The 57,671-nt window shown below is 63.4% G+C and carries 49 protein-coding genes (2 of these 49 only partly in view); 16 read left to right on the top strand and 33 right to left on the bottom strand.

Annotated elements, in window-relative coordinates; all coding sequences use genetic code 11:
* Positions 1–180: the start of a phosphonate C-P lyase system protein PhnG gene (gene phnG / locus JQ591_RS26990; protein ID WP_249137759.1), read on the bottom strand. Its footprint begins 234 nt before the window's first position; the window shows 180 of its 414 coding nt (coding positions 1–180); its start codon is at positions 178–180; its stop codon lies off the left edge, out of view.
* A 169-nt stretch (positions 181–349) separates the two neighbouring features.
* Here phnG and phnF point away from each other — a divergent pair, with 169 nt between their 5' ends.
* On the top strand, positions 350–1,081 hold the full coding sequence (gene phnF, locus JQ591_RS26995; RefSeq protein ID WP_211399042.1) for a phosphonate metabolism transcriptional regulator PhnF: 732 nt from the start codon (positions 350–352) through the stop codon (positions 1,079–1,081).
* 124 nt (positions 1,082–1,205) lie between these two features.
* On the opposite strand, the gene phnE (JQ591_RS27000) is transcribed toward phnF, so the two are convergent.
* The 4 genes from phnE (JQ591_RS27000) to phnC form a co-directional block, all read right to left on the bottom strand.
* Positions 1,206–2,054 (bottom strand): phosphonate ABC transporter, permease protein PhnE, encoded by an 849-nt coding sequence (gene phnE / locus JQ591_RS27000; protein ID WP_211399043.1) that lies wholly within the window; start codon positions 2,052–2,054, stop codon positions 1,206–1,208.
* Positions 2,051–2,935, bottom strand: a complete 885-nt coding sequence (gene phnE, locus JQ591_RS27005) for a phosphonate ABC transporter, permease protein PhnE (protein ID WP_211399044.1) — start codon at positions 2,933–2,935, stop codon at positions 2,051–2,053. The genes phnE (JQ591_RS27000) and phnE (JQ591_RS27005) overlap by 4 nt, the downstream gene beginning before the upstream one ends.
* Positions 2,936–3,012: 77 nt before the next feature.
* Positions 3,013–3,948, bottom strand: coding sequence for a phosphonate ABC transporter substrate-binding protein (gene phnD / locus JQ591_RS27010; protein ID WP_211399045.1), 936 nt, complete (start codon positions 3,946–3,948; stop codon positions 3,013–3,015).
* A 63-nt stretch (positions 3,949–4,011) separates the two neighbouring features.
* Positions 4,012–4,821: a phosphonate ABC transporter ATP-binding protein gene (gene phnC / locus JQ591_RS27015; RefSeq protein ID WP_211399046.1), complete on the bottom strand. Its 810-nt coding sequence runs from the start codon at positions 4,819–4,821 to the stop codon at positions 4,012–4,014.
* A gap of 172 nt (positions 4,822–4,993) precedes the next feature.
* Between phnC and JQ591_RS27020 the strand changes: the two genes are divergently transcribed.
* The 3 genes from JQ591_RS27020 to JQ591_RS27030 are packed head-to-tail and all read left to right on the top strand — an operon-like array spanning position 4,994 to position 7,572.
* Positions 4,994–5,665, top strand: a complete 672-nt coding sequence (locus tag JQ591_RS27020; protein ID WP_211399047.1) for a chloramphenicol acetyltransferase — start codon at positions 4,994–4,996, stop codon at positions 5,663–5,665.
* The gene (locus tag JQ591_RS27025) at positions 5,662–6,855 is read left to right on the top strand and encodes an alpha-D-ribose 1-methylphosphonate 5-triphosphate diphosphatase (RefSeq protein ID WP_211399048.1); all 1,194 of its coding nucleotides are present in this window, start codon (positions 5,662–5,664) and stop codon (positions 6,853–6,855) included. The genes JQ591_RS27020 and JQ591_RS27025 overlap by 4 nt, the downstream gene beginning before the upstream one ends.
* Positions 6,856–6,873: 18 nt before the next feature.
* Complete coding sequence (locus tag JQ591_RS27030; protein ID WP_211399049.1) at positions 6,874–7,572, top strand: DUF1045 domain-containing protein; 699 nt, start codon at positions 6,874–6,876, stop codon at positions 7,570–7,572.
* Positions 7,573–7,575: 3 nt separating this feature from the next.
* Here JQ591_RS27030 and JQ591_RS27035 read toward each other — a convergent pair whose 3' ends face one another.
* From JQ591_RS27035 to JQ591_RS27065, 7 genes are all read right to left on the bottom strand, one after another.
* Entirely contained in the window at positions 7,576–8,169 is a 594-nt protein-coding gene (locus JQ591_RS27035) for a hypothetical protein (protein WP_249137765.1), read from the bottom strand.
* A 77-nt stretch (positions 8,170–8,246) separates the two neighbouring features.
* Positions 8,247–9,647, bottom strand: coding sequence for a selenium-binding family protein (locus tag JQ591_RS27040; RefSeq protein ID WP_211399051.1), 1,401 nt, complete (start codon positions 9,645–9,647; stop codon positions 8,247–8,249).
* Positions 9,648–9,952: 305 nt separating this feature from the next.
* Positions 9,953–10,894, bottom strand: a complete 942-nt coding sequence (locus tag JQ591_RS27045; RefSeq protein WP_211399052.1) for a dihydrodipicolinate synthase family protein — start codon at positions 10,892–10,894, stop codon at positions 9,953–9,955.
* Positions 10,895–11,017: 123 nt separating this feature from the next.
* Entirely contained in the window at positions 11,018–13,099 is a 2,082-nt protein-coding gene (locus tag JQ591_RS27050) for a methyl-accepting chemotaxis protein (protein ID WP_211399053.1), read from the bottom strand.
* A 132-nt stretch (positions 13,100–13,231) separates the two neighbouring features.
* A complete protein-coding gene (locus JQ591_RS27055) occupies positions 13,232–14,002 on the bottom strand; it encodes an enoyl-CoA hydratase (protein ID WP_211399054.1) in 771 nt (256 codons plus the stop codon).
* 11 nt (positions 14,003–14,013) lie between these two features.
* Positions 14,014–14,511 (bottom strand): MarR family winged helix-turn-helix transcriptional regulator, encoded by a 498-nt coding sequence (locus JQ591_RS27060; RefSeq protein ID WP_211399055.1) that lies wholly within the window; start codon positions 14,509–14,511, stop codon positions 14,014–14,016.
* Between the two features lie 45 nt (positions 14,512–14,556).
* Positions 14,557–15,216, bottom strand: coding sequence for a TetR/AcrR family transcriptional regulator (locus tag JQ591_RS27065; RefSeq protein WP_211399056.1), 660 nt, complete (start codon positions 15,214–15,216; stop codon positions 14,557–14,559).
* Positions 15,217–15,306: 90 nt separating this feature from the next.
* Here JQ591_RS27065 and JQ591_RS27070 point away from each other — a divergent pair, with 90 nt between their 5' ends.
* Together JQ591_RS27070 and JQ591_RS27075 are read left to right on the top strand one after the other, a co-directional pair.
* A complete protein-coding gene (locus tag JQ591_RS27070) occupies positions 15,307–16,554 on the top strand; it encodes an HlyD family secretion protein (protein WP_211399057.1) in 1,248 nt (415 codons plus the stop codon).
* Positions 16,502–18,115 (top strand): MDR family MFS transporter, encoded by a 1,614-nt coding sequence (locus JQ591_RS27075; RefSeq protein WP_211399058.1) that lies wholly within the window; start codon positions 16,502–16,504, stop codon positions 18,113–18,115. The genes JQ591_RS27070 and JQ591_RS27075 overlap by 53 nt, the downstream gene beginning before the upstream one ends.
* A gap of 42 nt (positions 18,116–18,157) precedes the next feature.
* Here the strand turns inward: JQ591_RS27075 and JQ591_RS27080 are convergent, their stop codons facing one another.
* The 3 genes from JQ591_RS27080 to JQ591_RS27090 form a co-directional block, all read right to left on the bottom strand.
* Positions 18,158–19,819 (bottom strand): tannase/feruloyl esterase family alpha/beta hydrolase, encoded by a 1,662-nt coding sequence (locus tag JQ591_RS27080; RefSeq protein WP_211399059.1) that lies wholly within the window; start codon positions 19,817–19,819, stop codon positions 18,158–18,160.
* Between the two features lie 84 nt (positions 19,820–19,903).
* A complete protein-coding gene (serA, locus tag JQ591_RS27085) occupies positions 19,904–21,148 on the bottom strand; it encodes a phosphoglycerate dehydrogenase (protein WP_211399060.1) in 1,245 nt (414 codons plus the stop codon).
* Between the two features lie 285 nt (positions 21,149–21,433).
* A complete protein-coding gene (locus tag JQ591_RS27090; protein ID WP_211399061.1) occupies positions 21,434–22,666 on the bottom strand; it encodes a rhodanese-like domain-containing protein in 1,233 nt (410 codons plus the stop codon).
* 187 nt (positions 22,667–22,853) lie between these two features.
* On the opposite strand from JQ591_RS27090, the gene JQ591_RS27095 reads away from it, so the two are divergent.
* Positions 22,854–23,522: a hypothetical protein gene (locus tag JQ591_RS27095; RefSeq protein WP_211399062.1), complete on the top strand. Its 669-nt coding sequence runs from the start codon at positions 22,854–22,856 to the stop codon at positions 23,520–23,522.
* A 57-nt stretch (positions 23,523–23,579) separates the two neighbouring features.
* Here JQ591_RS27095 and JQ591_RS27100 read toward each other — a convergent pair whose 3' ends face one another.
* The 3 genes from JQ591_RS27100 to JQ591_RS27110 all read right to left on the bottom strand — a co-directional run bounded on the left by JQ591_RS27100 (position 23,580) and on the right by JQ591_RS27110 (position 28,255).
* A complete protein-coding gene (locus JQ591_RS27100) occupies positions 23,580–24,773 on the bottom strand; it encodes a PepSY-associated TM helix domain-containing protein (RefSeq protein ID WP_211399063.1) in 1,194 nt (397 codons plus the stop codon).
* A gap of 63 nt (positions 24,774–24,836) precedes the next feature.
* Positions 24,837–27,161: a TonB-dependent siderophore receptor gene (locus JQ591_RS27105; RefSeq protein WP_211399064.1), complete on the bottom strand. Its 2,325-nt coding sequence runs from the start codon at positions 27,159–27,161 to the stop codon at positions 24,837–24,839.
* A gap of 209 nt (positions 27,162–27,370) precedes the next feature.
* Positions 27,371–28,255: a dihydrodipicolinate synthase family protein gene (locus JQ591_RS27110; protein ID WP_211399065.1), complete on the bottom strand. Its 885-nt coding sequence runs from the start codon at positions 28,253–28,255 to the stop codon at positions 27,371–27,373.
* Positions 28,256–28,433: 178 nt separating this feature from the next.
* Here JQ591_RS27110 and JQ591_RS27115 point away from each other — a divergent pair, with 178 nt between their 5' ends.
* Positions 28,434–29,846 carry an FAD-binding oxidoreductase gene (locus JQ591_RS27115; protein ID WP_211399066.1) on the top strand — a complete coding sequence of 471 codons (1,413 nt, stop codon included), beginning with the start codon at positions 28,434–28,436 and terminating at the stop codon, positions 29,844–29,846.
* A gap of 8 nt (positions 29,847–29,854) precedes the next feature.
* The gene (locus JQ591_RS27120; protein WP_211399067.1) at positions 29,855–30,535 is read left to right on the top strand and encodes a GntR family transcriptional regulator; all 681 of its coding nucleotides are present in this window, start codon (positions 29,855–29,857) and stop codon (positions 30,533–30,535) included.
* Positions 30,536–30,538: 3 nt separating this feature from the next.
* On the opposite strand, the gene JQ591_RS27125 is transcribed toward JQ591_RS27120, so the two are convergent.
* The 3 genes from JQ591_RS27125 to JQ591_RS27135 form a co-directional block, all read right to left on the bottom strand.
* Entirely contained in the window at positions 30,539–30,703 is a 165-nt protein-coding gene (locus JQ591_RS27125; protein WP_211399068.1) for a hypothetical protein, read from the bottom strand.
* Positions 30,704–30,869: 166 nt separating this feature from the next.
* Entirely contained in the window at positions 30,870–31,832 is a 963-nt protein-coding gene (locus JQ591_RS27130) for a DMT family transporter (protein WP_211399069.1), read from the bottom strand.
* The gene (locus tag JQ591_RS27135; RefSeq protein ID WP_211399070.1) at positions 31,789–32,103 is read right to left on the bottom strand and encodes a hypothetical protein; all 315 of its coding nucleotides are present in this window, start codon (positions 32,101–32,103) and stop codon (positions 31,789–31,791) included. The genes JQ591_RS27130 and JQ591_RS27135 overlap by 44 nt, the downstream gene beginning before the upstream one ends.
* A gap of 193 nt (positions 32,104–32,296) precedes the next feature.
* On the opposite strand from JQ591_RS27135, the gene JQ591_RS27140 reads away from it, so the two are divergent.
* The 3 genes from JQ591_RS27140 to JQ591_RS27150 all read left to right on the top strand — a co-directional run bounded on the left by JQ591_RS27140 (position 32,297) and on the right by JQ591_RS27150 (position 35,962).
* Entirely contained in the window at positions 32,297–34,318 is a 2,022-nt protein-coding gene (locus JQ591_RS27140) for a YgiQ family radical SAM protein (RefSeq protein WP_211399071.1), read from the top strand.
* 476 nt (positions 34,319–34,794) lie between these two features.
* A complete protein-coding gene (locus JQ591_RS27145; RefSeq protein ID WP_211399072.1) occupies positions 34,795–35,253 on the top strand; it encodes an Rrf2 family transcriptional regulator in 459 nt (152 codons plus the stop codon).
* Between the two features lie 25 nt (positions 35,254–35,278).
* Positions 35,279–35,962 carry a class I SAM-dependent methyltransferase gene (locus JQ591_RS27150; protein WP_211399073.1) on the top strand — a complete coding sequence of 228 codons (684 nt, stop codon included), beginning with the start codon at positions 35,279–35,281 and terminating at the stop codon, positions 35,960–35,962.
* A gap of 240 nt (positions 35,963–36,202) precedes the next feature.
* Here JQ591_RS27150 and JQ591_RS27155 read toward each other — a convergent pair whose 3' ends face one another.
* Positions 36,203–36,634, bottom strand: coding sequence for a hypothetical protein (locus tag JQ591_RS27155; protein ID WP_211399074.1), 432 nt, complete (start codon positions 36,632–36,634; stop codon positions 36,203–36,205).
* 277 nt (positions 36,635–36,911) lie between these two features.
* Positions 36,912–37,070 (bottom strand): hypothetical protein, encoded by a 159-nt coding sequence (locus JQ591_RS27160; protein WP_211399075.1) that lies wholly within the window; start codon positions 37,068–37,070, stop codon positions 36,912–36,914.
* Between the two features lie 388 nt (positions 37,071–37,458).
* Between JQ591_RS27160 and JQ591_RS27165 the strand changes: the two genes are divergently transcribed.
* Positions 37,459–38,481: an LLM class flavin-dependent oxidoreductase gene (locus JQ591_RS27165; RefSeq protein ID WP_211399076.1), complete on the top strand. Its 1,023-nt coding sequence runs from the start codon at positions 37,459–37,461 to the stop codon at positions 38,479–38,481.
* Positions 38,482–38,511: 30 nt separating this feature from the next.
* Here JQ591_RS27165 and JQ591_RS27170 read toward each other — a convergent pair whose 3' ends face one another.
* A complete protein-coding gene (locus tag JQ591_RS27170; protein ID WP_211399077.1) occupies positions 38,512–38,670 on the bottom strand; it encodes a hypothetical protein in 159 nt (52 codons plus the stop codon).
* Positions 38,671–39,079: 409 nt separating this feature from the next.
* On the opposite strand from JQ591_RS27170, the gene JQ591_RS27175 reads away from it, so the two are divergent.
* Positions 39,080–41,374 (top strand): MHYT domain-containing protein, encoded by a 2,295-nt coding sequence (locus tag JQ591_RS27175; RefSeq protein ID WP_211399078.1) that lies wholly within the window; start codon positions 39,080–39,082, stop codon positions 41,372–41,374.
* 53 nt (positions 41,375–41,427) lie between these two features.
* Here the strand turns inward: JQ591_RS27175 and JQ591_RS27180 are convergent, their stop codons facing one another.
* Genes JQ591_RS27180 through JQ591_RS27190 form a run of 3 tightly spaced genes read right to left on the bottom strand, consistent with a single transcriptional unit; the run spans position 41,428 to position 45,367 of the window.
* Entirely contained in the window at positions 41,428–42,462 is a 1,035-nt protein-coding gene (locus JQ591_RS27180; RefSeq protein ID WP_211399079.1) for a tripartite tricarboxylate transporter substrate binding protein, read from the bottom strand.
* Between the two features lie 22 nt (positions 42,463–42,484).
* Complete coding sequence (locus JQ591_RS27185; RefSeq protein WP_211399080.1) at positions 42,485–44,572, bottom strand: acetate--CoA ligase family protein; 2,088 nt, start codon at positions 44,570–44,572, stop codon at positions 42,485–42,487.
* Between the two features lie 3 nt (positions 44,573–44,575).
* Complete coding sequence (locus JQ591_RS27190) at positions 44,576–45,367, bottom strand: enoyl-CoA hydratase/isomerase family protein (protein WP_211399081.1); 792 nt, start codon at positions 45,365–45,367, stop codon at positions 44,576–44,578.
* 212 nt (positions 45,368–45,579) lie between these two features.
* On the opposite strand from JQ591_RS27190, the gene JQ591_RS27195 reads away from it, so the two are divergent.
* Positions 45,580–46,356, top strand: coding sequence for an IclR family transcriptional regulator (locus JQ591_RS27195; RefSeq protein ID WP_211399082.1), 777 nt, complete (start codon positions 45,580–45,582; stop codon positions 46,354–46,356).
* A 29-nt stretch (positions 46,357–46,385) separates the two neighbouring features.
* On the opposite strand, the gene JQ591_RS27200 is transcribed toward JQ591_RS27195, so the two are convergent.
* Positions 46,386–47,288 (bottom strand): hypothetical protein, encoded by a 903-nt coding sequence (locus tag JQ591_RS27200; protein ID WP_211399083.1) that lies wholly within the window; start codon positions 47,286–47,288, stop codon positions 46,386–46,388.
* Between the two features lie 221 nt (positions 47,289–47,509).
* Between JQ591_RS27200 and JQ591_RS27205 the strand changes: the two genes are divergently transcribed.
* Positions 47,510–48,838 carry a site-specific integrase gene (locus JQ591_RS27205; protein ID WP_211399084.1) on the top strand — a complete coding sequence of 443 codons (1,329 nt, stop codon included), beginning with the start codon at positions 47,510–47,512 and terminating at the stop codon, positions 48,836–48,838.
* Positions 48,839–49,018: 180 nt separating this feature from the next.
* Here the strand turns inward: JQ591_RS27205 and JQ591_RS27210 are convergent, their stop codons facing one another.
* The 5 genes from JQ591_RS27210 to JQ591_RS27230 form a co-directional block, all read right to left on the bottom strand.
* Positions 49,019–51,907, bottom strand: a complete 2,889-nt coding sequence (locus tag JQ591_RS27210; protein ID WP_211399085.1) for a phosphoribosyltransferase-like protein — start codon at positions 51,905–51,907, stop codon at positions 49,019–49,021.
* A 24-nt stretch (positions 51,908–51,931) separates the two neighbouring features.
* Positions 51,932–52,339, bottom strand: coding sequence for a hypothetical protein (locus JQ591_RS27215; protein ID WP_211399086.1), 408 nt, complete (start codon positions 52,337–52,339; stop codon positions 51,932–51,934).
* A 358-nt stretch (positions 52,340–52,697) separates the two neighbouring features.
* On the bottom strand, positions 52,698–53,105 hold the full coding sequence (locus JQ591_RS27220; RefSeq protein WP_211399087.1) for a hypothetical protein: 408 nt from the start codon (positions 53,103–53,105) through the stop codon (positions 52,698–52,700).
* Positions 53,106–53,166: 61 nt separating this feature from the next.
* Positions 53,167–56,298, bottom strand: a complete 3,132-nt coding sequence (locus JQ591_RS27225; RefSeq protein ID WP_211399088.1) for a BPTD_3080 family restriction endonuclease — start codon at positions 56,296–56,298, stop codon at positions 53,167–53,169.
* Positions 56,298–57,671, bottom strand: the 3' portion of a protein-coding gene (locus JQ591_RS27230; RefSeq protein WP_211399089.1) for a DNA methyltransferase. 1,353 nt of this gene lie beyond the right edge of the window; 1,374 of the gene's 2,727 nt are visible here — the last part of the coding sequence; its start codon lies off the right edge, out of view; its stop codon occupies positions 56,298–56,300. The genes JQ591_RS27225 and JQ591_RS27230 overlap by 1 nt, the downstream gene beginning before the upstream one ends.

Below are 57,671 nucleotides of genomic sequence, written 5' to 3' on the forward strand. Positions count from 1 at the left end.
CACCGCGGCGCGCGACACCGTCGCTTCGCCGAGATTGAACGGCGCGCCGTCGCCGCCGACCCGGCCGCGCAGCATGACGAGGCCGTTTTCCGGCGCGCGCAGATCCTGATGCGCCGGCAGGGCGAGAACGCGGAGGCGAGCGGCGATCTCGCCCGCCTCCGCGTGCGCCAGCACGGCCATTGCGGCCTTGCGCTGGGCTTGCTGATTGTTGTGCTGGCTCACCAAATCCACCGAACTCTTCTCAGAACTTGCCGAATCCAAGTTGTCTATGATACTAGACAACTTGATACGGGAGCGCCATGACTGTTTCGTGACAAAGGCGTGATTTCTGGAGTAGCTTCCCCGCCACATGAGCATGCAGGACACAGCCTCCTCCGGCGTCGCGTTGTGGCGCCTCGTTGCCGACGGCATCGAACGCGGCATCGCCGACGGCCGCTTTGCGGCGGGCGACAAGCTGCCGGGCGAGGTGGAAATCGCCGAAACCTACCGCGTGAACCGCCACACGGTGCGGCGCGCGCTGGCAGCCCTTGCCGAGCGCGGCATCGTGCGGGCCGAACGCGGCAGCGGAACCTATGTCGAGGCGCAGCGTCTCGCCTACCCGCTGCGCTCGCGGACCCGTTTCTCCGAGATCGTCGGCGCCGACGGCCGCGAACCACACGGCCGGTTGATCGAGGCGTCCGATGATGTCGCGACCCGCGAACTGGCGCGGGAACTTGGATTGAAGGCCGGCGCACCACTGGTGCGGATCGAGGCGATGCGCCTCGCCGACCGCACGCCGATCTGTATCTCCACGACCTGGCTGTCGGCGGAATTGTTTCCCGATGCCGGCGCCGTATTCGCCGCGACCCGCTCGATGACGAAATTGCTCGAGCATTACGGCGTCCGCGACTATCGCCGCGGCGCGACCCGGATCACCGCCGGCATCGTGGACGCCACCGACGCCGCACGGCTCGATCTGGCGCTGGGACGTCCGATCCTGGTGGTCGACGCGACCGATCACGATCTCGACGGCAAGCCGCTGGTGACCAAGCATTCTCGCTTCGCCGCGGAGCGCGTGGAGTTTTTGGTGGAGAACGGGTGAGCGCGACCACGCGGGGTTCGTAGGATGGGCAAAGGCGCATTTGCGCCGTGCCCACCGTCTCTCCTCGATATCTAAACAGCAGTGGTGGGCACGCTTCGCTTTGCCCACCCTACGAGATCGGTGATCAGGCCACAGCCCGCCGCCCGATGATCGCAAACCGCAGCTTGCCGGAAACGAAATCGATCGCGGCGACCGCGACCAGGATCATCAGGATCAGGAACGACACCTTCTGCCATTCCAGCACGCGGATCTGCTCGGCGAGCTGGAGGCCGATGCCGCCGGCGCCGACGATGCCGATGATGGTGGCCGAGCGCGTGTTCGACTCGATGAAATAGAGCACCTGCCCGGCGATCACGGGCAGGACCTGCGGCAGCAGGCCGAAGCGAATCTCGTGCAGCGCACTGCCGCCGGAGGCGCGGATGCCCTCGACCTGCTTCTGGTCGGCGCCCTCGATCGCCTCCGAGAACAATTTTCCAAAAGCGCCGAAATCGGACACGGCAATGGCGAGCACGCCGGCAAACGGGCCGAGCCCGACCACGTTGATCCACACCAGCGCCCAGATCAGCGTGTCGACGCCGCGGATCGAATCCAGGAAACGTCGCACCGGAAAGCGCAGGAGCTTCGACGGCACCACGTTACGCGCGGCAAGAAGGCTGACCGGCAGTGCTAACACCGCAGCCAGCGTCGTGCCGAGCAGCGCGATCGACAACGTCTCGCCGAGCGCCTTCAGATAGATCGGCAGCGACGAGCCGGGATCTGGCGGGATCATCATCAGGCTGATCCAGCCGAGCTGGCTGAGGCCCGCGACGAACCGCGACGGCGAGAAGTCGAGATCGACGAGGCCGTAGACCAGGATCGCGAACGCCGCGACGATCATCGCCGGAATGGCGAGCCGCGCCGAAGCCGGCCGGTCGAACACATCGGGATAGCGCGCGCGAAGCGCTGCGGTGTCGATCTCCTGCGGGCCCGTCACGTCCGCGCCTCCTTGCCGAACAGACGGCCGCGCAGCCAGCCGGTGCTGATGTCGATGATGAAGACCGTGACGATGATGGTGAGCAGGATCGCGCTGACGTCCGAGTAATAGAACTTGCGGATGGCGACGACGAGCTCCTGGCCGATACCGCCGGCACCGACGAAGCCCATCACGGAGGCCTCGCGGACGTTGATCTCGAAGCGCAGCAGCGCGTAGCTGGCATAGCCTGCCGTGACCTGCGGCAGGATGGCGAAGCGCACGCAGGAGAGCCAGCTCGCGCCGGTCGAGCGGACGCCTTCGACCGGCTTCATGTCGGCGTTCTCGACGATCTCCGAGAACAGCTTTCCGAGCGCGCCGGTGGAGTGAATCGCAATCGCCAGCACGCCCGCCATCGGTCCGAGCCCGAAGGCGATCACGAAGATCAGTGCGAACACGATGCCGGGCACCGTGCGCGCGAATTCGAGCAGGCGGCGCACCACGAAGCGCAGCCAGGGCGCGGGCGAGGTGTTTTCAGCCGCGAAGAAGTTCAGGCAGAATGCAAAACTCGCGCCGATCAGCGTGCCGACATAGGAGATCAGCAGGGTCTCGCCCAGCATCCTCAGCCATTTGCGCCAGCCCCAGAGCCACTCGCCGACATCGGTCCAGACCCGCTGGCCGTTGTCGAGCGTGAGGATGCGGTCGAAATAGCTGACGAAGTTGCCGAAATGGGTGAACAGCGTGCGCAAATTCACTTCCGCGCCGATCGCGGCGAGAAGCAGTGCAGCGGCGAACACCGCGACCCCGAACAGGAGGCGCAATCGCTTGCGCGCGACCGCCTGCCGATAGGCGGCATTGAGGACAGCCAATTGCTGCTGGGGGAGGATCGAAACCGCGACGGTCATCTGATCAGGGCGAATGTTCGCTCAAAAAGAGAAAGAGCCGGGTCCATCGACCCGGCTCCAGTGACGTCGCCCTGAGATCAGGACGCCTTCTTCTTACGCAATGCATCGACGAACTTGATCAGCTCGATCGTGCCATCCCAATCCTTGGTGGTCGCGGGATGAAAACCCTTCTTCTGGCCGTCCTGGAGCCGATCGAAGGCCGCCTTGTCCTTGGCCGGCGCGTCGAAGAACGCCTTCGCGATCGCCGCCTTGGCCTCTTCCGGCAGGTCGGAATTGTAGGCGTAGGGGCCGTTGATGATCGGCGCCGACTTGTGGATGATGCGGAAATCGTCCTTCTTCATCGCCGAACCGTCGGCATTCTTCAGCATGCCCTTGGTCAGCATCTGCGCCAGCGTCGAATCGTCGTCGCTGGTCCACTGGTTGGCGGCGACATCGACCGTGCCCTGCGCCAGCGCCAGGATCGCGTTCTCATGGCTGCCGGTGAAGACGACCTTGCTGAAATAGGTGTCGGCGTCCGCGATGCCCAACTTGTCGAGCTCGAAGCGCGGCACGTTGTTGCCGGAGGTCGAGTTCGGGTCGACCAGGCCGAGGTTCTTGCCCTTGAGCTGGTCGATGCTCTTGTAGGCGCTGTTCGCCTTGACGAAGAACACGGAGTAGTAGCCGGTCGAGCCGTCGGCGTTGATGTCGTTGGCGAAGGCGTCGGTCTTGACGCCGGTCAGGCGGGCGCGGGCGAACGACGCCGAACCGTAGCTCGCGATGTGGATGTTGCCGGCGCGCTGGCCTTCGATGACTGCGGCATAGTCGTTGGCAATGCGCAGCGTGACCTTCACGCCCAATTCCTTGGAGAGATAGCTCATGAACGGCGCCCAGCGCTCGGTGACGCCCGATGCGTTTTCCGCCGGAATGACCGCGAAGGTCAGCTCTGGATATTTGGCTTTCCAGTCTTCGGCGGAGGCTGAAGTCGTCAACGCAAGCGCGGCGGCGCCGGCAAGAATCAATCTGCGAGTGATCATGGTATACTCTTCATCGTTTGAGGTCGGTTGACGCAAAACTGGTAATGACTGATGCAGCGCGGCTCAGGCGGCGGCCGCCGTTCCAAGCGCCGGAATGCCCTCTCGCACCGGTGCAGGCATTCCGCCCATGATTTCGGCGGCTTCGAGATCGTAGAGCTCGCGCGCCACGTGGTCGGTCAACTCGGCCGGCGCGCCGTCGAACACCACGCGACCCTGCGCCATGCCGATCAGGCGGTCGCAATAGCTGCGCGCCAGGTCGAGCGAATGCAGATTGCAGAGCACGGTGATGCCGAAATGCTTGTTGATGCGCAGCAGCGCGTCCATCACGATCTTGGTGTTGCGCGGGTCGAGCGAGGCGATCGGCTCGTCGGCGAGGATGATGTCGGGCTGCTGCACCAGGGCGCGGGCGATCGCGACGCGTTGCTGCTGGCCGCCGGAGAGCTGATCGGCGCGCTGGGCCGCGAGCGGGGCGATGTCGAACTGTTCGAGCGCGGACATCGCCAGCGCCTTGTCCTGCTCGGGCCAGGTCTGCGACAGCGAGCGCCAGGCCGGCATCGTCGCGAGCCGTCCCATCAGGACATTGGTGAGAACATCGAGCCGGCCGACCAGATTGAATTGCTGGAAGATCATCGCCGAGCGCGCGCGCCACTGCCGCAGTTCCTTGCCGCGCAGCGCGGTGACGTCGAGGCCATCGAACACGATGCGCCCCTGTGAGGGGGTCGCGAGACGGTTGATGGTCCGCAGCAGGGTCGACTTGCCGGCGCCGGACCGTCCGATCACGCCGACGAAGCCGCCGGGAGAAACTTGAAACGAAGCGTCGTCCACCGCGGCTTTCACGCCGAAGCGACACGTCAGACCTTCAACCACCAGCATGCAGGGCTCCAGAGTAGCTGGGACCCACCGCTAACGCCGGCGCTTGACACTTGTGTGACACGGCCGTTGCGGTGCGGCGATCCTACACACCTCATCCCCTGTCATTGCGTCGTCATGACATTGTCATCGAGCCGCTCGAAGAGGAACGCCCGCCCTCTCTCTCGGATGCAACATGGCCGCCAAAGCTCTTTCGGTTCAGCCGACCGTCGATCCCTCGGCCAGGCTGCACGACACCAGGCTTGGCGCCTACACCGAGGTCGGCGCGCGCACGATCCTGCACGAGGTGGCGATGGGCGATTACTCCTATGTCGTGAACGACGCCCAGATCACCTACACCACCATCGGAAAATTCTGCTCGATCGCGGCGATGACGCGGATCAATCCGGGCAACCACCCGATGCACCGCGCCACGCAGGCGCACTTCACCTATCGTTCGAGCGCCTATTTCGAAGGCGAGAGCGACGACACGGAATTCTTCGACTGGCGGCGCCAGCATCACGTCCATATCGGCCATGACGTCTGGATCGGCCATGGCGCGATTGTGCTGCCGGGCCGCAACATCGGCACCGGCGCGGTGATCGCGGCCGGCGCCATCGTCACCAAGGACGTGCCGGCCTACACCATCGTCGCCGGCAATCCGGCGCGCATCGTCCGCCGCCGCTTTTCGGAAGACGTCGCCGGACGGCTCGCCAGCCTCGCCTGGTGGGATTGGGATCACGACAAATTGCGTGCAGCACTGCCGGATTTCCGCAAGCTCGGGATTGAAGATTTCCTCGCGGCATATGAAGCACGGGCAAGCTCTCTCAATAGTTCTCTTGGCAGCAAACGAAGCGCGGTCGCGTGACAGACATTTTCCTTGAGGGCGGCCGGACCCTGATCGGCTCCGAGCTCGTCGAGACTTCGCTTGCCCTGTCCGGACAGGACATCGCCGAGGTCGATGCGTCTCGCGGCCGGGCGCGGCTTGCGATCAACGCGCGCGACCTGCTGGTGCTGCCTGGCATCGTCGATCTGCATGGCGATGCCTTCGAGCGGCAGATGATGCCGCGCGCCGGGGTCGACTTCCCGATCGACGTGGCGCTCGCCGACAGCGACCGCCAGGCGATCAGCAACGGCATCACCACGGTGTTTCACGCCACGACCTGTTCGTGGGAGCCGGGCCTGCGCAGCGCCGACAATGCGCGCGGCCTGATGGAGGCGATCGAACGGCAGCGCCCGCAATTCGCGGCCGACACCCGCTTTCACCTGCGCCACGAGACCTACAATCTCGACGCCGAAACCGAGATCGGCCAGTGGCTCACTGAGGGCCGCGTCGACCTGTTCGCCTTCAACGACCACATGGACGGCACGGTCGGGGACATGGCCAAGCCCCGTAAGCGCAACCGCATGGTCGAGCGCACCGGCCTGTCCAGCGAAGATTTCGACCGGCTGGTCGGACACATCATGTCCCGCGCCGCGGATGTGCCGGCTTCCGTGTCGCGGCTGGCCGCGACGGCCCGCGCCGCCGAGGTGCGGATGCTCTCGCATGATGATGCGACACCGGCGATGCGCCAGGGCTTTCGCGCGATGGGCGTGGCGATCGCGGAGTTTCCGGTCAACGAGGAGACGGCGCGGGAGGCAGCAAGCCACGGTGACGCCATCGTTTACGGCGCGCCGAACGTCGTGCGCGGCGGCAGCCACACCGGCTGGACCAAAGCATCCGACATGATCGCCAAGGGGCTCTGCTCGGTGTTGGCATCGGACTATTACTATCCCGCGCAGCTGCTCGCTGCGTTCCGCCTCGCCGCCGATGGCGTGTTGCCGCTGACCAAGGCCTGGAACCTGGTCTCCGCCGCGCCCGCGCGCGCTACCGGCCTTGCCGACCGCGGCGTGCTCGCGGAAGGACGGCGCGCGGACATTCTGCTGGTCGACGACAGCGTGCCGCTGCGGCCACGGCTGATCGCCGTGATATCAGGCGGCAAGCTCGTGCATCTCGCCGACGCGACACGGTTGCTTGGCATGGCAGCCACCCCGCGCGAAGCTGTCGTCGCGGCATAAACCCGCTATGCTCGGACGATGACCGCCCCCTCCCGCTACGCGATCTATTTTGCCGCAGGCAGCGACAGCGCCCTCTCCCGCTTCGGCGCGGAGTTGCTCGGTTACGATGCCTATACCGGCAACGAGCTGCCCTTTCCCGCCGACGCATCGCATCTCGCGCCGGACTGGCGCGACGTCGCCGCCGATCCCCGCAAATACGGCTTTCACGGCACGCTGAAAGCGCCGATGGCGCTCGCGCCCGGCAAAACCGAAGCGGAGCTTTTGGCGGCCTGCGCGACCTTTGCCGGCAAGCCACGGCCTGTCCCGGTGATCCGCCCGGTCGTCGATGCCATCAGCGGCTTCATCGCCGTCATTCCGGCTGAGCCGGTCGGTACGCTTCAAGAGCTCGCCGCTGATTGCGTCCGCGCGTTCGATGGCTTTCGCACCGCGCTGACGGCGGAAGACCGCGCACGGCGCAAGCCCGAGAAGCTCAGCGAGCGGCAGCGCGATTATCTCGATCGCTGGGGCTACCCTTACGTGATGGAGGAGTTCCGCTTCCACATGACGCTGACGGGGCGGCTGGACGCGGAGCGCCGCGGGCCGATCCTGGAGATGCTGCGCGCGCGGTTTGCGGCGCTCGGGCTTGATACGCTGGCGATCGATCGCATTGCGCTGTTCAAGCAGGATGATGCCAAGGCGCGGTTTCGCATCGTCGGTGAGTGGGCGTTGGCGCGGTAAGCGTCAGTGCCAGTTCGCGAGATTGAAGCCGAGCGCCACAACGCCAACTAGAATGAGGCTGGTCGCCCAGATTACATCCAGATTGAACCAGCTTCGCGAGACGAACCTCAATCCCAGATGGCGGTAGACCAGCCAGGCCAGACATCCGCCGGCGCTGACCATGGCGGCAACGTGCACCAAAGACACCAGCACCGCCATCCCGAGACTCGCCTTCATCAGCGCGCCGGCGGCCTCATGGCCGGCATCGAGTTCGAAGGCCTGGCAGAGCCCGAGATAGATCGGCACGAGCATCAAGGCGGCGCCATGAGCAATGGCGACGGCAAATGACCAGAGCGCCAATTGCGTTGGCGGAATTCGTGCCAGCGCGCGCGGATGGCGCCGCTCGACCAGCCGATAGACGCCGAAGCCGATGACGAGAAGGCTGGTGCCGAGCTGGATCGAACGCTGCCACTCGGCCAGCACGAGCAGGAATGCGAATGGCAGCAGCACGAGAAGTGTTGCCAGGAGATGTCCGGCCGCCAGAGCCCACAACGCACGAAAGAGCGCGCGCGGGCTCTTGTCCATGAGCCCGGCCGAAACGGCGAGCGGCCAGCCCATTCCCGGATTGACCCCGTGATAGAGACCGCTCGCAACAAGAGCGAGCCACAGCCAGCCGAGGCTCGCGTGTGCCCAATCTAGGCCGACGGGTAGCAAAAGGAGTCCGTCGAACAATCGCCGCCCTCCAGCCGGATCTGGTGCGCACGATATCCGTCGGGGAAGCTCACGAAGTAGTTCTTGTCGAGCTCGAGGCCACCATTGCGACCGACATTGGCCATGACTTCCACACCCGGAACGCCATCGGGATAGAACTGGTCATCCCAGGTGGAATAGAGCGAATTGGTCCAGTACACGCGCCTGCCGTCGCGGCTAATCTCGACCATCTGTGGCCCGGCCGCAAATGCCTTGCCGTTCGGATGGGGGGTGCGGCGCGCGATGCCGCCGATATGAACCGAGCCAGCAAGCTTCGGCTTTCGCGGATCACTCACGTCGTACTGGCGCATTTCACCCGTGCCCCAGCACGAGACATAGAGAAAACGATCATCCATCGACAGGTCGATGTCGGTCACCAGCGGCGGCACGGCGCCAAAGCCCTGGAGCAGCGGCGGGAGCTTCTCCTTTGGCGCAGGCTCGGGGGGGATCGTCGCCGTCTTCTCCGCATGGAATTTTCCGCCTTCGCGCCACCAGGTCCAGATCGAGGCTTCGAGATTCGTGGTATCGACCACAACGCCTACGAAGCCGTATTCGCGAACCGGATCGTGCGCCGGCCGTACCTCCAGCGCCATCTGATGATTGGCGCCGAGGTCGATGGTTTGCACGTTGCGACGGGCGCGGAGATCCCAGAAGTGGAGACGATGGCCATATTTGTTCGCCAGCAGATCTTCCGGGACAATCCCGTTCTCGAACTGAGGCGGCAACGCCCATTCACTCGTCACCATGTAGTCGCGCGGCAGGTTCCACCAGAAATCATAGTGCAGCGTCTGCGGACCGCGGTCGATCTCCCACCGTCCAAGGACCTCGAACGTCTCGCAATCCATGATGAAGACGCCTGGAGGCCCGTTGGTGCCGTCCTTGCCGCCGCCGCCGAGCGTGCTCACATAGACGCCGTCCGGCCCGCAATGGATGGTATGCGGCCGCGAGTAGCCGGTCTTCTTGAAGACTTCCTCAGGCTCGATGATCTTGTGGATCTTGGCTTTGGTCGGATCGGGCTTGGTATCGATGATGTAGATTCGCGACGAGCGCAGCCCGGGGATGATGAGATAGCGCCGCTCGATGAAGGCATGCCCAGTGAGCGGCGACAAGGCGGAGGAGCAGGCATTCCAGCCGAAGTGATGAAACTCATCGCCCTTGTTGGGCATCGTCACGGTGTGGACGATCTGGCTGTAGGTCGGCGATCCCGGCTTGACGTCGATGACCGCGAGAGCATCCGGTTTTGAGAAATCCGGACTGAGCAGCAACGTGTAGGCAAAGTTCTCCGCAGGAGCTTCCATCGCAAGCTTGGGCGATGCATGAAAGGTGGGATCCGGCCTCATCGTCATGGCACTGCCTCCCTGTTTCGTCGGTTCGCACCAACCTGGTTCGGAATAGCGGCATAATGAAGAGTTGTTGCGCGATGTCTCGAGTTGCTCCGCGGCCCTGGTTGGCGAGCGTACAATATGTCATCGCCGGGCTGCGGGAAACCGCCCGAACCGCGTTAATTCGACGCCTTCAGCCAGATGGAAGCTGGCGGGATCAGGCCAGGGTGCGGACCTCGCACCGCACCTCACACTCAGTGTCGTCCCGGCCTAGTGCGCAATTGCGCACGGGGAGGTCGGGGCGCGCTTGTCCGGGACGACGGCAGCCCCTACTTCCCCCACCGCAACGCCAGCGCATCGCGTTCCTTCGCCAACTCCAGCAGCCCGGCCCGCGTCGCCGGGTGCAGCGGTTGGAGCGGATGCCGCACCGTGTCCGACTTGATCACGCCCCCGGCCTGCATCATCGCCTTGCAGGCGATCAGGCCACATTGGCGGTTTTCGTAATTGATCAGCGGCAACCAACGTTCGTAGGCGGCTTTCGCTTCCTCGCGCTTGCCGGCGAAATAAGGATCGACGATCTGGCGGATGCCGTCGGGATAGCCGCCGCCGGTCATCGCGCCGGTGGCGCCGGCATCGAGATCGGCGAGCAGCGTGATCGCCTCCTCGCCGTCCCAGGGACCCTCGATATCGCTGCCGCCCATCTCGATCAGGCTGCGCAGCTTTGCAGCCGCACCCGGCACCTCGATCTTGAAATAGCGGATGTTGGAGAAGTCGCGCGCCAGCCGCGCGAGCAGCTCGACCGACAGCGGCGTGCCGGCGACAGGCGCATCCTGGATCATGATCGGAATGTTGATCGCGCCCGACAGCACCTTGAAGAACTCGACGACGCCTTTCTCGGGCACGCGGAAGGTTGCGCCGTGATAGGGCGGCATGACCATCACCATGGCAGCACCGGCCGCCTCGGCCTGCTGGCTGCGCGCGGCACAGACGGCCGAGCTGAAATGCGTGGTGGTGACGATCACGGGAACGCGGCCCGCGACATGCTCCAGCACCGCATGCATCACGGTCTCGCGCTCGGCATCCGTGAGCACGAACTGCTCGGAAAAATTGGCGAGAATGCACAGACCGTTCGAGCCGGCATCGATCATGAAATCGATGCAGCGCCGCTGGCCATCGAGATCGAGCTCGCCGCGCTCGTCGAAGATGGTGGGTGCGACCGGGAACACGCCGCGATAGGGGCGCTGGGCCTTGTGTTGTGGCGTGACCGGCATCGAACTCTCCATCCCTGATATCTCTTACATCTGCCGCGGCCCCGCGCGGCGTCACAGATGTACCCGCCGCGCGCATCCGCGGCAATGCCGATCGCGCGACGTGGAGATGGAAGATTGTCGAAGCTATGCGGTCTTCACCGCGCCCAAAAAGCCCTCGACCGCGACGCGGAGACGATCGGCGTCGGCCGACATTTTCTTGACGGACACCGACAGCACCGAGCCGGCATTGCCCGTCTCCTGGTTGAGCCTGGCGACGCTGCCGATGGTGTCGGTGACCTCGCGGGTTCCCTGCGCGGCCTGCTGGAAGTTGCGGGAGATTTCGGTGGTGGCCGCGCGCTGCTGTTCGACGGCGGCGGCGATCGCCGTCATCTTCTCGTCGATGCCGCTGATCGCGCCGCCGATCGCGCGGATGGCAGTGACCGCCTGGCCCGTCGCACCCTGGATCTCCGCGACCTGGCGGGAGATCTCTTCCGTCGCCGTCGCCGTCTGCGCGGCGAGGCTCTTGACCTCGCCGGCGACCACGGCGAAGCCACGGCCGGCCTCGCCCGCGCGCGCCGCTTCGATGGTGGCGTTCAACGCCAGGAGATTGGTCTGCCCCGCAATGGCGTTGATCATCTTCACGACCTCGCCGATGCGGCTGGCGGTCTGATCGAGGATCTCGACCGTCGCATTGGTCTGCGCTGCCTGCGACACGGCTTCGCGGGCCTCGCGGGCGCTGGCCTGCACCTGCGCGGAGATCTCGCCGACGGACGCGGAGAGTTCCTCGGTCGCGGCCGCGATGGTCTCGAGATTATTGGTGGCCTGCTCCGCGGAGGAGGAGACCGCCGCGGTCTGGCTGCTCGATTCCGAAACCAGCGAGCGCACGTCGGTCGCGGTGGCATCGAGCTCCTTTGTCGACGCCGCAACGCTTTGAATGACGGCTTGCACGGTGTCGTCGAAGCTGCGGCAGGCCGCATCGACGGTGCCGGAGCGGGCGAGCTGGAGCGCCTGCTGCGATTCGCGTTCCTGGCCCAGGCGTTCCGCGGTCGCCGCACTCTCGCGCAGGCTTTCGAGCGCGGCTGCCATGGTGCCGAACTCGTCGGGATGTCTGGATTGCGGAACGGGCGTCGCGTAGTCGCGGGCACTGATCTTGGCGATGGCATCCAGGATGGCGCGCACCGGGCGCATCAGGCGATTGCGCACCACGTATACGCCGGCCAGGGTCACGGCCAGCGCGAGCAGGAACGCGAGCGACTGCACGACGAGATTGGTGAGCGCCTTGGCCTGCACCGTCTCCGCCCGGACGATCGACTGGTCGAGCGCCTGGTTCGCCACCGCGACGATGGACGCGAAGGGTGACTGACACAGCGCATTCCATTCCGAGGCGGGCATCGCCGGCTTGCCGCTGCCGTCGAAGTTCCTGGTGAGCTCGCCGATCTGCTTGAGGACACCGTCGGTCTTGGCCTTCGCGTCCGTCGCTGCCGTAACCAGCCCCGCAGCCACGTCGGGCGCAGCCAGCAACTCGGCCATGCCCGCCCAGCCGGAGGCGATCGTGCCATCCCATTGCGCCACTGACCGCTTCTGAGCGTCGTCGAGCGGCTTGCTGCTGTTGACGTTCGAACGAAGGGACGAACAATGGATTCCATAACGGTCGCGCACCTGCCAGGCGAAGCGCCGGACCTGGATCATGCGGGCGATGAAGGGGTCGTCCATCCAGGCACGGTTCGACACCGCGGTGGAGGCGAGGTTGGCCGTGTCGATCACCTTGGTGACGGCATCATACCAGGAGTTGGTCCGCTCGATCTTGCGTTCGGCGCGCGGGCGCTTGGCTTCGTCGTAGAACAGCTGGAATTGCGGTGCGGCTTCGCCCCAGCGCTGCTTCAGCGCGCTCGCGAGTTCGTCGCGGCGGGCAAAATCGATGGTGGCGAGCGCTGCGCCGATCGCGTCATAGCCTGCTTGCTCGGCCTTTTCCGCGTCGCCGAGTTTGGCGCGCGGATCGTCCTCGCCGAGGATCGCGCTCTGCGCATCGCCGCGATTGTTGCGCAGCGCCAGCACGCCATGGAAGATTGCCTTGTCGGCGGCGGCGAGCCGCGCGGTCTCGAGACTGTCGCTGTAACGGCCGAACGCCCCGACCATCTGGATCGCCGTGCTGGCCAGCGCACCGGCGGCCAGCAGCGCCATCAACGTCAGGAGGAGCGAACTTACCGATTTCTTAAACATTGCCATGGTGCCGGGGGCCTGGGTCGGGGGCCTATTTTTCGAGCGCCAGCTTGCCCCGCGACATGCCAATGTTTCGTTAAGGTTTTAATCGAATTGCCGTGAGCTCCCGGCCCGACGAACCCTCATGCAGCCCGGATATCACGCGACCTTGGTGAAATCCGGCGGGCGGCGCTCGGCGAAAGCGGTGAAGGCCTCGCGCGCCTCGGCGGTGCGCAGGCGCAGTCCGAACTGCTCGCCCTCGGCATTCATCTGCGCGACCAGCGCCTCGCCATTGCGCATCAGCTTCTTGGTGGCGGTGAGCGCGCCGGCCGGCTGACGGGCAAGACGCTGCGCCAGCGCAAGCGCTTCGGCATCGAGCCTGTCGAGCGGCACCACGCGGTTGGCGAGCCCCCATTCCAGCGCGGATCTGGCCGGCACCGTCTCGCCCAGCGCGAACATCTCGTAGGCCCGCGCATAGCCGATGCGCGCCGGCATCAGCAGGCTGGAGGCGGCTTCCGGCACCAGCGCAAGGCTGACGAAGGGCGTCGACAATTGCGCGTTGTCGGCAAGCACGACGAGGTCGCAATGCAGCAGCATCGTGGTGCCGACGCCGACGGCGCGGCCCTGCACCGCGGCAACCAAGGGCCGGGTGCAGCGCGCCAGCGACTGGATGAAGCGCACGACGTTGCGGCTGCCTTCCGACTTGCCGGCTGCGACCGCGGCGAATTCGCCGACGTCATTGCCGGCGGTGAACATGTCGCCTTCGCCGCGGATCAGGATCACGCGAGTGGACGGATCGAACTCGGCGGATTCGATGCTGTCGGCGAGCTTGCCGTACATCGCATCCGTCAGTGCGTTCTTCTTGTCGGGGCGCGCCAGCGTGAGCGTGAGGATTCCGCCGTCGTTCTCGGTCCGGACGTGCTCTGTCATGGGTCTCTCCTCTATTCCTCTAAATCTCTTGAAAGCTCTCTTGAAGGTTCTGTTGAAAGCTCACTCGAAAGTTCTCTTGGAAACTTGTCCTGAATGCTCGTCAGCCAGCGCGCGACGATGTCGATCTCCGCACTGGTGAATCCGTCCGTCAACGCCGCGTTGACCTGTGCCGCGTTGGCCTTCGCCTCTGCGAGCGCTGCGCGGCCCCTCGGCGTCAGCCAGACGCGCCAGGCGCGCCCGTCCTCGCGATCGGCCCGCCGCTCGATCAGTTTTGCAGCTGCCGTGCGGTCGACGAGGCCGGAAATGCCGGCTGGCCCCAGATCGAGCGCCGTGCCCGCCTCACCCATCAGCACGCCGTCCTGCTTGCCGAGGATGAACAGCAGCCCCGCCTGGGCCGGCGTGACCTCGCTCGAAGGCTGCGCCGCCATCCAGCGCTGCAAGCGCCGCTGCGCAACGCTCAACAGGTAGATCAGCCGATGATGCCCCGCGCCGGCCGTTTTATTTCGCATGCGAAATATATAGTCGAAGCTGATCGGGTTGTCAAAGGGCGGCGGCTAGGTCGATGTGCCGCGGCAGCCGTCGAGGAACAGCGCCGCACAGCTTTTTGCGCGGCGTTCAATGTCCTTGCGCGACAGCAACGGGAGGCCGCCATAGATCGCCGCGCGCTGCGGCGCCGACGCGATCATGCCGATCAGCATGCCGGCGGCCTCATCGACATCGTCGAGCGCGATCAGCTTCTTCTTCACCTGAGCGCGCAGCCAGCCGGCAAGCGCTTTGACGGTGCGTGAGATGCCATTCTTGTAGAAGTTGGCGGCGAGCTCCGGGAATGCGGCAGACTCCTGCAGCACCATGCGCTGCAATGCCACGACGTCCGGATCGAGCGCGAGATCGGCGCAGGCGAGCAACGCGGCGCGCAGGCCCGTTTCGATGTCGACCTCGTCGTCCGCCTGCAGGTGGATGTCGGCGAGCAGTCGCTCGAGCCGATCCGCGCACATCGCCTCGAACAGCGCGGCCTTGGCGGGAAACAGGCGATAGAGCGTCTTGGTGGAGATGCCCGCACTGCGCGCCAGCCCTTCGGTGCTGGTCGCGGCGTAGCCGTCGACGGCGAAGGCATGCCGCGCGGCGTCGAAGACGATCTGCTTCGTCTCCTCGTCGCTGCGAATTGGCGGTCGTCCGCGCGGACGGCATTCAGTGGATGGTTTTGCCTGAGCCATGTTATAACATGATGCCTGTCATTCCATTGACAGTCCTAAAGCTAGTCCTATTTTGGAAACCGTCAAGTTTCCTAATTAGGGTAGCCGGCCATGACCGTCCATACCGCCCCACTTGCCAATGCCCAGACCGCCGTTCCCGCCAACGCTCCTGCGGGCGTTCTACCCGCCGCGCCACCCCTGGCGCGCCAGGGAAAGCTGAACCTTCGCAAGCTGTTGCTGGCGGGCGTCGCTGTCGTCGCGCTGGCTGGCGCAGGCTGGTACGGCTACGATTACTGGACCGTTGGGCAGTACCTCGTCTCCACCGATGACGCCTATGTGAAGGCCGACAACACCACCATGGCGCCGAAGGTCAGCGGCTATCTCGATCGGGTCCTGGTCGCCGATAACGAGCATGTGAAGGCCGGCCAGGTGCTGGCGAGGATCGATGACCGCGACTTCCGCGTCGCGCTCGACCAGGCCCGCGCCGATGTCCAGGCCGCGAACGCCACGATTTCCAGCAAGGAAGCGCAGCTCGACGTGCAGCAGGCGGTGATCAAGGCCGCACGCGCCACGCTCGACGTCGACCAGGCCAACCTCACCTTCGCCGCGCAAGACAACAAGCGCTACACCGATCTCGCCGCCACCGGCTCCGGCAGCCTCCAGAACGCGCAGCAGGCTCAATCGCGCATCGCGTCGGCGCAGGCAACGCTCGAGCGCGACAACGCGAACCTCGCTTCGGCCTTCAAGCAGATCGATCTGCTCAAGGCCGAGATCGTGCAAGCCAAGGCGGCAGCCGCCCGCGCGGATGCCGTGCAGCACCAGGCCGAGCTGAACCTCGGCTACACCAATGTGGTCTCACCGATCGACGGGGTGGTCGGCAACCGTTCCTTGCGCATCGGCCAGTTCGTGCAGGCCGGCACGCAGCTGATGGCGATCGTTCCCGCCGAAGGCGCCTATGTCGTCGCCAATTTCAAGGAGACGCAGCTGACGCATGTGCAGGTGGGACAGGCCGTCGATATCGAGGTCGACATGTTCCCGGGCCAAATCGTGCACGGCCATGTCGATTCCATCGCGCCCGCAAGCGGCCAGGAATTCGCGCTGCTGCCGCCCGACAACGCCACCGGCAATTTCACCAAGGTGGTGCAGCGAATCCCCGTCAAGATCGCGCTCGACGCCCGGCACGGGCCTGCAATTGCGCTCCGGCCCGGCATGTCCGTGATCCCGACCATTGCAACACGTTCGACCGCGCGGACCGCGAATACGGCCGTGACGCCCAAAGCGAAGCTCGTCTCCGGAGGGTCGTGCCATGTCAAACAGCCTCTCACTTTCGACGCCCGCAACACCGGCCGCGACGCCTGATCGCGCCGCCAGCGATCCGAACCGGGCGAGCCTCCCAACCTGGATCGCCGTGCTCGCGGCCATGATCGGCTCGTTCATGGCGATCCTGAACATCCAGATCACCAACGCCTCGCTGCTCAACATCGAGGGCGGCATCGGCACCGGCGCCGACAACGGCTCCTGGATCTCGACGTCGTATCTGATCGGCGAGATCATCGTGATCCCGCTGACCGACTATCTGAGCCGCGTGTTCTCGTTCCGCCGCTACATGCTGGCGAGCGCGGTGCTGTTTGCTGCCTTTTCTCTCGCCTGCGCCTTCACCCACGATCTGCCGTCGATGATCGCGATGCGCGGCTTGCAGGGCTTTGCCGGTGGCGTGCTGATCCCGATGGCGTTCACGCTGGTGCTGACCAAACTGCCGAAGCCGCAGCAGCCCGTCGGGCTCGCGATCTTCGCGCTGTCGGTCACCTTTGCGCCGGCGATCGGTCCGACCATCGGCGGCTATTTCACGGAAAACTACGGCTGGCGCACCATCTTCTTCGTCAACGTGATCCCGACCGCTGTCATGGTGACCGCGCTCTATCTGACGCTGGAGCGGCAGAAGATGCAGCTCGGCCTTCTGAAGGAGGGCGACTGGGCCGGCATCGTCACCATGGCGATCGGTCTGTCGGCGCTGCAAGCCGTGCTCGAGGAAGGCAACAAGGACGACTGGTTTTCCTCACCCCTCATCATCAAGCTGGCGGTGATTGCAGCCGTCAGCCTCACGCTGTTCATCACGATCGAGCTCACGATCGAGAAGCCGCTGATCCGGTTGCGCCTGCTGACCCAACGCAATTTCGGCTTCGGTACCATTGCCATGACCATGGTCGGGTTCGCGCTGTTCGGCTCGGTCTACATGCTGCCCGCCTATCTCGGCCAGGCGCAGGGCTACAATGCCGAGCAGATCGGCAACGTGCTGGCATGGACCGGCCTGCCCCAGCTCGTGCTGATCCCGCTGATCCCGAAACTGATGCAGCGCTTCGACACGCGTTATATCGCGATCACCGGGCTTCTGATCTTCGCCTACAGCTGCTTCATGAACACGGCGATGTCGCCGGACTATGCCGGCGACCAGCTCTGGATCCCGAACATCGTGCGCGCCGTGGGACAAGCCATGGTGCTGACGCCGCTGACCTCGGTCTTGACCGGCGGCATCGCGCCACAGGATGCGGCAGCGGCCTCCGGCATCAGCAACATGTTCCGCAACCTGGGCGGCGCGATCGGCACGGCGACGCTCGCCACCATCATCACCAAACGCGAGCAGTTCCACTCCAACATCATCGGCCAGTCGGTCACGCTTGGCCGCGAGGAAGTCCGCACCCGGATCGCGCAGATGACCGACTACTTCATGGCGCACGGCGTGCCCGATCCCAACGCCGCGCGCGAGCAGGCCATCATCGCGCTCGGCAAGACCGTGAAGCGCCAGGCGCTGGTGATGGGCTACTCCGATACGTTTGCCGTGATCGGCGTGGTGCTGGTGCTCGCCGCGATCGCAGTGCTGCTGACGCGCCGCGTGAAGGCGGCCGGCGGGCCGGCGCATTAAGGTCGTCGCCTCCCCCGCACGCGGAAAGGTGAAATCCGGACCTCACGGCGCGCAGGTGAAGCTCGCCGCCTCCGTCACCGGGCCGGACCTGTAGTGCGGCCACGCTGGCCAGCGGCACAGCGGCAGCGCGCGAAGCGTTGCAAACGACGGCGCCTCGACCTTCTGCTCGGCGACTTCGAGGTCGCCGGGCGCCTTGCCCTTTTCGACCCAGTCGACCAGCGCGCTCAGCATGTCGACATTGGCCGGCGCGCCGGAGCCGACGTGGTCGACCCCGGGCGCGGTGTAGAGCCGCGCGAACTCGGCCGTCTCGACCTTGCCGAGCTTGCGCTCGACGTTCTCGAAATAGCGGATGCCGGCATAGGGGCTCTGCGCATAGTCAGCCATGTGCTCGAGCATGATCAGCCGGCCGCCGCGGGCGCGGAAGCGGCTGAGATCGGGGTCGGTGGAATCCATCAGGCCGGAGACCTCGAGCAGCCGCGCCTTGTGCTCTTCCGGCTTATAGGTCGTCACGTCGAGCCTGGGATCGCGCGCGAACACATATTGGATGCCGCCGGCGCCGTAGATCCAGGCGATGCCGTTGTTGGGCGCAGGCGGCTGCGCGGGAGGCGCCGTGCCGAGCCACCACGCGACCCAGCCGCCGGTCGGGCCAACCGCCGGCGTGTCCTCGCCCGACACGCCCCAGCCCGGATAATCGTCGAGACCGTTGGCGAGCGTGAACGGGAATTTGTAGGTCGCATGCAGGGTGTCGATCGCCTTGATCTGCGCGTCGGTGAGGCACTGATCGCCGGTCATGCCGCTCGCACAACGCAGCGCCTCCGCCTTGAACGCCGCCTTGCAGGCGACGGGATTTTGCACCAGCGCGTCGTCGGAGCCGTCGGCCTTGTCGCAAGCCGCTCGCACGGCATCGCCGACCAGCTTCACCTGGGCCGGATTGATCCAGCCGTCGCCCATGGTCACGAGCCCCGAACGCGTGCCGGCATGCTGCAATCCGACCCAGTTGATGACGGGCACACGGGCAAAGATGCCGTCGAAATCGTCGGGGTAACGCTGTGCCATCGTCAGGCCTTCGCGCCCGCCTTCGGACGAACCCATGAAGTACATTTTCTCCGGCTTCTTGCCGTAGGCGCGCTGCATCAGCGCAACGGCGGCATCGCGCACCTTCTTGTAGGCACGATGGGCGAAATTCTCGAAGGCTTCGTCGTTGAGCGCGAACAGTTGCGGCGGCTCGCCGGGCTTTGACTCATGACCGGAATCGGTGCCGTAGGTGACGAAGCCGCGCGCGAGCGGCGATGGCTTGTCCAGGGGATAGGCCGGCGGCAGCGCCAGGCCCGTGATCAACACGCCGTTGAATCCGCCGCCGCCATATTGCAGCGAGCGGCCGTTCCATTCGACGGGCAAGTTGACCTGAAATTTGATCGGCGGCGCCTTGGGATCGCTGGGATCGATATGGCCGAGCACCTTGCAGAAGCCGGGATTGGCGGGCGTGACACGCCCCGACGGCGTCGGGCCGCGTTCGGCGACGGCCAATTGCGAGGGCGCCAGCAACGTCGCCGAATCGATCTTCACGGCGTCAGTGTCGCCGACGAGGCCCTTGCAGACGGTGTCCGCATCCTCGGCCAGCGTCGCCGCCGACACGGAGCCTGCCCCCATCGCTGCAGCCGCGCCGACGAGCCACACACATAGCTTCGCAATCCTGCGCGCCATCGTTTCCCCCTGCGTTGTCTGTTCTTGCTTGCTCCGCCAGGAGGCCGCATTCAAGGCGACCTCCGGCCGGCCGTCAATGCAGCGCTAATGCTCGAACACCAGCCGCGCGCCGACCGTGCCTTCGAGGCTGCGGATCTGCTCCAGCAGCGCACCTGAATCCTGGCCGCCGAGGTCGGCGTCGAGCACGACGTAACCGAGGTCGCCGGAGGTCTCCAGATATTGCGCGGCGATGTTGATGTCGCGCTGGAGGAAGACCTCGTTGAGCCGGCGCAGCATGCCCGGCACGTTGCGATGGACGTGGCTGAAGCGCGCGCCGGAGGGACGCAGATGCAGTTGCACCTCCGGAAAATTCACCGCCCCCGTGGTCGAGCCGGTGATGAAGAAGTCGACCAGCTTGCGCGCCACCTCGCCGCCGATGCGCTCCTGCGCCTCCTCGGTCGAGCCGCCGATATGCGGGGTGAGGATGACGTTGCCGAGGCCCTGCACCGGGCTCTTGAAGCGGTCCGAGTTCGAGGACGGCTCGACCGGAAACACGTCGATGGCGGCGCCCGCGAGATGGCCGTCGCGCAGAGCAGCCGCCAGCGCATCGAGATCGACGACGGTGCCGCGGCTGTTGTTGATCAGGAGGGAGCCGGGCTTCATCGCCCGCAGCTCTTTCTCGCCGATCATGCCAGCGGTCTCCGGCGTCTCCGGCACGTGCAGGCTGACGACGTCGCTCTGCGCCAGCAGCTCTTCCAGCTTCTCGACCGGCTCGGTGTTGCCGTGGCGGAGCTTGTCGGTGCGGTCGAAATAGATCACGCGCATGCCGATCGCCTCCGCCAGCGTCGAGAGCTGCGAGCCGATATTGCCGTAGCCGATGATGCCGAGGGTGCGGCCGCGCACCTCGCGGCTGCCGGTCGCCGACTTGTCCCAGCCGCCCTCATGGGCCGACACCGAGCGCGGGAAGATGCGCCGCAGCAGCATCACGATCTCGCCGATCACGAGCTCGGCGACGCTGCGCGTGTTGGAGAACGGCGCGTTGAACACCGGAATGCCGCGCTTGCGCGCCGCCAGCAGATCGACCTGGTTGGTACCGACGCTGAAGCAGCCGACCGCGAGAAGCTGGTCGGCCGCTTCCAGCACCTCGTCGGTGATCTGGGTGCGCGAGCGGATGCCGAGCAGCGACACGCCCTTGAGCGCCCGCCGCAAATCCTCGCCGTCCAGCGCCTTGGTCAGGCGCTCGACATTGGTGAAACCTGCGCTTCTGAACAGGTCCACGGCGCTGTCATTGACGCCTTCGAGCAGCAGCGCCTTCGCGTTCCGCTCAGGGCTTTGGCCTGGGGCTGGCATAAGATCTCCGTGGGTCACAGCTTTGCCGCAGCTCTTAGACCGCGGGGGATGCGCAGCACAATAGGGGTTGGATACGGGGAGAAGATGGCGTGGGATAGACCTGCTTGGCATCCCACTACTTTCTTCCGTCATCCTGAGGTGCGAGCCATGCGACGCAAAGCGTCGCGTGGGGAGCCTCGAAGGATGAACGGCCCCAGCTGGGCCGTCGCCCTTCGAGGGCCGCTGAAGGAGCGGCCACCTCAGCGACAACGGCTACGCCGTTGCGCGGGGGTGACGGTATCAGCGTCAGATGACGTAAAACCCGTGCGTTCCGTCAAGACGCAATTGGTCGACGAGGCCGTATTCCCAGTCGAGATAGGCCTGCATCGCGCGCTCGGCGACGCCGGTGCCCTCATAGGGGCGGCGGTAGCGGTGGGCCGGGTCGGGCTTGGGCAGGACGTGCGGCGGACCGATTTCGAGCGCGCCGTCATAGCCGCCTTCGCGCACATAGACCTCCCAACCCATCTGCGCGAGCCAGGACGCCGTCATGTCGGCGCGGACGCCCTTGTCGTCGGTCAGCACGATGCGCGCGCCGCGCACCGGCGCGGCCATGTCGGTTTCCTGGACGAGCTGGCCGCCGGGATAGTGGCGGAAGCCGGGGAGATGGCCGGCTGCAAATTCCTCGGCGTCGCGCACGTCGAAACGATAGAGCGTGCGATCGGTCTGCGCGACAAGCGCAGCCATCTCGCTCGCGCCGATATGGCGGACGCCGGCGCGATAGGCGACGTCGCGCGCATTGGCCGGCCCACCCTCGAACGGCCCGATCGCGCCGCGCCGGTCGGCACCATGGTCGAGCGTATGCCGCGCCAGCGTCCAGCCGATGGTACCGTTGCGCAGTGCCCGGACCTTGTTGGGCACGCCGGCATTGATCAGCGACTGGGTACCGATGATCGAGCGGGTGCGGCCGGCGCAATTGACGATGATGGTGGTGTCGGCATCGGGTGCCGCCTGCCCTGCCCGCAGCACCAGCTCGGCGCCGGGCACGCTGACCGAGCCCGGAATGTTCATGGTGGCATATTCGTCGAAGCGGCGGACGTCGAGGATGGCGATGTTGGCTTTGTCCGCGATGAGTTTTGCCACCTCGTCGGCACTGAACGAGGGCGTGTGCCTGCGCGATTCGACCAGCTCGCCAAAGGCCTTGGAGTAGGAGTTGACGTCCTCGAACACCTGATAGCCGGCCGCGCGCCAGGCCTTCAGCCCGCCATCGAGCGCGCTGATATTGGTAAAGCCGAGCGCGGCGAGCCGCTCGGCGCCGGCAGTCACGAGGCCCTCGCCGTCATCATAGAGCACGATCGCCACGTCCTTGCGCGGCAGCCTGACCTCGGCTTCGATCTCGATCCGGTCCGCGGCCATGTTCGCCGCGAACAACGGATGTCCCGTCGCGAAACCAGCCTCGTGCCTGAGATCGAGCAGCGCTATCTCCTCGCGGAGCAGCAGCGCGCGGCGGATGTCGGCGGGGGTGACGGTGGTGAGCTTCATCGGACATGCAGCCTTCGAAGTTTGAACAGCGCGCTTTTGGCCGATTGCGGACCGCTTGACCAGCCCGACGGGCTGGTATGCCCTCCCACTCTGCGGCATGCAATCCCGTGGAGCTGCTGAAAAGAAGCATGTTGTCCGCGGGCGCGGGGCGGGTAAAGTTCCGATTCGCGCGTTGGGGAGGGGCAGCATGCGAACCATAAAATTCCTGGTGGCGTTTCTGGTGCTTCCGGGTGCGGCCATGGCCGCGTTGACCAATGCGGAGCGCAAGTCCCAATTCGAGCGGGCGATGGCGTCGATCATAGCAGCGACGACGCCGACCGTGTTCGGCTTCGTCCGCGACACGCTGATCAAGGACTACGTCGCCTGCAAACCCAACAAGGGACAGGCCGTGGAGCTGGTCCACGCAAGCTACTTTCGTACCTGCGAACAGGACGACGCTTCGGTGACAGGCGACCGCGCACTGGAAGCCTGTCAGCTCCGCTACGGCAAGCCGTGCGCCCTGCTGGCGGTGAACGAGGAGATCGTCGCGGAAGGTGAACTGACAGCGCGAGACATGCCGCGTCTGCATTATGCGGGCAAGTATGATCTGTCCCAGATTCCGATCATCCGGCGGGTCACTCGGCAGCGCCCTGAAGTGCAGAACTACGACAAGGCCATGGAGCCCAAGGCGATCGCGATACATCCCTGGGGCAAGCTGTTCCTCTCGGCAGGGGACCCCAGCCTGAAGGACGCCCAGACCTCGGCGCTGGCGAAATGTAACAGCGATCCCGCGCGGAACGGCCGGGATGGCGGCTGCTTCGTCTACGCCGTCAACAACGACGTCGTCATCGACGAACGGCGCATGCAGGCGAAGTGACATGACGACGGCGGGTCGCCCAAGCGGCTCCAAACCCTGTCGAAGCGGTTCGCCCGTTCACTCGCCCGGCACGAGCCGCCCGAGCGGCGGCTGGGCCGGGCGGCGCAGCTTGCGGCGCGACAGATAGAGCAAGACGCCGGTGACCGCGAACAGCGGCATCAGCGCGGCTGCGAGCATGAAGGCGAGCTTGCCGGGCCAGCCCAGAAATGCGCCGCGATGGATGTCGAGGACGTTTGCGATGATCTTCTCGCCGAACGTCTTGTCGGCGTAGCGTTCCGCGGAGACCAGCTGACCGGTGACGGCATCGATGCGGAATTCGTCGCGCGTGGTGTCGAGCGTGGAATCCTTCCCCCACGACCGGACTCGGATCACCGTGCCCGGACCGGCGGGCAGCGTCAGCAACGCCTTGGAGAAACGGCTGCCCTCTTCGTGCAGGAAGGCGGCCCACGCGCGATCAAAGCCGATCGGCTGTGCCGTCTCGCTGACGCCGGCGGCACGCAACGCCTTTGTGGGCATCATGGGCTGCATCTTCGCAGCAGTGACTTGTGGACGCGACAGCAGCCAGACGACGCCATCCTTGTACCAGTCGAACGAGTACCACAGCCCCGTCAGCGTCATCACCAGATAGACCGGCAGGACCCAGGTGCCGATCACCGCATGCAGCGAGCGATGCAGACCGCGGCCAGTGAGCACGAGATTTGGCTTCAGCCACGTCTTCACGCTGCCGGCACGCCGCGGCCAGCGCAGCACGAGGCCCGACACCAGCATGACGATGAGGCCGAGCGCGGCCACGCCGGTGATCTGGCGTCCCCAGCCCTTGGCGTCGCCGGGGATGAGCAGCCAGCGGTGCAGCCGGCGCACGGTCGCGAAAAACTCCTCGCCGCGCGGCGAGCCCAGCACGCGCGCGTCATAGGGGTCGACATAAAGCGAGGACGCCCGCGCGCCCTGCTCGTCGCGAGCGAAGCGGAGACGCACCGCCGCGGACGGGTCGCTCGACAGCGTGACGGCGGAAACGTGACCAACATCCTGTGCGGCCTTCAGGCGCGCGATCAGTCCGTCCGGCGTCAGCGCGGGAGCCGAACGCGGCGTGACCCGCATGATCCCGGCATTCATCTGATCGACGATCTCGTCCTCGAAACTCATGATCGCGCCGGTCAGCGCGATCAAGGCAAGCAGCAGCGCGAGCACGAGGCCGGCGATGGAATGGACCTGAAGCAGGATCGCCTTGATCGCGCGCCAGGACTCACGCATCGGCGCCAGCCTTTCCGGTCCGCACGACCTGCAGATCGGCTTCCTCGCGCCGCGCGGCCATCGCTAGAACTTCACCGTTGCCGACAGAGACACCCGGCGCGCGTCGCCAATGGCGACGTTCAGAGCGTTTCCGGTGGTAGACGTATAATAGACCTTGTCGAACAGGTTCTTGACATTGAGCTGATAGGTTACCGGCAAATTGTCGACCTTGGTGTCGTAGGTCGCAAAGACGTCGGCGACGGTGTAGGCCGGCAGGAAGAACGTGTTGAGGGAGTCGCCCGGCCGGTCGCCGACATAGTGCGCGCCGCCGCCGAGCCGCAGGCGTCCGGGCAGCGCATCGCCGAAATCGTACACAAGATAGAGCGAAGCCGTGTTCATGGCAGCGTTCAGCAGCTTGGCGTTGCCGACAACGGGATCGTTGATCAGGCGTGCGTCGGTATAGCCGTAACTGCCGATCATGCTCCATTGATCGGTCAGCTTGCCGGTCACGTCCAATTCGACGCCGCGCGACCGGGCCGCACCGGACGTGCGCCCCGTCGACTTGCCGCCGCCGAGATCATCCAGCACCAGCACATTCTTCTTCTCGATGTCGTAGAATGCCAGGGTGCCCGACAGCCGCTTGTTGACATCGAACTTCAGGCCGGTCTCCCACTGCGTTCCCTCTTCGGGCGCAATGGTGGAGTCGACGATGAAACCGCCGGTGAACGCCGCGATGGTTGAGGTCGGCTTCAGCGACTGCGTATAGCTCACGTAATACGAGAGCTGATCGTTCAGCTTGACGATGACGCCGCCGAGCGGCAGCACCTTGTCGCCCGACAAATTGGTGTTCGTGACGAAGGCGGGCCGGCCTTTGCCGGCGAGCTGTTCGTATTCCATCCAGCGCACGCCCCCGACGACCGACAGCCAGTTGGTCAGATGGAACGTGTCCTGGGCGAAGAAGCCGCGGGTGCCGAGCTTGTCGGTCTGCTCGCTGTCGGTTGCCGAAACGGTCGTGCCCGGCACGACCAGCCCGTAGACCGGGTTGTAGAAATTGAAGCTCGGGGTCGCCTGGCGAATCAGGTCGCGGCGATCGATCGTGCGATAGAGCGCCTCGCCTCCGAACAGGATCTCGTTGCGGAAGCCGCCCATCCAGACGTCACCCTGGAGATAGGAGGTGCCGTAGCTGGCGTTGCTCAGCGAATTCTGGGTGCCGTCGTTGCTGCGGGTCTCGACGCCGGTCGCCGCGTTGATGCCGGTGATGCGAAGCTGATTGGCGCTATAGGTCTCGGTGTTGTAGCTGTAGGCTGCCGTGACCTTCCAATTGTCGTCGAGCTTCTGCTCGACCGAGGCCTGCACCAGGTCCGAGGTGCCCCACATGTTGTTGAAGGGCTCGTCGAGCCGGCGCGTCGCCGGGATCGCCAGCGGCGCGCCCTTGACGAAGGCAGTGCCGCGGTCGAACGGATAGATGAACTCGCGGTGCTCATAGGTGAGCTGGATCGTCGTGCTGTCGCCGTACCAGGCCAGCGACGGATTCACCAGCATTTCCCTGTGGCGGCCGAAATTGCGCCAATAGTCCTCGCTGACACCGTAACCGACGAAGCGATAGGCAAGACCCTGGTCGCCGATCGGGCCGGTGATGTCGAGCGTGCCGTCGGCGCCGTTGCGATTGTTCGCGAATGTCGAGCCGAGCAACGTGATCGAGCCGTGCTGGTAGAGCTCCGGGCGCTTGCTGATGGTGTTGACGATGCCGCCGGGATCCATGATGCCGTAGAGCAGCGAAGCCGGGCCCTTCAGCACCTCGACGCTCTCGACCGCGGCATTCAGGCTGCGACCCTGCACCAGCGGCATGCCGTTGCGCATGATCGAGCCGTCGCGGTTGTCGCCGAAGCCGCGGCGGATCACGGCGTCCTGGGTGCCGGCGAGCGTGTTGGTCTGGGTGATCCCGCTGATGTTGACCAACGCATCGTCGATGTTGCGCGGGAGCTGATCCTTCAACACCTGCTCGGGCACGACGTTGACGGACTGCGAGGTGTCGAGCGGCGAGGCGCCGCTGCGCAGCGTGGTCGCGCTCGGCATGGCGCGATAGCCAAGCTTGGCGGCTTGCTGCGCGGCCGCTTGTGCGGCTGCGCGCTCCGAGAGGGTCGGCGCTGCGGGTGCTGGATTGCGATTGCGCTGGCGCGCGGCGGTTTGCGCGCGGCGCGGAGATTGTTCCGATGCGCGCGCTGTTTTCGGCCGTGGCGCCGGCGCTTCCACCGTCACCGGCGGCAGTGCCGATTGTGCCTGCGCGCTCGTCGTGCTGGAGGGAGATTCGCCGAGCAGGACGGCTGCTCCGATGAGAAGACCTGCGCGGCTCTTGCCGGCACGAGTTCGACGGCCGCTGACGCGCTGGCCATCCAGATAGACACGCACTTTCGATTCACTTCCAGGTCAGACACAGCATTGAAGCTGGCGCGTCTAACAGTCGCTGTGTGGGAAGAGAACCGTAAGCGGACTTGAATCGCTCTAGTGTTGAATCGTTCTAAGCTTCGATCGCGCTATTCGGCAATCCTCGATTGATTGAGCAGCGAGCGCGACACGCAGCGCGCGAATTCGGCAACGTGTCGCGGCATTGTGCGATCTCACGCGATGGCGGGAGCCATCAGCTCGTCGAGCTTGCGCTTGAGCGCGGTGCCGTCGGACAACGCGCGGAGCGGCGGACGCACCCGCAGCCAGCTCGCATCGCCCGTCTGTGCCGCGAGGATGGCTTTCAGCGTCGTGAGGAAGGATGGTGATTTCACCACGATGTCCACGGCAGCCTGCATGCGCGCTTCGACATCCTTGCCGTCGATCATCGCCTTGACCAGCTGGGGCGCGATGTTGGCCATGCCGCAGATGGTGCCGGCACCGCCGGCGGCGATCGCGCGAGTGATGTCAACCTCGTTGCCGACGGTGATGGCGAGTTCGGGAGCGGCGGCGCGGAACGCCTGGAACTGCTTGAAGTCGCCGCTGGAGTCTTTCAGGCCTGCAACGACCTTGCCGTAGCGCTTGCGCAAATTCGCGGCGACGCCGGTCGGGATCGCGATACCCGAGATCTGCGGGATATGATAGAGGTAGGCGCGCAGGCGATCGTCGGCGACGCCGTCGAGGATCGCGGCAAAGGCATCCTCGATGCCTTCGGGGGTGACGCTGCGGTCGAAGTAAGGCGGCAGCAACAGCACGTGGCGCAGGCCGAGGCCGAGCACGGCGCGCGTCAATGCGATGCTGTCGCTGATGGCGGGGAAGCCGCCGCCGATTCCAATTCGTTCCGGCGCGACGCCGGCCTTGAGCACGGCCTCGATGGTCGCGACGCGTTCGGTGACATTGAAGGAGGTGCCCTCGCCGGTGGTGCCGAACAGCACGACACCGTCGACGCCCTTGCCGAAGAGTTGCTTGGCGTGGGCCGCGAGCTTTGCGGAGTCCACGCTGCCGTCGGTCGCCAGCGGCGTCGCCGACGCCACCCAGAACCCGCGAATTGCCTCCGTCATCACACCATCCGTTGCTGTGGCTTCGGACCAGGCCTCTGATCTGGAAAGATCTTAAGGGGCTTGGCGAGCCTTGTTTTTGCTTTACTTTTAGTCTTGTACCTTACATACAACAGAGACGCAAATCCTTTCCGCCGTTACGGCGCGCATAAGACGCAGCCGGATTTTGAGGAGGTCTCGCATGAACATGGTGACCCCCATTCAACGACCCGACCAATTGCTCGGCGCGTTGCGCGACAGGCTCGGCGCGTCCGCCGTGTTGATCGGCACCGACGTGCCCGCGCGCAATTGCAACGACTGGAGCGCGAGCCTGCCGCAAACGCCGTTCGCGGTGATCCGCCCGCTCGACGCGCAAGGCGTTGCGGAAGCGATTCTGACCTGCCGGCAGGCGCATCTGCCGTTCGTGCCGCAGGGCGGATTGACCGGGCTGTGCCGCGGCGCATCACCTGAAGCCGGCTGGGTCGCGATCTCGCTGGAGCGCATGAGCGGCATCGAGGAGATCGATCATGCGGCGGCGACGATGACGGTGAAATCAGGCACGCCGCTGGAGACGATCCAGAAGGCCGCCGACGAAGCCGGCTTCTTCTTTCCGCTCGATCTCGGCTCGCGCGGCTCCTGCGCCATCGGCGGCAACCTCTCGACCAACGCCGGCGGCAACCGCGTGATCCGTTACGGCATGACGCGCGAGCTCGTGCTGGGGCTCGAAGTCGTGCTGCCCGACGGCACCATCATCACCAGCCTCAACAAGCTGATGAAGAACAATGCCGGCTATGATCTGAAGCATCTGTTCATCGGATCGGAAGGCACGCTTGGCATCATCACCCGCGTGGTGCTGCGGCTGTTTCCGAAGCCGCGCTCGACCATGGCCGCGCTCTGCGCGCTCAAGGACTATGCCGCGGTGATCGCGCTGCTCGGCGCTGCGCGAGGCGGGCTCGGCCCGCTGCTGTCGGCGTTCGAGGTGATGTGGCCGGACTATTGGGACGTGATCACCACGCGCGCCGGCGTCAAGCCGCCGGTCGCCGCAGGCCACGGCCTCTACGTGCTGGTCGAAGCCCAAGGCACCGACGAGGGCCTCGACGCGCCGCGCTTCCAAAGCTGGCTCGAAGAGCTGATGGAGCGCGGGCTGCTCGCCGACGCTGCCGTGGCGCAATCGCTGGCGCAGACGCAAAGCTTCTGGCGCGTGCGCGACATCTGCGCCGAGTTCGGCCAGGTGCTGGGGCCGCACATCTCCTACGACATCGGCCTCGCCGTGGCGCGGATGGACGAGTTCGCGACGCGCTGCAAGGCGGCGCTCGCGAAGGGCATCGAGGGATGCGAGAGCGTCTATTACGGCCATATCGGCGACGGCAATCTGCATCTCGTCTCCTGGGTGACCGGCCTTGCCGTCGAGCAGCAGCCGAAGGAAGAGATGGACGCGATCATCTACGGTCTCGTGCGCGAAATGGGCGGCAGCGTCTCCGCCGAGCACGGCATCGGCACGCTGAAGAAGAAGTGGCTGGGCCATGCCAGGAGCGAGGCCGAGATCGCGCTGATGCGGACGCTGAAGGCCGCGCTCGATCCCGATCATCTCCTCAACCCCGGCAAGGTGATCTGAGAGAGCCGATGCGATCGCTGAAACTCGATGCGCCGAAATCGCTGTCGCAGCGGGTGATGCAGCGGCTTCGCCAGGCCATCATCGACGGCGAGTTCGCGCTCGGCGCCGCCATCTCCGAGGAAATGGTGGCAAACTCCTTCGGAGTCAGCCGCACGCCGGTGCGCGAGGCGATGGGCCAGTTGCAGGCGCAGGGCCTCGTCGTGATCCGGCCGCAGGTCGGCAGTTTTGTCTTTACACCAAGCGCGGAAGACATCACCGCGCTCTGCACTTTCAGGATCGCGCTCGAACCCAAGGCCGCCGAGCTCGCCTTCCGCCATGATCGCGACGGTGCGATCACGACAATGAGCGAGGCGATCGCGGCGATGGAGCCGGCGATTGCAGCCAGGGACAACATCGCCTATGGCCGCGCCGACGCCGCCTTTCACGAGGCGCTATTCACCCATTGCGGCAACCGCTATCTCGCCGAATCCTATCAGCTCGCATCCAGCCGGGTCGCAGCACTCCGCACCAACCTGACTTCGCCGATCGACGTGCGCACCCGCACGTCCTTCGACGAGCACCGCAAGCTGCTCGACCTGTTCGCCCGCGGCGATTTCGCCGCCTTCGCGACGCTGATGACCACGCACGTCACCAATTCGGGCGTGGTCTATGCCAAAGCCTTGAAAGTCGACGCGCTGAAGGTGGATTGAGCGCTACCGCCCGCCCTTCGATCCCGGCCTGTCCAGGAAATCCAGCGCGGTGTTGATCTGCTCGAGCTGATGCTCGATCCTGTCGCGGTCCGCGGCGGCTTGCGCCTTCTCGAGTTCCTCCACGAGCTTCTGCTTCCGTGCCAGCAAGCTCTCTATGACCGTACTCACAAGCCCCCCCATCGCCTCGAAGCGAGCATCAAGGCAAAATCCGGTTGCGGGCACAGGCGCCGGGATGGTCGAGGCGCGCGCGAGCGGGCCCGCGCCGGTGCCTAGGTCAGAATGTTCACGGCGGTGGTTGGTTCCTTGGTGTGAACCGCAACGCCAGCGGATGTAACTATTTGCGCAGGCTCGCCCAGACCCCGCCGAGGATCAGCACACCGCCGAACAGATGGATCAGCTTCGGCGGCTCACCGAGAATTGCGAACGACAGCAGAGCGCTCGCGATCGGTCCGAGATAAAGCACGAGCGAAGTCCGGACCGAACCGAACTTGCCGCCGAGCCAGGCAAAGCCGGCATAGGCCAGCAGACCGGGAACGATCCCGGCGAAGACATAGGCCGACAGCGCTTTCGTGCTGAAAACCTGCACCGGCATGGTCCACATCTCGCGGGCCGCGAGCGGCAACGAGAACAATGCACCTGCGGCTGAGAACAGGCTCATGCGCGCAAGCAACGACGCCCTTGGCGCGGCGCGCGATTGCAATAGCGTGTAGCCGGACCAGCCGAGCATCGCGATCACGACCAGTCCGTCGCCCGATGCGGTCTCCAGCGCGAACAAGGTCTCCGGATGGCCGCCGGAAATGATGAGCAACGCGCCTGTCAGCGCGAGCGCCGTGCCGAGCCATTGCAGCGGGCCGACATGCTCGATGCCGAGCGCGGCGGAAATCATCAGCACCGTGATCGGCGACAGCGCCATGATCAACGCGATATGGATCGCCGTCGTCGAGACGCCCGCGGCGTAGACCGGACCGCCGCAGAGGAACATGCCCATGAAGCCGGCGGCGAGAATCGGCCAGATGTTTTTGGCCAGCGGCACACGGCCGGCGCGGATCTCGGTGAGCGCGATCGGCGCGAGCCCGATGGCGACGATGCTCCAGCGGAAGAAGGCGAGCGCGAAGGGCGGGACGGAGCCCGCGAGCCCTCGCGCCAGAATCTGATTGGAGGCCTGCGCGGTCGCCACCAGAATGAAGCCGATCAGCGCAATTGCGCCGAGCCAGGCCTCAGTGGACGGCGCCGCGCCGGCTTCATCACCGCCGTTAGAAGTTTCCTTGCCCGTTTCCTTGCCCGCTTCCTTGCCCATGGAGCAATCGGATATCCGATGTCGGCCGTGGTGAGAACCCGGAAGATGGATCGCTCATGTGCATATGCGGCACCCGCACTGTTCCAGGCGGCGAGGCGATGCTCGCGAGCAATACCGGCACGACCGGCGTGCGGGGGACGGAGACCGAGAACACCGCCAGCAGCGCACAGACCATGCAGAGCCTCATCCGCACCGTCCTGCGATCGGTGATCGGCAGAAACAGGAAAAACAACATCGCCAGGATCAGCAGCGCATCGATCAGAAAGAACATGGATCTCTCCCTTGAAACCGGGGAGAGGATGACGCGGCGGTGCCGGCGGGTATGTGGACGGCGTCACAGTCCGGCGCCGCTGCCCCGATGCGACTGGCGTTGCCGAATTGCGCGCCACGCGGGAACCGCAATCGGCGAAGACGGCCCATCGGCCGGTTGTATTCGCCGTCCCGGAGTCCTATGCGTATGCGCCATGGACACCCAGATCATCACCGCCGAAAAGCCCCTGATGGCGCAGGCACGCCCGCACAAGCCGGCGCCGTTCCTCCCGATGAGCCGCGCCGAGATGGATGCGCTCGGCTGGGATGCCTGCGACATCGTGCTGGTGACGGGCGATGCCTATGTCGACCATCCCAGTTTCGGCATGGCCATCATCGGCCGCCTGCTGGAGGCGCAGGGTTTTCGCGTCGGCATCATCTCGCAGCCGGACTGGCATTCGGCCGAGCCGTTCAAGGCGTTGGGCAAGCCAAAGGTGTTCTTCGGCGTCACCGGCGGCAACATGGATTCGATGGTGAACCGCTACACCGCGGACCGCCGGCTGCGCCATGACGATGCCTATACCGCGGGCGGCGAAGGCGGCAAGCGGCCGGACCGCTGCACCGTCGTTTACGCGCAGCGTTGCCGCGAGGCGTTCAAGGGCGTCCCGGTCGTGCTCGGCGGCATCGAGGCGTCGCTGCGCCGGATCGCGCATTACGACTATTGGTCGGACAAGGTGCGCCGCTCGGTGCTGGCCGACGCCAAGGCCGACCTGCTGCTCTACGGCAATGCCGAGCGCGCCGTCGTCGAAGTGGCCAACCGTCTTGCCGCCGGCGAGGCGCCGCGCGAGCTCGACGACATCAGGGGCGTCGCGCTGTTCCGCCGCGTGCCCGAGGATTATTCCGAGCTGCACGCCGACGATCTCGATTCCGCCGACGAGGGCGCCTCGCGGACGAAAGGCCCGACCGTGATCCGGCTGCCGGCGCTGGAGCAGGTCGAGCAGGACAAGGAAGCCTATGCGCGCGCGTCACGCGTGCTGCACCGGGAGAGCAATCCCGGCAATGCGCGGCCGCTGGTGCAGCGTCACGGCGACCGCGATCTCTGGCTCAACCCGCCGCCGATTCCGCTGACCAGCGACGAGATGGACGCGGTCTACGATCTTCCTTATGCGCGCGCCCCACACCCGTCCTATGGCGAGGCAAAAATCCCCGCCTGGGACATGATCAAGTTCTCGGTGACGATCATGCGCGGCTGCTTTGGCGGCTGCACCTTCTGCTCGATCACCGAGCACGAGGGCCGCATCATCCAGAACCGCTCCGAGGGCTCGATCCTGCGCGAGATCGAGAAGATCCGCGACAAGACGCCCGGCTTCACCGGCGTGATCTCGGACATCGGCGGTCCCACCGCCAACATGTACCGGATGGCCTGCAAGGACCCGAAGGTCGAGGCAGCGTGCCGGCGGCCGTCCTGCGTTTTCCCCGAGATCTGCCCGAACCTCAACACTTCGCATGACGACCTGATCCGGCTTTATCGCAAGGTGCGCGAGACCAAGGGGATCAAGAAGGTGATGGTCGCCTCCGGCGTGCGCTACGACCTCGCGGTCGAAAGCCCCGAATACATCAAGGAGCTCGTCACCCATCACGTCGGCGGCTATCTCAAGATCGCGCCCGAGCATACCGAGCGCGGCCCGCTCGACAAGATGATGAAGCCCGGCATCGGCGCCTACAACCAGTTCAAGCGGATGTTCGATGCCGCGGCCGAACAGGCCGGCAAGAAATATTACCTGATCCCGTATTTCATCGCGGCACATCCGGGCACGACCGACGAGGACATGATGAACCTCGCGCTCTGGCTCAAGAAGAACCGCTACCGCGCCGACCAGGTGCAGACCTTCCTGCCCTCGCCGATGGCGACCGCAACGGCGATGTATCACACCGGCGTCAACCCGCTGCGCGGCGTACGCCGCGGCGGCAGCGACAAGGTCGAGGCCATCAAGGGCCTGCGCCAGCGCCGCCTGCACAAGGCCTTCCTGCGCTATCACGACCCCGACAATTGGCCGGTGCTGCGTGAAGCGCTGAAAGAGATGGGCCGCGCCGATCTGATCGGTTCGCGCCCCGACCAGCTGGTCCCAGCTCACCAGCCGCCCGGCACCGGCAAGGCCGCCGGCACGCGGCGACCGGTTCGTCCGGACGGCAAGACGCAGCGGTTCACGACCAAGAATCTGCGGGTGATGAAGTAGCGGGCCGGATCAGGTCCGGTTCAGCCTCGCACTGTCGTGCCCCCAAAACAAAAATCTCGAAAACAACCCCATGCACAGTAGCCGGCATGAGCGGGATCAATGACTTACGCCAGGTGCTTTTCGAAGCCGTTGCTTCGTCGGGCAAAACAGGCGCAAGATGGCATGATCGGGTGCATTGATCGTTGCGTGGTGGATCAGGCCGCATAGGCTCGGCGCCGACGCGACGGGCGCCCCGCCCAAAATGCGCAGATCGCCAATCCCTGCACCAGCGCCGCGGCAACATAAAAGCCGGCTGCGGCGACAACGCGCCATCCGTAGAACGTTCCGGTTCGCATCGTCGTCAGCCGCCTGAGCTTTGCGACGGGATTCTGCACGGACCTGCCGGCGCGCAGTTCGCTTCCGGTCGAAACGTGGGATCGGAAGGCACGCGCCGAAATCGGTTGACCTGAATGCGGTTATGTAACATATGAAGTTACATGAAACAGGACAGTCGATTATCCGGCGTGCTTCACGTTCTGCTGCACATGGCACAGCAGCCGGGTTCGTTCACGTCCGAGACCCTTGCAAAGGCCATGGATACGAACCCGGTGGTGATCCGACGGATCATGGCCGGCCTTCGGGACCTCGGTTACGTCCGCTCCGAGAAAGGCCACGGCGGCGGCTGGACGCTGGCTTGCGACCTCACGAAGGTGACGCTGCGCGACGTCTACACCGCGCTCGGCAGTCCCGCGCTTCTGGCCATGGGCAACCGGACCGAGGCGCCGGGCTGCCTCGTCGAGCAGGCCGTCAATGCCGCTCTCGATCAGGCCTTTGGCGATGCGCAGGCGCTGCTGCTGTCGCGCTTTGGCGAGGTGACGCTGGCGATGCTGGGCGACGATCTGCGCAAGCGCCTCGGCTCGCGAAAGCTTCAGGGCATGAGCGCGCATGGCGCGTGATTGGCCCATTCAGCAAGGACATATCATGGCCGACGTTCAGAACATGTTTTCCGATCCGCAAGCGGTGGCGAGATACACGGAAGGACCGCCACGGTTCGTCCCCGGCTACGATGCCATGCTGTCCATGGCGGCGATCCTTCTGGCCGAGCGCGCGCGTGACGATGCCAAGGTCCTCGTCCTCGGGGCCGGCGGCGGCCTGGAGCTGAAGGCTTTTGCGCAAGCGCATCGAGGCTGGAGCTTCGATGGCGTCGACCCGTCCGCGGCCATGCTGGGGCTTGCGAGGCAAACCCTGGGATCGTTCGCGCCACGCGCGCGTCTTCATCAAGGCTACATCGACGATGCTCCGGAAGGCCCGTTCGACGGCGCCACCTGCCTGTTGACCCTGCACTTCGTCGATGTCGAGGAGCGACGCCGCGTCGCCTCGGAGATCCGCCGCCGGCTCAAGCCGCGCGCGCCGTTCGTGGTCGCGCATTTGAGCGCGCCCGATGGCGAAGAGGAACGCCCGCTATGGCTCTCGCGGTACTCCGCGTTCCTGGCCGCGTCCGGCGTCGAGCCGGACCAGGCGGCGGCCGCGCGGAACGCCGTCACCAACCATCTGGAAATTCTCGCGCCCGCGCAGGATGAAGCGATTTTGCGGCAGGCCGGCTTCTCCGACCCGACGCTGTTCTATACCGGCTTCACTTTCCGTGGCTGGGTCGCTTACGCCTGAGGCGTCACGGCTTCGTCAACACGGCCGGCGTCAATGCGACGCCGGATGCGCCAGGGAGCGTAGTCATAAACCCGACAGCTCGCGAAGTCGGCGGTGTCCGTTCTGCCTACGAGCCGGGCCTGGCAGTTCGCCTTTGCGAGTCAGCAATGGGCCAATAGGCGACCCACGTACCGCTGCAAACAGCAACGCAATTGGTGAGTGTCGACACTTCCTTGCGTCACTGTCAGTCAGCGAAGTAGCTCACTTTCTTGCAGCCCTCGCTTCCTCTTCACTTTTTTCTTTTTCGTATTGATCACATGCTGTCTTAGTCGCCGTAATGGCATTATCCAGGCTACTTTTCGCACACGCGGAGTCGCAATTGAGGGCTTTCTTCAGCCTTTTGTTGCTGCAAACGCGCTCGTCTTCCTTGACAAGAGCGACCCATATCTTTCGACGCTCTGCCTCATTCTTTACCATTTCGCAGTCGGCCTTCGCCCGCTCCACCGCGTTTAGCTTGTTCTTTGCTACGGCCTCCTTCTCATACTCAATGGTCTGCGCGGACACAATCTTCCGATGCATAGCAAGGGCGTCGTCACATGCGTCGGCGTTAGCCAAGCTGACGCTCGCCATCGTTGCAAGGATTGTTGAGGCGAAAAACAAATGGGAAGTTTTCTTCTTCGTCAAAGAGTTCATTTAGATGCCCCGCTCCGTTTTATCATTTGGGCGCGCTGATCAAGTGCCAGTTATGTCCCGGTACTACTGGCCCGAGAAGTAAGCATCTTGAGGATGGACAGTTCAAGCGAACGAATGTCTGCTTCGGGTCAAAAGCGTTGGCCTAGCGCTCGGCTGCAAACTTCCGGCCTGCCCCAATGAACCGGCCTGAAGCTGCACCGCTTCAATGGAATCGATGGGCCAGCAGGCGGCATTGTAGGTTTCGGCTGATATGAATGAGGCCGCCGGCTGAGGCGGCCTACCTCTCTTTTTCTTCCGTTTGTTTGCGCTCCAGGTCATCAATCAGAGCACCGATGCGCTTTGCAGTCGTCGCGTCGCTTGCGCCCCGCAACAAGCGCCTGGACTGTTCCAGACGGCGGGCAATTTGCTCTTGGCGTACGAGTTGATCCGGCATCATTGGTGTCGCCTCCGCATGTTCAACCGGACGGGGAGGAGAATGGTTCAAATCTATTCTGGTCTCGTCCAACTGAGGCGGCCTCACCCTTGCAATGGGCTTTGATGGTGGGGTTGCTTGTCCGCCGCTTGGGGAAGTTCCATCCGATCTCCCGCAAGGCGAAGCCATTCAAGGGGCTCATGATACGAAGTCAATTCTGGCCTGCGTCGCACCGCAATCAGCCTGGTATGCGTCACGGCAATTGGCGGCGACGCCGCCGACAACATGAGCGATCCGGCCCCCCGTCAGGATCGAACCGGCTGACCGATTCCAAGAAGGTTGCCTTCCCAGGCGGCCATTTTCCCCCGGACGAGGTGTCGCAAACTCTTCCCATCATCCATATGTTGCCTCCATGAAAAAAATCGGATTCCTCTCCTTCGGGCACTGGACGCCCTCGCCGCAGTCGCAGACCCGCTCGGCCGCGGATACGCTGCTGCAATCGATCGAGCTTGCGGTTGCGGCAGAACAGCTCGGCGCCGACGGCGCCTATTTCCGCGTGCATCACTTTGCACGGCAGCTTGCCTCGCCCTTTCCGCTGCTCGCCGCCGTCGGCGCCAGGACCAGCAAGATCGAGATCGGCACGGCCGTGATCGACATGCGCTATGAAAACCCGCTCTACATGGCGGAGGATGCGGGCTCCGCCGATCTCATCGCCGGCGGGCGTCTCCAGCTCGGCATCAGCCGCGGTTCGCCCGAGCAGGTGATCGATGGCTGGCGCTATTTCGGCTACCAACCGGCCGACGGCGAGAGCGACGCCGACATGGGCCGGCGTCATGCCGAAGTCTTCCTCGACATCTTGCGCGGCGAAGGTTTTGCAAAACCCAACCCGCAGCCGATGTTCCCAAACCCGCCGGGTCTGCTGCGGCTCGAGCCCCATGCGGAAGGCCTGCGCGAACGGATCTGGTGGGGTGCCGGCTCGAACGCGACGGCGGTCTGGGCCGCCAGGCACGGCATGAATCTGCAGAGCTCGACGCTCAAGAACGACGAGACCGGCGAGGCCTTCCATGTGCAGCAGGCCGCACAAATCCGCGCCTATCGCGCCGCGTGGAAAGAGGCCGGCCACACCCGCGAGCCGCGCGTGTCCGTCAGCCGCAGCATCTTCGCGCTGCTCGACGATCGCGACCGCGCCTATTTCGGCGGCGAACGCGGCGGTGAGGACCAGATCGGCTTCATCGACCCTCGCACGCGGGCGATCTTCGGACGCAGCTATGCCGCCGAGCCGGATGCGCTGATCGAGCAGTTGCGGCAGGACGAGGCGATCACCGAGGCTGACACGTTGCTGCTGACCATCCCGAACCAGCTCGGCGTGGACTACTGCGCGCATTCGATCGAGGCGATTTTGACGCACGTGGCGCCGGCGCTTGGGTGGCGGTGAAGCGAACGGCCGACTTGGCGAAGCGCGCTCTCAAAATAGAGCGGCGTTGGTAGCCTGTCCGTAGATCATTGCGGCCACGAGAGAGAGCAGCAAGCCCGCGCCCGAGAAGATCACGAGGATTTTCAGAGTTTCGACATCAACGTTGATTCTCGTCGCGCGGGATATCGCCTTTGCCAGTGCAGCCATCATCGCCAGCTCCGAACAGGCGGCGCGGAAGCGCGGCCTGTTTCATCTAGCGTCATTGCGCGCGTTTGCGTGTGAAGCAGATTACAGGTGACCTTGCGTGCTGCGCCTCACACCGCCGGCCGAGCGTCCCTGAATCTTACCATTCATGGCGCGCCACGCGTATGACAGGCGGCCGCTCGCCATGCACCTTGTGCGGGAACCGGCCGAGTTGCTGCCATCTTTGCGGTGCAGGCTGGTACCGGTATTATTCTCAACTGATTCTCGTCTGACGAGGTACGGGTGCCGCGGCCGTCATCGGCGCGGTCCTGTCCGGCGGGAACGATCTTGGTGCCGAGGGCGATTCGGCGTCGTCGGGGGAGGACAATTTGCGGGAACGCGAACGCGAACATAAGTTCGGCTAGCGTCAGCCGACATGCATCATCATGCGGCTTTTCACGATCCCGTTCTGGTCGCGTTGTCGATTCTGATCGCGGCACTCGCCTCCTATACGGCATTGGACCTGGCGACCCGAATGCGAGCTGCTTCGGGAAGGGCCCGGCGATCCTGGCTGGTAGCCGCTGCGGTCGCCATGGGCGGCGGCATCTGGTCCATGCATTTCGTCGGCATGCTGGCCTTCAGCCTGCCTGGAATCGAGATCTCGTACGATCCATTCCTGACTCTCCTCTCGCTTGTCGTTCCGATTGGCGTCGCCGCTGCCGCCTTTGCCGTTGTCGGACGACGCCCACGGGCGCTCCTCGCATCCGGCTTCGCGATGGGACTTGGTATCTCCGGCATGCACTATACCGGCATGGCCGCGATGCGAATGGCGGCCTTCATCGCCTACGATCCCCGATGGGTTGTGCTCTCGATCCTGATCGCGATCAGCGCCTCGATCGTGGCGCTCTGGCTCGCCTTTCGCAACACCAACGCGGTCCAGCGGCTGTTCGCGGGATTGGTGATGGGCCTTGCGGTCTCCGGCATGCACTACGCGGCGATGGAGGGCGCCATGTTCCTGCCGACAGGCCCCATGGCCCGACAGGCCGAACATCTCGGCGTCGGTCAGGCGCCGCTCGCGTTCCTGCTCGCCGGCATCACCATCGTGATCCTGAGCATCGGGATCGCGGCCGCCGTCTATGACAGGGCATCGGCGGAGCGCGCCCAACGCGAGGCCGACGCACTGAGGCGCAGCGAAGAACGCTTTCGCCTCCTTGTCGAAGGTATCGTCGACCACGCCATCTTCATGCTCGATCCGGACGGGCGCGTGGGCAACTGGAATCTCGGCGCGCGCGGACTGATGGGCTATGGCGACGATATCGTCGGGACGAGCTACACCATTTTTCACACCGAGGAAGATCGCGCGGCCGGGACGCCCGCGCGCGCGCTCATTGAAGCCGAGCGGGAGGGGAAGTCGGCCATCGAAGGCTGGCGGGTGCGCAAGGACGGCAGCCGCTTCTGGGCGGAGGCAACGATCGTCGCGGTCCGGAACGAAAGCGGCGCAATCGCCGGCTTTGCGAACATCGTGCGCGACGTCAGCGAACGGAGGCGGGCGCAGGAAGCGCTGGATCGCGCGCGCGAAGCACTGATGATGTCGCAGAAGATGGAGACCATCGGCCAGCTCACCGGTGGCGTCGCCCACGACTTCAACAACCTGCTCGCGGCCGTGCTCGGCAGCCTCGAGCTTCTGAAGAAGCGCCTGCCGACGGACGATCCGAAGATCCAGCGCCTGGTGGAGAACGCGATGCAAGGCGCGGTGCGCGGCGCCTCCCTGACCCAGCGCATGCTCGCTTTCGCGCGCAAGCAGGATCTCAGGCCGGCGGTCGTGGATGTCCGCGAGCTGGTGCGCGGCATGGCGTCATTGCTGAAATTCGAGGCCCGAATTGATGTCGAGACGCGGTTCCCGATGCATCTGCCGAAGGTGAAGGTCGATGCGAACCAGCTCGAACTTGCAATCCTCAACCTGGCGGTCAACGCGCGTGATGCGATGCCGGACGGCGGCCTGATCACCATCGCCGCGCGCGAGGAGCAGGGCGAAGGCGGCCTTTCGACCAGCGGCTATGTTGCGCTGTCGGTGAGCGACACCGGCTGCGGCATGAGTGACGAGATCCTCAAGCACGCCCAGGAGCCGTTCTTCACGACCAAGGGCGTCGGCAAAGGCACCGGGCTCGGCCTGTCGATGGTCCACGGACTTGCCGAGCAGTCCGGCGGCAGGCTCGTCTTGAAGAGCCGTCCCGGAGAGGGCACGACGGCCGACATCTGGCTGCCGATCGCCGAGGAGACCGCGGTGCCAGACCAGCGCACGGCGGCTCCGGCCCCCGTGGCCCGGGCCAGCCGGCAGCTTTCCGTGCTCGTCGTCGACGACGACCTGCTGGTGCTCGAGAACACGGCAGCGATGCTGGAGGATCTTGGGCACATCGTGGTCGAGGCACGCTCGGGCGATGAGGCACTGGCTTTGCTCCGCCGCACGCGGACCGTCGACCTGGTCGTGACCGACTATGCCATGCCTGGCATGACCGGCCTCCAGCTTGCCAGCGCCATCGCTGCGGAGCGCCCGGAGACGGTCATCCTGCTCAGCACGGGATATGCGGACCTCCCGAGCGACACGCGATCCAGCCTGCCGCGCCTGGCAAAGCCGTTCGACCAGACCGCGCTTGCGAAGGCTATCGAGGCGGCGATGGGCGAGGGAGAGCCGACCGGATCCATCGTCGCGTTTCGGCCGAAGAGCGCATGAATGCTTGATGATGAATGACGTGCTGCGGCCGATGACGCTTGTCAACCGACTCCTTATTGCACCTCGATATTCGCGTCCTTGACCAGCTTGCGCCAGCGGTCCTCCTCCTGCCCGACATAGCGATCGAGCTGTTCCGGGGAGCCCCCCACCATGATGAGGCCTTCGTTGGCCTCGAGCTGCTTGAAACCACCGGACTGAACGGCCTTTGCGACGGCCTGATTCAGGCGTGCGATCACGAGAGCGGGTGTCTTGGCCGGAGCGTACAAGCCGTACCACGACTCGGCAGCATAGCCGGGCACCCCCGCCTCGGCGACGGTCGGCAATTGCGGAAACGCTGTCGAACGCTCGGCCGATGTGACAGCCAGCGCCCGGAGCTGACCCGCGGCCACCAGCGAGGCCGCACTCGCCACGGTGGTGAACATCACGTCGATCTGCCCACCCAGGAGATCGCTGATCGCAGGCGCCGCGCCCTTGTAGGGCACCGCCGTCATCTTGACCTTCGCCATCGCATTGAACAGCTCGCCCGCGAGATGAGCCGAGGTACCGGTGCCGAACGTACCGAAATTGAGCTTGCCCGGATTGGCCCTGGCTTCAGTGATCAGATCGGAGATCGAGTTGATCTTGGAAGCGGGGTTGACGACGACGATATTGAAGGACCGCGCGATCAGCGAGACCGCCGCGAAATCCTTGTGCGGATCGAACGGCAGCTTGTTGTACAGGCTCGGGTTGACCGCGTGCGCGAAGGTCGCCATCAGCAGCGAATAGCCGTCGGGCTCGCTGGTGGCGACTGTCTGCGTTCCGATGATGGTCCCGGCGCCCGGCTTGTTCTCGATGATGACGGATTTACCGAGGTCAGTCTGGATTTCCTGCGCTGTCGTTCGCGCGATGATGTCGGTGCCGCCGCCGGCCGCGAAGGGCACCACGATCTTGATGATCCTGTCGGGATATTCGGCGCGCGCCGGCGCAGCTCCCAGCCCCGCGACCACCGGCAAGGCGGCGCAGGCGAGGATGCCGAGGTTCAGCCAGCGCCGCATGGCGAAACACTTCCCGCGCGTGCCGTCGTGATTGATGATTTCGCCAATGGCCATCTGGAGCTCCATCCGATTTTGTTCAGACATTGAGAACAACCAATCCGTCTGCCGCCTTCACGCCCTGGCCCGCCGGCAGCACGAAAACCGGATTGATTTCAGCCTCGGCGAGGCGATCGCCGAGCTGCGCAACCATGCGCGAGAAGGCGACGATCGTTCCTGCAAGCGCTTCGACATCGCATTTCGGCCGGCCCCGAAAACCGTCCAGCAACGGCCACGTGACGAGATCGCGCGCCATCGCTCTAGCCTCGGACAGACCGAGGCCGCCGTCCGGTGGAAGCAGACGCATCGTCGTGTCCTTGAACAGTTCGGCGGCGACGCCGCCCATTCCGAGAAGGATCGCGGTTCCCAGGGGATCGCGATGCATCCCGAGAATGATCTCCACGCCGCCCGAGATCATCTCCTGAACCAGGAACCGTCCGGTTCGCGTCCCGGTCCTGGCCTCGACCTCGTCAGCCATCGCCTTCAGGCGGCCGCCAATCGCATCAGTGGTCAGGTTGACCGCGACGCCGCCGACGTCGCTCTTGTGCGCGATCTCGCGCGAGAGAATCTTCAGCACGACCCGGCCACCGAGGTCGCGCGCCGCCCGCTCCGCTTCGCCTGATGTTGCGACCACCTTCTCCGCCACGATCGGAACGCCGAAGCGGGCGAACAGGGCCTTGGCCTGTGCCTCATCGAGCGATCCCGCCGGGAAGTCGCTGATATCGGCCGTCATCTCGATCGAGCCGGATGTCTGGACCTGTTCCGGCATTCCGGCCTGCAAGAGCCCGTCGAGCGCAGCAGCACAGCTTTCGGCGGACGTATAGGCCGGGACGCCTCGCCGGGTGAGGACGGAGACCACGTCGGGCGCGTAGGGACTCACATAGGCAAGGACGGGCTTGTCGCTCATCGGAAGGCAGTCGTGGATGGCATCGGCCATCAGAGTCGGCGATCCCACGGCTGACGAACCGACAATGATGGTGAGCGCGTCGTAAGAAGGACTTGCGAGCAGGATGCGGATTGCGGCGCGAAGCAGGTCCGGCTGCAGACCGGCCAGTGTCACGTCGATCGGATTGCGATCGAGCGCGGCATGCGATCCCGACTGGAGGCCGCGCAATTGCGCGGCGGTCTCGGTGTCGGGAGCGGGTGTCGCAAAGCCGGCGACGCCGAGACTGTCGGAAACGATCGTGCCGGCGCCGCCAGTCGAGGTGAGGATCGCCACACGCCTGCCAGAAAGTTTCCGTCCCGCCGCAAGGGCCGCGGGAATGTCGAGCAAATCATCAAACGTCTTGGCGCGGATCACGCCGAGCTGCCTGAACAAGGCGTCGTACATGCGGTCGGAGCCCGCAAGCGCCCCGGTGTGCGAGACGGCCGCCTTTGCACCCGCCTCCGATCGCCCGATCTTGAAGGCGACGACGGGTTTGCCGGCGCGTCGCGCCTTGAGGACCGCCTGGCGAAAGCGAGCCGGATTGCGGATCGCCTCGATGTAAAGCGCAATGACCGTTGTCGCGCTGTCGTCGGCAAGAAAGTCGATGAAATCGGCGAGCTCGAGATCGGCTTCGTTGCTGGTCGACACCAGCTTGGACAGCCCTACCCCGCGCGCCGCGGCGCGCGACAACAAGGCGCCGAGAATCCCCCCGCTTTGCGAGACCAGCCCGATCGCACCTAGCGGGAAGTGATCCATCGCCAGCGCGCCGGATGCCGACAGCACGATATTGTCGGTGAGATTGACGAGGCCGATCGTGTTCGGCCCGAGCAGGCGCATGGATCCGGCGGCTTCGATGAGCTGCTTCTGGCGCTCGGCGCCTTCCGTCCCGGTTTCGGTATAGCCGCTGGCCAGAACGATCGCCGCGGCAGCGCCCCGCTTCGACAATTCGCGCACCGCGATGTGCGCGCGCTCCGCGCCGAGCAGGACAATGCCGACATCAGGCACATCAGGCAGCGAAGCGACGTCGGCATAGCAGCGCAGACTGCCGATTTCCGCGACCTTCGGATTGACGGGATAGATCTCACCCGCAAAGCCGTGCTTCTGGAGATAGGAGACCGGTCGCCCCGACGTCTTGCTCGGGTCCGCCGATGCGCCGATGATGGCGACGCTGCGCGGTCGGATCAGGCGTTCGATGGCATCCATTGCTCAATCCTTCGACGAGGATTGCGCGAGGAACGCCGTCACGGCGTCCCGATGCTCCGCGCTGGTGTAGCAGATGGCCTGCGCCTGGCTGCCGAGACTGAAAATGTCATGCGCGGAATGCTCGAAGGTCTCGTTCAGGATCTTCTTGCCCAGCGCCAGCGCGGTGGGAGACCCCTGCGCCAGTTCGGCGGCCCAGGCCTGCGCGGCCGGCAGCAGCTCGGTCGAGGCCACCTTGCGATCGACGATGCCGAGCGAGAGCGCTTCGTCGGCCTCGACGACGCGCCCGGTGAAGATCAGTTCTTTTGCCTTCGGAAGCCCGACCCGGCGAGGCAGGAAGTACAGACCGCCGCCGTCGGGGATCAGGCCTCGCTTGATGTAGGACCAGGTGAATTTCGATCGTTCCGTTCCCATGACGAAGTCGCAGGCCAACGCGGTGTCCGCACCGAGGCCCGCCGCGGCGCCGTTGACGGCGGCAATGGTCGGTTTCGGCAGGCCGAGCAGGAACGACTGCACGTGGTGCACGCCCTGCTGACGGCTCCATCCGTTGAATGCGACTTCGCCCTGCGGCGCTTCGAGCCGGCGCTTCATTCCGCTGATATCACCGCCGGCACAGAACGCGTTGCCGCGCCCGGTCAGCACCAGGGCCTTGATCGCCTTGTCGCGGGCGACGGTTTCGAGCGCACCGACGAACTCGGCGCGCATCTCGTCGCTCATGGCGTTGCGCCGTTCCGGCCGGTTGAATGCGATCGTCGCGACACCGGCTTCGACGGAAAATTCGATGAGCTGATAGGGCATGGCAAACTCCGTGGTTGGAGTCGGATCGATCACCGCGACGCATTGCGGATATCGCTGGGATCCGCGCGGGCTCCGGAATGCCGATTTCAGGCCGTGCCGTTTCCTCGTCGAGCCGTGCGCGGCCGGGCATTCTTCCTCCCGGTGCCTATAGCGGCTTGCACCCTGCGTAACATCCCCCTAATTCCACTTAGTGGAAATGAAGGAGGCTGGTTGTGGCGCAGGCGCGCAGATATGCGGGCGGGGTTGACGGCAACCGGTCGCTCGAAAGGGGCATCGAAATCCTCAGGGCTTTCCGGCCCGGCGTCGACACGCTTGGCAACGGCGAGATTGCGGAGCGAACCGGATTGCCGCGATCGACGGTCAGCCGGCTGACACGAACGCTGGTCAATTCCGGGATGCTCGACGAAGTCCGCGCCGAGAGGGCGTACCGCCTGGCCGCGTCCGTCATCAGTATCGGTCACGCGATGCGGACAGGATCGCCCGTGCTCAACGAGATCGGAGCGATGATGCGGGCGGAATCGGCGAAGCGCCGGCTCAACGTGGGGCTCGCGACCGCGGATCGAACCATGATGGTCTATCTCGAATCGATCCGCTACAGCCCCCGCGCGGCGCTGCGCAACGTGGTCGCCGGGCAGCAGGTGCCGATGGAATTGACGTCGCTCGGTCGCGCCTATCTGGCCGGCATTGCGGAAACCCGGCGCGAGCAATTGCTAAAACTGTTCAAACGGCGCAGCGCCGCGGCCACCAAGGCGCTGCTTGCGGACGTCCGGACATCGATCAGCTCCGTCGAACGCGACGGCTACTGCGCGGTGTCGTGGCAACCTGCCGTTCTTGCCGTCGCAACTCCCATCGTGCTGGAGGGGCTTCCGGTCTACGCGCTGAACATGAGCCTGCAAAATGTCGATCGGTCGGCTGCGCTGGCAAGCGAGCTCGGCGCGTATCTCAACGCCTTCGCGGCCAAGTGCAAGGAGGTGCTGGCGAGCCGGTGAAGCCGATCGGTGTCGACGTCGAGGCGCCGTTACAATTTTCCATAGACGCGCCCGGCGACCGCCTTCAGGCGCTCGACCGAGCCGGACTCAGGATGCGGCTTGACCGGCGCGAACAGGATCGAGGCCTGCCTGCCGTTCTTCCAGACATAGATGTTGACGGCGTTGCCGTTGCCCTTGGTGCAGGAATGCTCGCCGAACGCTTCGCTGCCGAGCTCTTGTATCGCCACGTGCTTGCAGGGACCTGCGCGTTTCATCATGCCGATGGCGGTGTCGCGCGAGGTCGCGATCACCGCGACGGTCATGGTGTTGGCCTCGCGATCGAACATCATGCAGCTGCCGGCGCCGGTCCGCTGGACCGTCAGCGTGCTCTTGTCGAGAAAGCCGTCGGCATCGGCGGCCGTGAGCCACTCGCAATTGCCGAACCGCTCGCTGCTCTTGCTCACGTTGGCAATAGCAACGCGCGCGGCGTCAGTGATCGGTCCGAGCAGCGCGTCGTCGGCGCGCCGGCCGATCGGATAGACGCTGATCTGCAGAATGGTATCGCCGGACAAGGCGACGACCGAGGCCTCCTGGCGCTCTGCGCCGGCAGCGCTCGTTCCGCCCTGGCCTTCATCGCCGATCCCCGCGACCGGGTTGAGCGGCATGCGCTCGCCAAGCGTCTTGACGAAGGTCGCGTACAATTCCCTGGCGCGGTCCTTGTCGGGATTGCGGAACACGGTCAACATCATCGTGTCGCCGCGCCCGCCCTGGTAGATGCAGCCGCGGCCGTCCTGGTTTGAAATCAACGACCATTTCAGCGCCGGCATCGCGCTCGCGAGCTCCTTGGCGCTGATGAACGGGCAGGTTTCGGCCGCGCGCGCGGGAGGCACCGGGACGGCTGCGATTGCAAGGAACAGAGCGAGGCAGGGGAGCAGACGATCGATAGTACGCATGGGACGAACTTACTATCGAAATGGCGCGCCCGGAACGATTCGAACGTCCGACCCTCAGATTCGTAGTCTGATTACCTTTAATTCCTTGGCATTCCTAGACTTTCCTTGAGCGATAAATCCGAGCTTTTTGCAGGCATTTATCGAGTTAGGCTTGTACCGACATATCCGGCAATCCCAAAACGGTGTTGCCCCGGTGTTGCCCCGAATGCGGTGAACGAGCCATGCCAAACCAACGCATTACTAAACGGACAGTGGATAGACTCCAGGCGAGCTTTGGCGAATTCACGGTTTGGGATAGCGCCCTGACAGGCTTCGGAGTGCGCGTCCGACCAACCGGCGCAAAGTCCTACGTGGTCGTATACAGGGCCGGCGCAGGGCGCGGCGCACCGGTCCGGCGCTTCACTATTGCAGCGGCTAGCAAAATTACTCCAGAGCGCGCCAGAGCGCGTGCTAAGGCCATCCTGGGGGCGGTGGCTCACGGCCTTGATCCAGCTGACCAGAAGGCGACCGAACGCGGCACGCCGACGGTGACCGAATTGGCCGATCGCTTTATGGCCGAGCACGTGCGAGCTAAGCGCAAAACAGGCACGGCTGAGTTCTACCGAGACATTTTGGACCGCATTGTGAAGCCGGCGCTCGGCACCACGAAGGCTGACAAGCTTACCCGGCTGCAGGTCCGCAGGCTCCATTCTTCGCTGTCGGACACCCCGTTCCAGGCGAACCGCGTGCTGGCAGTGGTCGGCAGCATGTACACATTCGCGGGCAGCGTCGGCATCGTGCCAGAGGGGACAAACCCGGGACGAGCCATTGACAAGTTCAAGGAAGACAGCCGCGAGCGCTTTCTGACCGGCGAAGAACTGGAACGGCTGGGCGCCGCGATCCGCGAGGCCGAGACGGCCGGCATTCCATGGACGGTGGATGAAACAAAGGCCTTTGCGAAGCACGTCGCTAAGGCAAAACGCTTCACCCGGATTGCGCCATCTGCGGCCGCGGCGCTGCGCTTGTTGCTGTTGACCGGCTGCCGCTTGCGAGAAATTCTACATCTGCGCTGGGAGCACGTCGATTTCGAGCGCGGGTGTCTATTCCTACCGGACAGCAAGAGTGGCCGGAAGACTGTTATCCTCAATGCGCCATCCCTCGCGATTCTAAATGAGCTAGAGCATGTCGGGCCTTACGTGGTGCCTGGTGATAATCCGGAGAAACCTCGCCACGACCTCAAGCGGCCCTGGATTGCGGTCACCAGGCGTGCGGAACTGATAGGCGTTCGCCTGCACGATCTGCGTCACACTTACGCGAGCTTTGGCGCCGGGTTCGGCCTCGGTCTGCCAATCATCGGGAAGCTCCTCGGCCATGCTCACTCTGCGACAACCGCGCGCTATGCGCATCTCGATAACGATCCTCTGCGGCATGCTTCTGAAGCCATCGCCAGTCGCATTGCCGCAGCTTTGGATCGAAAGCCAGAGGCAAGCCATCCTCCTGCTCCGAAAACACAAATAGCCGGCCGAACGAAGGGTGAGAGCAGGACAACGTCCGGCTGCTTGCGCTATTAGTCCAGTGGCTTGGGGAATTTGCCGATCATCGGCCAACTCCTGATCCCTCTCACTCCGCGACTGTAGCGCGAAAGATGCCTCTCGAAAAAGGCCCTGTGTTGCTTTGGCGATCATCGAGCCGGCTCTAAGTCGAAGAACACAGGTCGAGCCCTTCCAATAATTGGTTAGGAGCCGCGCGGTTTAGCTGTAAACAAGGTGCTTTCGATAGCCTCGCCTAAGAAATAGAGGTATCCAGGCTTCCCCCCCCACAACACCAGGACACCAGAAAGCGGTTATCGTGTGGGAAGGAACGTTGAACGGAGTCACCATCACGGAAGCTACACCATTGTAGCCCAAAGCGTCGGCTCGCAGTCTTGCAACTTCGTCAGCGGACGGGGGGCTCCCGTCCGGAAATCTAATTCCTCTTAATAGTTCTTGCCCAATGTTCTCTAACAGACCGCGCAATTCTTTGGTCATCTGCATCGATGCAGGATTCAGCTCGTTTGCGAATTTGGCAGTTAAGCCTCGAAAACCAAGATGAGCTGCTGCACTCTCTATTCTCTTCTTGCCAGCCATCGTTCCGTAGACGAACTGAAGCTCAACGGGTCCATTTTGAAAGAGCTTCCTCACTTCGCTGGGCAACGGAGTAAGATCGATATTTTGCTCGTCTCGGATTTCCGGGGGCCAGTCCTCCCTCGGAAGTCCAGACCAATGAAAAAGCTGAGCCTCCGCCTGTCCGCCAGTCGCAAACTGATCGTCGACAAAGACTGCACTATTTGCGCCTTCGGCTAGATGCCCCTCAAGCTCCGCCAATGATCGGGCAAACTTCCATCCGCGAGCTCCATATTCCGCACGACGTTCCTGTTCTAGAAGCATACCCACAAGATTGCCGCTGTTCGGGGAAAAGCGACAAATGATCGGCTTCTTTTTGTGGTTTTCTTCGAAAGCTAAACAAAGCTTGTCCACGGCTTCTCGCACGTTGCCGCGCCCTAGCATTTCTCCATTTAGCAAGAGATCGAACACCTCTCTTCTCAAACCTACGGGGAATTGACGAACAAACGCCGCCGCCGACTCCTCAGTTACTCGCCAACTTCGCTCACCTGAAAATTTGGAATACCGTTCTGCAACGTCGCAGGCTTGCGTCTCTAGGGTGGCTTCGAGCGGTACACAGCGTATTGCAGCTTCGAAATAACCTGTCGACGCCACCTTGTTGAGTTGGCGGATAAGGTTCTGACGATCTACTCCGATCCGACTACAGATGTCATCTATCCGCAATTTCATCCGCGGTATTATCTTAAAAGTGGCCTCCTCATAATTGCCGTCACCAGTGTCGTGAATTTCGGCTTCATTGCCTTTTGCACGAAAATCATAAAGAACCTTGATACAAGCAATGGCTACCGCGTCGAGCCATTCTCGATCCGCGTAGAAGTGATCTATTCCGCGAGCAACGTTATCGGCTGCCGTCAACTCTTCAGACTTGGTCCATTGTGCGCTGTAGCCGATCGAGTTTTTCTCACGAACGAGCACCTCATTAATTGGCTTAATGAAAACTCTCGGTGCTATGCCAATGAAGGGGTCGTGATCAGGATCCTTCCCATCGAGAATATTCCTGGCAGACCTTGCCGCTTCCCGTATCGCTTCTGTCAGCTCGCTAATTCGCCGAGGTTGCTCTACTGGATCAACTGGCACAATCTGTCCAAATAGACGCCAAACACCTTGTCGGGAATATTGATGATCCAATTCTGAAAGCCGACTGCCATCACCGGACCTTGACCAATCCGAAGCATCAAAAACATCGTTGAGGCGAACATAAGGTTCGCAAGCGTCTCTGAACACTGCAAAGGCACGTTTAGGAAGATCACGGCTCATGAGCCGGAGCGCAAACTGCCTCGTTTCGACATTTCTTAGGAGTTCGCCGAGAAGCTCATCATCGCCTAAAGGAAACCATGTGAACAAATCGGCCGGATCGTTGGTTTCGAGAGAAGGTTTAGACCGGGCTGCGGTTCGAATTGCCGCGACTAGAATCTGTTCAGCATTCCTGGTCAGCTGATGCAAATAGACGCGCTGATATAGAATTGACTTAGCATTCGCTAGTTCATCGTATGTGTCCATGCCGGTCGAATTGACCACGAAATGGTAACCCGGAACAAAGCGTTGCACTCCGGTTCTGTCGATTCGCGATTGGCTCAGCGAGTGAGCCTGCTCCGCGTTGATATTGATCAGCGTGGAATTAAGAAACACGCGCGAGACATCCACACCCACCGGAATCCCACATTCTCGCGCATCGCGATTGATGTAATCGATCTTGTCCGCGTCCACTGCAGCACCCGAAATGATATTCGCCAAACCGGGAAAGCGCGGGTCGTGTGGAACACCCCCGATGAATGAACAAATCTCGCCGATGCGCGCATCGACGTCCTGTTCGCCTACTATCTTAACGTAGAAGGAGCGGAACCGAGGCGAAAGAACGATCGCGATCGACAAACATTCTGACAGATCAGATGCAAAGTCCTGCTCTCGAAACAAGTCGAGAAAATCCTCGACACTGCAGCCTCCAATCTTAGCCACATCGAAGTCAGTTCGGAACGCAGCCTCGCCCGCATGGGAATAGGCTAGATGACCGCAATCATGAAGGAGAGCTGCGTGAAGCAAGCTCCTGATGACTAGTCTTTCGCTATCCTTTGTCGGGTCGTAGTAAGGGTATACTTGGCCACCGCTCTTGAGATCGTTCTCACGACGGGATACCTCCGCGATCGAGGCTATGAGCCGTTTAACGACGTGCGCAACACCCAACGTGTGGACGAAGCGGCTGTGCTCAGCACTCGGGTACGTCAGATATGTGAGGCCAAGCTGCTTTATTCTGCGCAGTCGTTGAAGCAAGGGAGAGTCGATAAGCGCAAGTTCATCCCCTGCGAACTCCATCATCCCCCAGAGGCCGTCCTTGATGTACTTGGAGCGGAGGCCAGACGAGCGAGGCCTAAACTTTTCAACGTATTCAGTATCAAATCCAAAGCGATCGACCGAGCTATGCAGGGTCGACCAAAATTTGGGTAATTGATCTAGGCTATCTCGCACGCCATGAACGGTCATGGCGGGGATTATGACTGAAAAAAGTCAGGCGGCCAAATAGCTCTGAACCGATTTCGTTACGACCTCGGAAAGTGGCTTGTCCAGCCGATCCACGATGGATTTTGCTGCAGCATCGGGAATCCGGATCATTATGTCCTGATAGTACGGATTTGGGTGATCGGTAAGATACACCTGCTTCGTACGCATAAGAGCTTCAAACCTGTCAAACGAGCCGATGGGGCTCGGTTGGAAAACGCTCTTTATGTTGAGGAGAGATCGCCTCCACTCCGCATCCTCTTTACCGGCTGACCGCACCATGTCGTCCAATGAACGATAAACGCGGAAAAGACCATCGCGTACTCGAGGTTCATTCAGCCTTAGCACGTTCTGTCCTTCGCTTACGAGCTTCGCAGCGAACGCATCAATAAAGTCGTCTAGTGAAAGGCGGGCCATTTAGAATCTGTACATCTGATTTGGGGGGGATGGCAAAGGGGTGAGACAATTATTTTGGCGCCCAAAGCTCACCTGGGGATTTTGTTTCAAATCTCTGAAATCTTTGCCTATTGCTGGTGCTAACTCTGTGGATGAGACAACTGGGCCTAGAGATTGAAACTCATAGCCGCCTGCCGGAAGCTCGTCCAACGTCGTGGTCTACAGGCTGGAGCCGAGGCAGGCGGCGGCCGACGTTCAGCGCTAAGGGTGTTGCGACTTCGGCGCGAGCGCGCAAGTTCCGTCATCGGGCCCAGATGTCACCCACCTTGGAGATCATCGCTTGCTCCAAGAGGGCACGCACCCACAGCGGCTAACGCGATCAACCTCTTGTCTTGTGCTTATCGATCGCAACTATGCCATCAGTTGTTCTCATTTGACCCGGCTCAAGGTTAAACTGCTTGAGATCGTCCTTCGACAAGATAATCATATCCAACTTTGTAGCTCCCCGGAGCTGCTGCGCTGCTTCAGTCTCCGCTAGGCGTCGGTCCGAATCGTAAATTACCAAGTCCTTGAATTTCGTGGGGGCCCCATCACCTTTGTACTCAGCTGTGAATTTATAGCCAGCCGGACGGGCGTCCTCGAATGCCGCAAGGCGTTCAGCCAAGGCTGCTGTGACCCAATCATCACCCAAGTCACCGGCTAATCTAGCCTGCATGTCCTGCAGAGCCGCCGGATGCTCGCGTTGCAAGAAGTCAAATATCCACCACAAAAGATGCTTTTTGTTCATTTCGACCCCCTTAAATGTCCAGAGACGTTCGGATCGCGTCGGGCTCTCGCATCCCGCCCCATCATGTAAGCTCAAATCCTCCCTGATCCCAAGCTGCTCTCGTAAACTCGTTCATCATCACCCCAAGCCGGCCAGGATCGGTGACAAGCAAATAGTGCCAGGTGCCGTAACCGCCAAGCCGAGTTACCGCGTTTGCCCACCGCTCAGCGGCTTTGGCCTTGGCATCCGCATTGTCGGTGACCTGCCCCTTGATCTCGACAATCACGTTTTCATCAGTGTCTGTCACAACGATGAAGTCGGGAATATAACGAGCGGGTAGCCCATTTCGCCGATAGGGAATGAAGAAGCCAAGGCGCTCATTCTTAACCCATTTCTTGACCCCGGGATGGGCGTCTAGGAGCAGAGCCGCAGTCTGCTCCCACTTCTGAGTGTCGGCCACCATTGCATTCAGATGGCAGTGTGCAGCGGCTATGATTGGCTTCGTCGTATGGAAGTCTACATAAAGTGTGCTGCCGCGTCCGGCTGCCCCCTGAGGAATAATCGCGGTTTCTGCGTCAGTCGTTGACGCCCCCTTCTTGATCGCATCGAACAGCGCGTTAATGGCTGCCTGCATGTATTGACCAACAAGCAGGACATCGCAGGGCTGGCTATCGCCATTCGTCACTAGCTTCTCGGCAAGGAAGCGCTTGGCGGCAAACGCGACGCGCGGGAACAACAGCTGAGTCGGCACGGCGGTTGCGCCGTTGTCCGTCTGCCAACGTTTGCAAATTTCGCGTGCCACGCGGAACGCAACCTGCTGTTCGCGGAATTGTGCGCGCCACTCCTTGAGCGACAAGACCGGCTTGTCACCGGGGCCGTAAGCAGAAAGGCTACCGTCCGGGCTGGTCAGGGGCGTGAGTTCGACGATCTGCGGAATTCGCATCGGATCGATAGTCACTTTGCCAACCTGATTCCAATCGACCGAAATGTCCAACTGTCCCGACTGGTAATACCCAGTCAGGATGGGGAACGTAATTTCGTACTCAGCCTTTTCAGGAACTGAATAGATATGGTTTGGATCGGGCTGCGGTGGCTGCGGACCCGCGGGCGCGACCTTGAAAGGGATCAACTCGAAAGGCACACCGAACACCTTGGCAGTTTCCTCGGCGAACATTTGCGTGACTTCGTTGAGTGCGTAGCTCTTACGGCGAAGGGCGCGGCCTACGACTTGCTCGCAAAGCAGCTGTGACCCGAATGGACGCAAGCCGACGATATGAGTGACTGTGTTCGCATCCCACCCTTCGGCCAGCATAGCCACCGACACGATACAGCGAACATCCCGTCCTGGTGGAATGCGTTCGTCAATCCACTGGACGCCGCCGTCAGCGCTTTCGGCCCTGTCGTTATGCTTCCGAACCAGCTCTGTCCAATCCTCAGGAACCTTTCCACCAGGCCACTCCGCCTTACCGATAGTGTCCAAGATAAAGCGCAGCCGACGGGTTTCGTCCTTCGTCCCGCCTGCTTCGATATCCTCAATCACCTTGGAATCGATGCGGACGGTGACTTCCTGACCAGGCGCATTGCGGAACCATGCGGGGGAAACACCGTAAGTGTCATTGCCGTTGGCGAGCCAAGAATGAGCCTCACGGGCGACGGCGGTATCGCGGCACACGACAATAAACACTGGCGGAACGGGATGCCGTTGCTGCTGCTTTGAATATTGCTCCCACTCAAGGAATCGCTGGTGCCATTCGCTCGCCAGTAGATTTATGGGAGCGCTTGCATAATTTAGTACGATTTGCGGAGTGATTGTGTCGCCGTAGCCGTCCTCCTTCGCCTTAGCCTGTACCCAGCGCCAGATATTGAAGTAGGCCGCCTCCTCTGCGCCGGTCGCGTCGCGAGCGGGAAGCTGCGGAATCTTAACAAGGCCCGACTCGATAGCATCGAGAAGACCGAAGTCCGACACCACCCAAGGGAACGGCTTGCCGACTTCGTTGCCGGAACCCTGGATATAAAAAGGCGTTGCCGACAGGTCTAAGCAAAGATTGATGCCCCGCCGCTTGCTGCCACCTGCAAGCTTGTTTATTCGGTCAAGTCCCTCAATCCAGATTGTCGCCTCGCGATCGTTCTTGTTGGCTAGGTCTTTATCTTCTTCAAGAGTCTCTTCGGTGGCGGCATCGCCGCGCCGATAAGCATGATGCGCCTCGTCATTGAAGATCAGCCAATGCGAGCTACGCCCCCTTCCACTGCCGAGTTCGCGGCGGATGCGTTTAAACCAAGCGGCATCGGACTCGAAGTATCTAGTTTCGAGCGTCTCCTTCTCTTTTCCAAGATTCTTTATCATCTCGACGGCCTCGCCGGCCTTTACCACCTTCGCGGAATCACCGTTGACAGTGTTGCTTTCCTTCTTTGCAAAGCGATGCCAGTTGGCGATCATCACTTCGCCGCGCCGCAATTCCTCCATGCGGTGAACCGGCACAAGCTGGCGGGTCCGGTAAAGCGAGAGATCTCCGAGCGCAGGGTCAAGCTCCTGCAAGCGTTCGCGGATCGTGACGTTCGGGCAAACAATAAGGATCGTATCGGAAAATCGGTCATCGCGAGGCAATGCCACGCTGTTGAGAATCGACCACCCGGCAAGCATTCCCATTACGGTTGTTTTCCCGGAACCGGTCGCCATCTTACAAGCGTACCGAATGAAGGCACGAGCCCCCGCCGCCTTAGATTCGAGACCAGGTTCGTCCTTGCTAATCTCGGGAATGCCTTTGCGGTAAACGTCTGCGGCTTCGACCAGGAAGATGATGGTTTCCGCCGCCTCGATCTGCGCGAAGAAAAGGCGCTGCATCCGCTCTCCGCTACGCCAGAGTTCGAGGAGTTCCTTAGTAACTGGCGATGCTCCGTCATAAGCAAGACCGCCCGAACGCCCCCCCTCCCGCCATTCTTTCACGCGTTCGCGGATGAGGTTGACAATCTCTAGTTCAACCTCTTCACCCTTCGCGTCAACGAACATTTCAGCTTGTTGCTTGTCCTTTCGTCCGCGACCGGCATGTTCAGGGACGCGGTAGAAGTAGCTGGCTCGCCGCCTGCCATCGGCCTTCACCGGTGGCTTGCCGCGCTCGATCCTCCAATGAAACTCCGGCTCCCGGAAAGGTGAGTTAATGATAGGGGAATCAACCTCGGCAACTGTGAGCGGCGGTTGCTGATGGGCGGCTGTCATCACTTGGCTCCGTCCGCGGCCCTTACGACCATCAGTTCATTACCGCGCTCATCAATGGCTTTCACGGCAATGCGCTTTTTATCGCCAAGCGTAAACGGCTCGCTGGCCGTGCCGGCAAGATGCTCCCAAACGCTGTCCGCGAATTGTCCTTTGAGGGATTTTTGGATATTTCCCCAAGCACCGGTCTTAGGAAAAAATACCTGCGTCGCCATGAACACCATGCCGTTGTAGTTGCTATCTAGCATCCAGCACGGCAGGTTCTCAGCCTTGACCTCGTCGGTTTCCATCGTGTCGGGCCGGAAGATGTCCAGCCCTTTTATGACAACCCGATAAAGCAGAGTCCCGTCCTTCTCTTTTCCAGCCTTTTCCAGTGACACATCGGGTAAGCCGGTGATGGAGAAGATTTCGCTAGACTTAGAAGTCTTGAGCAAATCCGACATGACTACATCGGGCGTGACCGAGACGTAAGTCGTCGGGACTTTTAGCCGTTCCAGCATTTCGCGGGCTTTTGCTTGGATGGCGAAGCCAAAGACAAAGAGTTGCTGATATCCCTGCTGCAAAGCTTCCGTATGGGCGTTGAAGACGTACTCAGAGCCGACGGCACCGTCCTCGGGGCCGAACACAAAGGCGATACGCTTGTCAGCACCATTCTTCGCCACTCCCTCGGCGTGCAGATATTCACGGTCCCCAAGGGGCGAAATGGATGCGAGTTGTAGAGTTACATTGCCAGGCAATTGCAACGTCTTGCTCTGCCGCAAAACCTCGATCATGCGATCAAGGTAGGCGCGCGGATTGCCGGTAATCATCTGCGCTGGTGTTGACTGCAGGCCAGCTTCTTGCTCAAGGCTCATCGCGGCCTGAATGGTTGCCTCGACGGTGAACGGCCCGCAAACGCGCGTGATCTTTTTCGTCACTTCAGGCCTATCAACAAGCACGACTGTTTCGGGCTGTTCGTTGTTAGCGATTGATCCGAGTGTGATCCGGGGAACTAACCCGCCGACTTCTTCACCTTTCCTGTTTTGCCTGCGTTCGTACAAAAAGCCGCCGGACGGCCCCTTCGCGGGGTTCTTGAGCGTGTACCAAGGAAACGTGCTAGTAAGCAGTCGTTGGCGCGCGAGAGCGACAGGTACGCGGGAAGTGTCCGTAGTGATCCAACGCCGCCCCCACATTTCTGAAACAGCGGCGGTGGTTCCTGACCCGCAGGTAATATCGAGCACCAAGTCGCCGGGATCGGTTGTCATGAGTACGCAGCGTTGAACGACCTTTTCGCTCGTTTCGACAACATACTCTTTCTTTCGCGCGAAGCCGCTGCGAGCGGTGTCATTCCAAACGTTGTCTATTTGATAAACTGGAAAATCATCGACGTAACGCTT

The organism is Bradyrhizobium canariense (assembly GCF_018130465.1).
Lineage (GTDB): Bacteria > Pseudomonadota > Alphaproteobacteria > Rhizobiales > Xanthobacteraceae > Bradyrhizobium > Bradyrhizobium canariense_C.

Excerpts from the sequence above, each read along its gene's own strand:
- JQ591_RS27155 (WP_211399074.1), bottom strand. The coding sequence starts at position 36,634 with ATGAACTCTTTGACGAAGAAGAAAACTTCCCATTTGTTTTTCGCCTCA.
- phnF (WP_211399042.1), top strand. The coding sequence starts at position 350 with ATGAGCATGCAGGACACAGCCTCCTCCGGCGTCGCGTTGTGGCGCCTC.
- JQ591_RS27180 (WP_211399079.1), bottom strand. The coding sequence starts at position 42,462 with ATGGCCATTGGCGAAATCATCAATCACGACGGCACGCGCGGGAAGTGT.
- JQ591_RS27040 (WP_211399051.1), bottom strand. The coding sequence starts at position 9,647 with ATGACGATGAGGCCGGATCCCACCTTTCATGCATCGCCCAAGCTTGCG.
- JQ591_RS27035 (WP_249137765.1), bottom strand. The coding sequence starts at position 8,169 with ATGGGCTGGCCGCTCGCCGTTTCGGCCGGGCTCATGGACAAGAGCCCG.
- JQ591_RS27140 (WP_211399071.1), top strand. The coding sequence starts at position 32,297 with ATGGACACCCAGATCATCACCGCCGAAAAGCCCCTGATGGCGCAGGCA.
- JQ591_RS27205 (WP_211399084.1), top strand. The coding sequence starts at position 47,510 with ATGCCAAACCAACGCATTACTAAACGGACAGTGGATAGACTCCAGGCG.
- JQ591_RS27090 (WP_211399061.1), bottom strand. The coding sequence starts at position 22,666 with ATGAAGCTCACCACCGTCACCCCCGCCGACATCCGCCGCGCGCTGCTG.
- JQ591_RS27150 (WP_211399073.1), top strand. The coding sequence starts at position 35,279 with ATGGCCGACGTTCAGAACATGTTTTCCGATCCGCAAGCGGTGGCGAGA.
- JQ591_RS27075 (WP_211399058.1), top strand. The coding sequence starts at position 16,502 with ATGTCAAACAGCCTCTCACTTTCGACGCCCGCAACACCGGCCGCGACG.
- JQ591_RS27175 (WP_211399078.1), top strand. The coding sequence starts at position 39,080 with ATGCATCATCATGCGGCTTTTCACGATCCCGTTCTGGTCGCGTTGTCG.
- phnD (WP_211399045.1), bottom strand. The coding sequence starts at position 3,948 with ATGATCACTCGCAGATTGATTCTTGCCGGCGCCGCCGCGCTTGCGTTG.
- JQ591_RS27020 (WP_211399047.1), top strand. The coding sequence starts at position 4,994 with ATGGCCGCCAAAGCTCTTTCGGTTCAGCCGACCGTCGATCCCTCGGCC.
- JQ591_RS27045 (WP_211399052.1), bottom strand. The coding sequence starts at position 10,894 with ATGCCGGTCACGCCACAACACAAGGCCCAGCGCCCCTATCGCGGCGTG.
- JQ591_RS27160 (WP_211399075.1), bottom strand. The coding sequence starts at position 37,070 with ATGATGCCGGATCAACTCGTACGCCAAGAGCAAATTGCCCGCCGTCTG.
- JQ591_RS27170 (WP_211399077.1), bottom strand. The coding sequence starts at position 38,670 with ATGATGGCTGCACTGGCAAAGGCGATATCCCGCGCGACGAGAATCAAC.
- JQ591_RS27120 (WP_211399067.1), top strand. The coding sequence starts at position 29,855 with ATGCGATCGCTGAAACTCGATGCGCCGAAATCGCTGTCGCAGCGGGTG.
- JQ591_RS27055 (WP_211399054.1), bottom strand. The coding sequence starts at position 14,002 with ATGACAGAGCACGTCCGGACCGAGAACGACGGCGGAATCCTCACGCTC.
- JQ591_RS27145 (WP_211399072.1), top strand. The coding sequence starts at position 34,795 with ATGAAACAGGACAGTCGATTATCCGGCGTGCTTCACGTTCTGCTGCAC.
- JQ591_RS27215 (WP_211399086.1), bottom strand. The coding sequence starts at position 52,339 with ATGGCCCGCCTTTCACTAGACGACTTTATTGATGCGTTCGCTGCGAAG.
- JQ591_RS27080 (WP_211399059.1), bottom strand. The coding sequence starts at position 19,819 with ATGGCGCGCAGGATTGCGAAGCTATGTGTGTGGCTCGTCGGCGCGGCT.
- JQ591_RS27185 (WP_211399080.1), bottom strand. The coding sequence starts at position 44,572 with ATGGATGCCATCGAACGCCTGATCCGACCGCGCAGCGTCGCCATCATC.
- phnC (WP_211399046.1), bottom strand. The coding sequence starts at position 4,821 with ATGCTGGTGGTTGAAGGTCTGACGTGTCGCTTCGGCGTGAAAGCCGCG.
- JQ591_RS27030 (WP_211399049.1), top strand. The coding sequence starts at position 6,874 with ATGACCGCCCCCTCCCGCTACGCGATCTATTTTGCCGCAGGCAGCGAC.
- JQ591_RS27130 (WP_211399069.1), bottom strand. The coding sequence starts at position 31,832 with ATGGGCAAGGAAGCGGGCAAGGAAACGGGCAAGGAAACTTCTAACGGC.
- JQ591_RS27060 (WP_211399055.1), bottom strand. The coding sequence starts at position 14,511 with ATGCGAAATAAAACGGCCGGCGCGGGGCATCATCGGCTGATCTACCTG.
- JQ591_RS27070 (WP_211399057.1), top strand. The coding sequence starts at position 15,307 with ATGACCGTCCATACCGCCCCACTTGCCAATGCCCAGACCGCCGTTCCC.
- JQ591_RS27100 (WP_211399063.1), bottom strand. The coding sequence starts at position 24,773 with ATGCGTGAGTCCTGGCGCGCGATCAAGGCGATCCTGCTTCAGGTCCAT.
- JQ591_RS27095 (WP_211399062.1), top strand. The coding sequence starts at position 22,854 with ATGCGAACCATAAAATTCCTGGTGGCGTTTCTGGTGCTTCCGGGTGCG.
- JQ591_RS27190 (WP_211399081.1), bottom strand. The coding sequence starts at position 45,367 with ATGCCCTATCAGCTCATCGAATTTTCCGTCGAAGCCGGTGTCGCGACG.
- JQ591_RS27210 (WP_211399085.1), bottom strand. The coding sequence starts at position 51,907 with ATGACCGTTCATGGCGTGCGAGATAGCCTAGATCAATTACCCAAATTT.
- JQ591_RS27165 (WP_211399076.1), top strand. The coding sequence starts at position 37,459 with ATGAAAAAAATCGGATTCCTCTCCTTCGGGCACTGGACGCCCTCGCCG.
- JQ591_RS27050 (WP_211399053.1), bottom strand. The coding sequence starts at position 13,099 with ATGGCAATGTTTAAGAAATCGGTAAGTTCGCTCCTCCTGACGTTGATG.
- phnE (WP_211399044.1), bottom strand. The coding sequence starts at position 2,935 with ATGACCGTCGCGGTTTCGATCCTCCCCCAGCAGCAATTGGCTGTCCTC.
- JQ591_RS27110 (WP_211399065.1), bottom strand. The coding sequence starts at position 28,255 with ATGACGGAGGCAATTCGCGGGTTCTGGGTGGCGTCGGCGACGCCGCTG.
- serA (WP_211399060.1), bottom strand. The coding sequence starts at position 21,148 with ATGCCAGCCCCAGGCCAAAGCCCTGAGCGGAACGCGAAGGCGCTGCTG.
- JQ591_RS27065 (WP_211399056.1), bottom strand. The coding sequence starts at position 15,216 with ATGGCTCAGGCAAAACCATCCACTGAATGCCGTCCGCGCGGACGACCG.
- JQ591_RS27115 (WP_211399066.1), top strand. The coding sequence starts at position 28,434 with ATGAACATGGTGACCCCCATTCAACGACCCGACCAATTGCTCGGCGCG.
- JQ591_RS27135 (WP_211399070.1), bottom strand. The coding sequence starts at position 32,103 with ATGTTCTTTCTGATCGATGCGCTGCTGATCCTGGCGATGTTGTTTTTC.
- JQ591_RS27225 (WP_211399088.1), bottom strand. The coding sequence starts at position 56,298 with ATGACAGCCGCCCATCAGCAACCGCCGCTCACAGTTGCCGAGGTTGAT.
- JQ591_RS27220 (WP_211399087.1), bottom strand. The coding sequence starts at position 53,105 with ATGAACAAAAAGCATCTTTTGTGGTGGATATTTGACTTCTTGCAACGC.
- JQ591_RS27200 (WP_211399083.1), bottom strand. The coding sequence starts at position 47,288 with ATGCGTACTATCGATCGTCTGCTCCCCTGCCTCGCTCTGTTCCTTGCA.